Origin of the sequence: Bacteroides sp. AF20-13LB, assembly GCF_003603065.1 — a bacterium.
Classification (GTDB): Bacteria; Bacteroidota; Bacteroidia; order Bacteroidales; family Bacteroidaceae; genus Bacteroides; species Bacteroides uniformis.
Window position 1 is genome coordinate 10,940 of the sequence record NZ_QTMH01000017.1, and the last position, 57,671, is coordinate 68,610.

The following is a 57,671-nucleotide window of genomic DNA, read 5'->3' on the forward strand; positions in this document are numbered from 1 at the left end:
GTACACTTCCGTTTCAAAAGCGATGCAAAGGTACAGCTTATTTTGACATTACCAAAACTTTTGCATAATATTTTTCGATATTTTTTTAGTCATTTAGCGACACGCTCTGTTTCTCAAGCATTTAGTACGTTCACTTTTTTGCCTCATTTTTCCGGATGACCTTTGCCGGATTACCAACGGCTATGCTATCGGATGGAATATCTTTCGTCACCACACTACCCGCACCGATGATACAACGGTCGCCGATGGTGACGCCTGGACACAAAATGGCACCGCCGCCAATCCAGCAATCCTCTCCTATCGTCACCGGATAGGCATATTCCTTTTCCGTACGACGCTCGATATAATCCATCGGATGATGGGGAGTGTATATCTGTACGCATGGACCGACCAACGTATGGGCACCAATCGTGATATATCCCCCGTCCAGGAAAGTGCAATTGGCATTGACAAAGACATGTTCACCCAGCCGGATACCATCCCCATGGTCGCAATGGAACGGTGGACAGATGACGGACGTGGCGGGAATGCCCGGTACCAGCTCCTCCAGCAAGCTCCGGTAATCCTCATCGTAAGTACTCATCACACGCATTTTTGCCAGCAAGCGCTTGGCATACTTGAACTTCACCTGTATCTCCGGAACGGACATATCCGCCAACTGGGAGCTACGCATTTTTTCCACTTCATTCATATTATTTCTTCTTTTGATTCATACAGAGACTCAGCCCCGAACAAAAATACGGAAATAAACGCAGTATACCAAAAGAGCGGAAAACCTTTCGGCTTTCCGCTCCTGCAATCGTTTATAGAGCAAACAATTTATTTGTACTCCTGCCAGCTCTTAATCTGGATATCTTCCAGCTTCATTTCGCAGAATGCCTCGATAAAGGCACTTGCCAGGCGGGCATTGGTAATCAACGGAATGTTGTGGTCGATGGCACCGCGACGAATCTTGTAGCCATTGGTCAGCTCGCGTTTCGTATGGTTCTTCGGAATGTTGACAATCAGGTCGAAGGCATGGTCGGCAATCATCGTCATCACGTTGTTTTCCGCATCCGGGCGTTCATCCGGCCAGTAAACGGCTTCCGTCGTCACGCCATGGGCGTTGAGGAAAGCGGCTGTACCTGCCGTAGCATAAATCTTATAGCCTTTGGCAAAGAGCATGCGGCTGGCATCCAGCAAATCCACCTTGGACTTCATGGCTCCGGAGGAGAACATCACGCCCTTCTCGGGACGGGGGATTCTGAATCCGGTAGCAATCATGGCATTCAGCAATGCTTCGGAGAAGTCGTCGCCAATACAGCCTACCTCGCCCGTAGACGACATGTCCACACCCAATACCGGGTCTGCCTTGTGCAGACGGGAGAAGGAGAACTGGCTTGCCTTCACACCAATACGGTCGATGTCGAATGCCGACTTGTCCGGTTGTGTATAGGGAGCGTCCAGCATGATGCGGGTAGCAGTCTCGATGAAGTTACGCTTCAGCACCTTGGATACGAACGGGAAGCTGCGCGATGCACGGAGGTTACACTCGATAACCTTCACCTCGTTGTTGCGTGCCAGGAACTGAATATTGAAAGGACCGGAAATATTGAGTTCCTTCGCAATCTGGCGGCTGATTTTCTTGATGCGGCGTGCCGTTGCAAAGTAAATCTTCTGTGCCGGGAATACCAGCGTAGCGTCACCGGAGTGTACACCGGCAAACTCTACGTGCTCGGAGATGGCGTATTCCACCACTTCACCGTTTTGGGCAACAGCGTCGAACTCAATCTCCTTAGTGTTCTGCAAGAACTGGGATACCACCACCGGATATTCCTTAGATACTTCGGCAGCCATCTTCAAGAAGTTTTCCAGTTCTTCTTCATCGTAGCATACGTTCATCGCAGCACCGGAGAGCACGTAAGACGGACGCACCAGTACCGGATAGCCCACCTTCTCTACAAAGCCTTTCACATCTTCCAGGCTGGTGAGTTCCTGCCAAGCCGGTTGGTCGATGCCCAGCTGGTCGAGCATGGCAGAGAACTTGTTACGGTTTTCGGCACGGTCGATGGAGATGGGGGAAGTACCCAACACGGGAACTGACTGGCGGTGAAGCTTCATAGCCAGGTTGTTAGGAATCTGTCCACCCACGGACACGATGACACCGCGCGGCTGCTCCAGGTCGATAACGTCGAGCACACGTTCGAAGGAGAGCTCGTCGAAGTAGAGACGGTCGCACATGTCGTAGTCCGTAGAAACGGTTTCGGGGTTATAGTTAATCATGATGGACTTGTAGCCCAGCTTGCGGGCAGTCTGGATGGCATTCACCGAACACCAGTCGAACTCTACAGACGAACCGATGCGGTAAGCGCCCGAACCAAGCACAACCACTGATTTTTCATTCTTATAATAGTTCACATCATAACCCTGAACGGCATACGTCATGTAGAGGTAGTTCGTCAGTTCCGGATGTTCGGAAGCCACCGTATTGATGCGCTTCACGGCGGGCAGGATGCCCAGCTCCTTACGACGGGCGCGTACGGTAAGGTTTTCCTTCTCCATATTGCCTTGCGGATTCAGCACGAAGCGGGCAATCTGGAAGTCGGAGAAGCCAAGCACTTTGGCTTCGCGCAGCACGTCGGCGGGGATGTCTTCCACCTTATTATATTGGGAAAGTTTCTGCTTGTAGTCTACGATGTTCTTCAGCTTGCCCAAGAACCAGGGGTCAATCTTGGTCAGCTCAAAGATGCGGTCGATGGCATATCCCTTTTCCAGAGCCTCGGCAATGGCAAAGACGCGCAGGTCGGTGGGATGTGACAGTTCGTAATCCAAGTCATCGAACTCCACTCCCTCATTGCCCACGAATCCGTGCATTCCCTGACCAATCATACGCAAGCCCTTCTGGATAATTTCTTCAAAGGAACGTCCGATAGACATGATTTCGCCTACCGACTTCATGCTGGAGCCAATTTCGCGGCTGACACCTACGAACTTCGTCAAGTCCCAACGCGGAATCTTGCAAATCAGGTAATCAAGTTGCGGAGCAGCATATGCAGAATTGGGAGTTCCCATCTCGCCGATTTGGTCGAGCGTATAGCCCAACGCAATCTTGGCAGCCACGAATGCCAGCGGATAACCGGTAGCCTTGGAAGCCAATGCGGAAGAACGGGACAGACGGGCGTTCACCTCGATGACACGATAGTCGTTTGTCTCGGCGTTGAACGCATACTGGATGTTACATTCGCCCACGATGCCCAGGTGGCGGATACATTTGGTGGAGAGCTCCTGCAACATTTTCACCTGCTCGTCGGTCAATGAGCAAGTGGGAGCCACTACGATGGACTCACCCGTATGAATGCCCAGCGGGTCGAAGTTTTCCATGCTTGCCACCGTGAAGCAGTGGTCGTTGGCATCGCGGATTACCTCGAATTCAATTTCCTTCCAACCCTTCAGAGACTCTTCTACCAGAATCTGCTTGGAGAAAGTGAAAGAGCTTTCGGCCAATTTAATGAAAGCTTCCTCGTCCGGACAAATACCGCTTCCCAGTCCACCCAGAGCATAAGCCGAGCGCACCATCACGGGGTAGCCAATCTCGCGGGCTGCCTTCAGTGCGTCCTCCATGCTCTCCACAGCGTGGCTCTTCGGAGTCTTCATCGGAATCTCGTCCAGCTTCTTCACAAAGAGGTCACGGTCTTCGGTGTACATAATCGCCTCAACGGAAGTACCCAGCACGCGCACGCCATATTTCTGAAGAATTCCGTTCTGATAGAGTTCCGTACCGCAGTTCAGCGCCGTCTGTCCGCCGAATGCCAGCAAAATGCCGTCGGGACGTTCTTTCTTGATGATTTCTTCCACGAAATAAGGAGTTACCGGCAAGAAATAAACTTGATCGGCGATACCTTCCGATGTCTGGATAGTAGCAATGTTCGGGTTTACCAAAACAGAACCGATACCTTCTTCGCGCAACGCCTTCAGCGCCTGCGAACCGGAATAGTCAAACTCTCCGGCCTGACCAATCTTGAGCGCACCAGAACCCAAGACAAGCACTTTCTTTAAATTCTTTTCCATATTCTCTTGTTGTCTATTAAGTTACGAGTTACAAGCTACGAACTACGAGTTGTAGCTATTTCACAAAAAAAATGCGTCACCCAATAAAGGATTAACGCATTACCAAAGAACTAAAAATATCTTTCTCGAAAAAAGAGAAACTGACGGCTCCCAAATGAAATTCATTCGAACGGAGGTTATATTTGCTTCTCATTTCCTGCGATTGCATAGTCTCTTTAAAATTTGTGCAAAGTAACGACTTATTTACGAAAAGAGCAAATTGTGGCATATTTTTTTGCATAAAAGAAACGTCATCCTCCATAATAGAAGAGCGGCCGTCGCCCACAACCGAAATCTTTTTCCGAAAAATGCGATTCCATATAAAAAAGAAAGACTATATCTCAGTAAAGGCATTTGCGGATAAATATGAAGATTCTCCCCACCAAAACTTGCTTTTCTCGCCACGGAAACTTACCTTTGTGCCTATACAAAAATAGAACAAGGATTCTGTTTCTACAAACAAAGCCTTTATTCTTAAAAATAAAATTTCTATTCCTTGGAATAAAGGCTTTATTCTAAGATTTCTCCGCCACCAAAAGAACTTTGCTCCGCAGGGAAAAGGACTTTGCAACGAAGGAAAGAAAAGAAAGGAGAACGCAACAATGACCACACGCTACCAAATGAAAGAAATGCCCGACTTGCAAGGCACGGGCGAACCAATCACCTACCCCAAGATGGTGATGACCGGACAGACCGGCACGCGCGAACTGGCGGAATACATCGCCATGACCTCGGGATTCTCGAAAGGCGTAACCGAAGGAATTATCTGCGAGCTGGGCGAAGCCCTGGCCCACGAAATGGGAATGGGACGCTCGGTGAAGATAGAAGGATTGGGCGTATTCACCCCCGCACTGTCCATCTACCCCGACAAGGAACGCGAACAGCCCCAAGAAAGCACCACGAAGCGAAACGCGCGGAGCATCTACGTAAGTGGCGTGAACTTCCGCACAGACAAGGCCTTGATTAGAGAAACCAACCATTGGTGCGAACTGGAACGTGCCTCCTGGAAACCCGCACGCTCGTCGAAGAAATACACCCCCGAACAACGTCTGGCTCTGGCGCATCAGTATCTGGACAAGCATGCCTTCCTTACTGTCAGCATCTACCGGCAACTGACCGGACTCGTCCGCTCCACCGCCACCGTGGAACTGCGCAAATGGGCACATACTCCCGGCAGCGGAATCGATACAAGCGGCATCGGAAGCCATAAGGTATACGTGAAAAGGAAAGAAAGCGTCATCCCTTGAGGTTTCGATAATTATAGGTATCTTTGCCGGTCTTAATGGCTTTTATACAATGAAGAAACTAAAAAATACATAATATGGCAAAAGAAAAAATCATCCTTACGGGCGACCGCCCCACAGGACGCCTGCACATAGGACACTATGTAGGCTCATTGAGAAGAAGAGTGGAACTGCAAAACTCCGGCTTGTACGACAAGATTTTCATCTTCATCGCCGACGCACAAGCGCTGACGGACAATATGGAGAATCCGGAAAAGGTGCGCCAGAACGTCATCGAGGTGGCACTGGACTACCTGGCTTGCGGACTGGACCCGACGAAGAGTACCATCTTCATCCAATCCCAGATACCGGAACTCTGCGAACTGACCTTCTACTATATGGACCTGGTGACCGTGAGCCGCCTGCAACGCAACCCGACGGTAAAGACCGAAATCCAGATGCGTAATTTCGAGACAAGCATCCCCGTAGGTTTCTTCACCTACCCCATCAGCCAGGCAGCGGACATTACCGCCTTCCGCGCCACTACCGTGCCCGTGGGCGAAGACCAGGAGCCGATGATTGAACAAGCTCGTGAAATCGTACGCCGTTTCAACTATATATATGGTGAAACCCTCGTGGAACCGGAAATCCTGTTGCCCGACAATGCAGCCTGCCTGCGCCTGCCGGGAACGGACGGCAAAGCCAAGATGAGCAAGAGCCTCGGCAACTGTATCTATCTTTCGGACTCTGCCGACGAGGTGCAGAAGAAGGTGAAGAGCATGTATACCGACCCCGACCACCTGCGTGTGCAAGACCCCGGAAAATTGGAAGGCAACACCGTATTCACTTACCTGGATGCCTTTTGCCGTCCGGAACACTTCGGCCTTTATCTGCCCGAATATCCGAATCTGGACGAACTGAAAGCCCACTACCAACGTGGCGGTCTGGGCGACATGAAAGTGAAGAAGTTCCTCAACGAAATTATGCAGGAGACACTGGAGCCTATCCGCAACCGCCGCAAGGAGTTTGAAAAAGACATCCCCGCCATCTACGACATGCTGAAGAAAGGTTGCGAAACTGCCAGGGAAACCGCTGCCGCAACCTTGGACGATGTACGCAAGGCTATGAAGATAAACTACTTTGATGATGCGGAACTGATTGCAGAGCAAGTAAAGAAATTCGGCGGAGAATAAGGGATAGGAGATACGAGTTACAGAAGTTACGAGTTACAAGGAGCTACCTGTTACAAGTTACTGGTTACAAAAAATGAGGGGCATGCGTCATAATAACGCATGCCCCTTCTCATTTCTATAACTCGTAACTCCTTGTAGCTTGTAGCTCGTAGCTTTCTAATTGGCAGATTTCACCAATACCACACGGTTCAGAATCGGCTGTCCGAACTTATCGACACCACCACCGGCATCCACCTTCAGGCGGTCAGCAGGAATTCCGTATTGTTTTACCAATACATCGACCACGGCTTGTGCACGCTTCAAACTCAACTCTTTGTTGAATGCCGGCGTACCGGTTGCAGAGTCTGCATATCCGTTTACAGTGTAAGTGGCGTTCGGGAACTGTTTCATCTGGTCTGCCAGATAAGACAAGTTCATTGCTTCACGTGGAGAGACTTCGGCAGAACCGATATTGAAGAATACGGTACGCGGTGCTATATCCGGATCGGGAACAATCACTTCGGTTTCCGTAACTTCGGCCACCGGCTGGTTCTGTGCAGCCACCAATGCATTCTGCAGCTGCTGGTTGGCAGCTCCCATCTCTGCAAGCTGTGCCTGCATGGCAGCCAGCTCTACCTGAGAAATCAACTGAGGCATCGGGCGACGGAATCCACGGGCGGGGAAACGGTATGTCAACCCTACCGTTGCACTCAGCACGCCATCATATCCATGATCGCCGCCAACTTCGCCATCGAACTTATCTTCAACGCCCATTGCGCTCAGCTCCAGGTTAATATCTATCGCATTGGAAATACGGAAGCGATTGATGATACCCGCGTTTACAGACAGAGCTTCGCGGTGAGGCTTTGTGTAGTTGTGAGTGAAGCCAGCACCTACATAAGGAATGATTTCATACACACGGTGCTGGTTGTATCCTCCAAACAGCGCATTCAGATTGAACATCACATCTCCGTGCAGATTCATATAGTCGAAACGCTGTTTGTAGTAGCCGTCATCCATCTGAGTGCCTTTCACGTAGTCAGCACCTGCATCATACGTATATCCTCTTGCCTGAAGGCCGCTATATTGCAGACGTACTCCCAGTCCCGGGGTGAACCATTTGCCGATGGCAAAATTCAGCGTCGGACTGATACGCTTGCCAAAACTTCCTGCCTTATCATTATCTCCAAAAGTTGCTTCGGCACCACCGCCTATAGAGAAAAACCAATTACTCCAGAACGGATTAGTGATTACCTGATATTTATCCTGAACCTGGATAACACCAAATTCTTCCACAACTTCAGTCTTTTGCTGCGCCATGGCAACAGAAGACACACCAGCTAAAGCCAGTAACATTAGAATCTTTTTCATATACCTTAAAATAGTTAAGTGGTTAATTAAACTCTTTATCATTCAAACTGTCTAATTAACGCCAACAGAACTAAAAGGTTCTGAATATTTGTACTTTTTTTGCCTTGATGCAAAAGAAAGTACTCTTCCTTATTTGGAGAAAAGCTTTTCTATGTCGTCTTCTTTAATGGTCGCCAGCACCGTCTTTCCGTCCGGAGTATAATTCGGGGATGGGCATGCAAACAGATTGTCCACGAGATTGGACATTTCCTCGTTGCTCAGCACTTGTCCATAGACGATGGCCGCAGCACGTGCCAAGGTCGATGCAAGAATTGTCTGCACCTCTTCCTTAACGTCATTCCCTTTTTCCATAGCAGTATGTACCATATTCCGGACCAATTCTACCGGGTTCAACCCCTCTATGCCCGAAGGTATGCCGTTGATGGCATAGCTGCCGCCACCCAGCGGGCTCAAATCGAAGCCTACTGCCGACAAATCTTCCAATATACTTTCCAGTACGGCAGCTTCCGAAGCCGGCAACTGGATAATCTCCGGAAACAATACCCCCTGGGATACGCCTTGTTTCTGTCGAATCTGACTCATATAGCGGTCGAACAATACCCGGACATGCGCCCGGTGCTGGTCTATCAGCATCAGACCCGATTTAACGGAAGTCAGAATAAAACGCCCCTTGAACTGGAAGTGTTGCGCTCCTTTCTCTACCGTTGCCTCATTGCCATAGAAAGAGGCGCTTACCCCGGAAGGAACCGTTTCCTGGAAATAAGGAACCCTCTCCTCCTCTCTTGGAGCCGTACCGGTAACCGTATCCTCTACAAAAGGCTCTTCCTCCATCGGCTCGTTCATCCTGCTGGCTTTTTCCAAACCGGAATAAAGCCCCTCCCACTCCACTTTGGGGCGCGAATAATTGCCACCGCCTCCATAGGAAGAAGCGGAAGACGTCTTGAAGGGATTGAAATCCGTGTTATAGTGTACCTTCGGAGGCTCTATCGGACGAGCCTGCTCGAATGCAGGAATATCCGGCATATCCTCGGTGTCAAAATCAATAGTAGGTATAGCGCTAAACTTGCCCAAGGATTCCTTGACCGCAGCCGACAGAATCTGCCAGATAGCCTGCTCATTCTCGAACTTAATCTCCGTCTTCGTCGGATGGATGTTCACATCGATATTGGCAGGGTCTACCTCGAAATAAATAAAGTAGGAGATTTGCTCACCGGCAGGAATCAGCTGTTCATAAGCATCCATCACCGCTTTGTGGAAATAGGGGTGACGCATATAGCGCCCGTTCACAAAAAAGTATTGGTGCGCTCCTTTCTTGCGGGACGTTTCCGGCTTGGCTACAAAACCGGAAATCTTTATCATCGTCGTATTGACGTCTACGGACAGCAACTGCTGATTCAGCTTCTTTCCGAAGACTGCCATGATGCGTTGCCGCAAAGGCATTACCGGAAGATTGAACAATTCCGTATCATTACTATACAGATAGAAGGCTACCTCAGGATGCACCAACGCTATACGCTCGAATTCCGTAAGGATGTTGCTCAACTCCGTAGAGTTGGCTTTCAGGAATTTACGCCGGGCAGGAATATTGAAGAATAGGTTCTTGATGGAAAAATTGCTTCCCTTAGGGCAGGAAACGGCTTCCTGGCCCTCGACTTTAGAGCCGGCAATCAACAGTCGCGTCCCCAGTTCCTCGCTGGCTGGGCGTGTTTTCAACTCCACTTCAGCTACCGCAGCAATGGAAGCCAACGCTTCTCCACGGAAGCCCATGGTGCGTAGGGCAAACAAATCGGCAGCTTCGCGTATCTTTGAAGTTGCATGGCGTTCAAAAGAAAGACGCGCATCCGTTTCGGACATCCCCTTTCCGTCATCAATCACCTGGATGCAGGTCTTGCCCGCATCGGTAATCAGCACATGTATTTCCTCTGCTTCGGCATCAATTGCATTTTCCACCAATTCCTTCACAACAGATGCCGGACGCTGAATCACCTCTCCGGCAGCAATCTGATTGGCAACCGAATCGGGCAGCAAATGAATGATATCGCTCATGATAATGTTTAATGATTAGGGATTAATGATTAATCATTATTAAATGATTCCGTTACTGATGGCATACCACAGATAAATCAGCACAGCTATGACAACAAGGATTATGCCCAAATGCATCGGCTTACGTCCGCTCTCCTTGCGCCGCTTCAAGTGAGTTGTTCCTTCTATGAATTTGCCCCGTATATCCTCGGGCGAGAATTCCTTTTCCGGCAGCATACCCAGGTCACGCTTGGCGTTTTCTTCCATCTTCGCCAACTTCTCTTTCCGCTCATCCACATAGATATAGCTATGATTGAAGCCACGAGGCTTCCGCATTGCAAACATTCCCATGACGCTACTTATTATTTCGTTTAATATGCATATTCCTTGGCGAAGTTACAGGTTTCCGGTCACTTTTCTTCAATACTTCACCTGCTTTTTTAGCCCTCCACTCGAAGATATCCTCCTTGTTGAGCGGACGGATGTAGTCGAACCAAACAAAAGAAGGCAGCCTGCTCTTATCTGGTGGAATCTGGTCCAAAGGATAGGCTGTACCGGTAGTCTTTCCAACAAAGACTCCGCGCTCCATTCTTCTCTCCTTCAAGTACATTTTCAAAAGTCCACCTTCCGAATAGTTCATCATAATCAGCGAACTGTCCTTCTCCTCTACCGGATAATACACCACCAGTACATTGCCGTTTACCTCCACCAGACGCATGTCTCCATCTATGAAGAAAGCTTTCATCTCCTTACCGGAAACTTGGTTATAGTGAATACTGTCCTTTTTCTCTACCGTCAGGGCCTGATTGATGATATGTGCCCAGTCGATGGTACTATCGTTCATGTAAATTTTAATTTTCTCGCCCAACAACTGTTGTTCCCCGTGCCACAAGATAGGGTCGGTGTACATCGTCATGCAAGAGTCCTTGGAATTATACACCAACGAATCGCATACGGCCTGCACATCCGTGCGATAAGCACGCACCTTATGATAGGCACGCATCTCCCGGTACATGGAATCGGTATTCATATGGTAGGTAATCAGCCGCAAAGTATCACCATGCATAAACAGACTGTCGCCCTGCGAATAGTCGATAGCTACGGCACGTTTGGTGGCAACGGCGCTTCCGGTCAGTTCGTTGTAGAAACAATAGTCGCCAGTCAACATGTTCCGGTTGACCGTATCATTCATCTGTACATTGTCAAAAGCCTCACCGTATCCCAAGATGCGGTCGTAGAAAAGGCTGTCACCGGTCAATTTCTTGCCGTCGTTGGTCAGTACGGAACGGTCGAGCAGTTCTGCCTGCTCAGTAGTCGTATTGTACACGCCACGTTCGGAATAAATATGATTTTGATCACTCACAATGTCGGAGGGGCCTAAAATAGTAGCAATCTTGGTAGCTGTACTATACTTCAAGGTATCCGAAGTCAAGACAAACTTCGGATTGACCAGCTTCACGTCGTGATTGAAGACAGCCAACTTGGTGGCAGGGCTATATTCTCCCCACTCGGAAGTCAGCACATTATCCTCGTCGGTCAGCGTACCGCCTTCGAAGTAATAACCCAAATCGTACAGACGGTCATAGTTCAAACTGTCGGTTGTCAGCACCGTATTACGATTTATCATACGTACATTCTCACGCAGCATGGCCAGCTGCGACATGCCGTCATAATACAGATAGTCTCCATAGATAAACAAGGTGTCGCCCTGCTCCATACGCACATTGCCGAATGCCTCCACAGAATTTATCTTTTCGAATATCAGCGCACTATCACAGAACATGTACATACTGTCATGCTTCATCCTCACCGAACCGATGAGTACCTGCACATCAGGACGCAACTGTTTGTCCGCCTGCGCCTCATCTGCGTACAACAAATCGACGCGCGTCTTCTTCTTTTCCGACGTCTCCGTCTTTTTCTGTTCAATCGAGTCCACTTTCCTCTTCTCCGGTGCACCAGTACTCTTCTTTTTGTCCTGCGCACTCAGCAGACAGATGCCAAACAAGCATAGAATGCCTACCAGGAGGTATCTATGCTTGTTCAGGAAATGATTTTTTGTATTCTTCTTTTGCATACAAATCCATGTAAATCCTTCCGGATTATTCTTTGATCCAGCCCGGATACTTGAACGTACAGTTATTCTTCCAATTATCCTTGATACGGACATACGTGTGCTTCTGCTTCTCACGAATCCACTTGTCCAGCACTTCGTCGCGGCGTTTCTCCAACACAATCTCTTTCAAGTTCTGATAGTCATCGGCAATGGTAGCCTTGTGTCCCGTCGTACGGCTCTTCAGTTTCACAATCACACACTCTTCTTTTCCGGTCTTTTGCGGAATCATGGTGAAGGCTTCGGAGATTTCGCCCACTTTCATCTTATCCACCACCTTGGCTATTTCAGGGGGAAGTTCCTGCATCTCAAAACGGGAAGTGTTCGTATTGGGATTCGGCAACAAACCATGATTGTTACGCGTATCCTTATCCTGCGAAAGCACTGAGGCAGCCTCTTCAAAAGAGAACTTGTTATTGCGGATATCATCGGCAATAGAATCCAAACGGGCACAACCGGCAGCCAGAGCTTCTTCCGGAATATGCGGTTTCAACAGAATGTGGCGTGTTTTAATACGGTCACCGCGCTTCTCTATCAACTGAATGATATGGAAACCATATTCAGACTCTACAATCTTGGAAACCTTGCTGGGGTCTTGCAAGTTGAAAGCTACATTGGCATAAGCGGGGTCCAGCATACCGCGTCCCGAAAACTCTATTTCACCGCCACGCATGGCCGAGCCACGGTCCTCGGAGTACAGACGAGCCAACATGGAAAAGCTTTCGCCCTTATTGACACGGTCGGTATACTCACGCAGACGCCTCTTTACATCTTCTATTTCCTCCAAAGGAACCTTGGGCTGCTGAGTGATAATCTGCACCTCCACCTGGGTAGGGATATAAGGAATGCTGTCCTGCGGCAAATCCTTGAAGTAACGGCGCACCTCAGCCGGAGTTATCTTAATCTCACCCACCAGTTTCTGCTGCATCTTCTGAACTTTCAATCCTTCACGGGCATTCTCGCGCAGCGTTTCACGAATCTGGCTGGAAGTCTTATTGAAGTATTCCTCCATTTTCTCACGCGAACCGATGTTGGCGATATACATGTTCGTCATATAGTCCACACGCTGGATAACCTCACTCTCGGATACTTCGATACTGTCGAGGGCAGCCTGGTGAAGATACAGCTTCTGCACGGCTATCTCCTCCGGTATCACGCAATAAGGGTCACGGTCAAATTTGCGTCCTTCATACAATGCACTCATGCGTGCTTCTTCCACTTCGGACTTCAGTATAGCCTCGTCACCTACTACCCACACTACCTCGTCAATTACGTTGTCTTGTCCATAAACGGTAGAACCGACTAATAGCGTCAAGGCAAATAAAATTACAAACTTAAAGTTCATACACTGTTTCATTCTTGGTGTCTTATTCTAAATAATATTTAATCTTGTCTCTTTTCACCGCCCGTTGGTACAAATCATCCTTCACTTGCTTCATGAATTCCACCTGCTTCACGTTCAGCAGCATATCCTTCACTTGCCTACGGGCAAACTCATAGGGTTCCTGCTCTCCCACCGGGCGATAATCGCTCACATTCAGGAAATAATGGAAAGCCGTATCCTTCAGCTCTACATGGCGATTCTTGTCCAGATACTCGTCCACATTAGGAACCTTCAAGGGCAGCATATCCAGCACTTCCGATACCGGCACCCATTTATCATAAAAATACTCATACTTCACAGCATTCTGCAGACTGTACTTTTCCAGATGTTCCACCGCCTCACGGGTTTCCGTCTTGTACCAGCGACGAACATTGCCCAGCTGCGGGGCTGTCAAAGGAACTTTGATGAACAAGCCTTTCATCAACGGACGTTCCACCTTGAAGAGCGCCTGGTTCTTCTCGTAATACTCCGTCAAGTCTTGTTCTGAAATCTCCTCTGATAGCCGCTGATGTATTAAAGCCTGCTGATAGGTATGCATTATCAATGCTTTGCGATAATTCTCCACAAGTTTATCAATCTCACCGTTATTGGGAATATTGCTCTGCGCTTTATCGTACAGCAAAATATCTTCCACCCAATTACGGATATAATGTTCTGCAAACAACAGACTGTCGTCTTTGGACAAACCGGCAGGAAGTACCGATTGCAAATCTTCCCGGTAAAGGAAATTGCCGTCCAACTCCACTAACGGTGTCCACCCTTTATGGTCGTGCTGCTCGCTGCACGCCGCACAGAGAAGGAAAATTAAAAGCCCAAAGCAGGTTGTTCGCATCACCAACTGATATTTACTTCGTTTTGAGGTACGAAGATAGTGTTTTAATCGGTTGCATCAGTGATTATTAACGGTTTTTAAAACCTCTTGGTCAATTTCAACCTTACCGGCAGCACGCAACTTTGCCACCCAATGCGTTTCCAAATAGTTCCGATAAGCGGTTACGAGCGGCTCTCGCACCTCTTGCCAACTATCTGGTCCCTTCTGCTTACGACCTTGTACAGCAGTAAAGGGAAATGACAAAACCGGGGTTGCATTCTTCCCTTTGAACACCAATTCATCCACATATGCATTATCACCGGGAGCAAATAATCCTTGCTCTGCCCGCACCTTGGGAGTATCGCCGGCATTGAAAGTGAGACGGATGGCATCCATCCACTCCTCTTCCGGAATCTGTTTCAGAAATTTCCGTACTTGCTTCGCCACCCGCTTGGTAGTACAATGCAGCACAATACCCTTATAACGCGGTTCGTCCCAATGGAAGTCCGAACGGTGCGCCTCAAAATATGCTTTCAATCCCGCTTCATCCACCACACTCCTCTTTCCCACTTCACGGTCAGTGATTTCGGCAAGCAACATGCTGTCACGATACCCCTGCACCAACGCACAGAATTCGGGATGCTTCAATTCCAGACGGGAGTTTTCATAGTCCAGAATCGTTTTTACTGTAAAAGCCTCCAACTGTCTGCGCGTCCCTGCCGGATAAACAGCGGCAAATCCGGCAAACTCTTTTCCACCGTATGCCTTGCCATCCAGTGTAAACAATACACGGGAAGTGCTTCCTTTGGCCAGCAGTTCGTCGATACCGGCTTTATCCGGCATATAGTGATATTCTTTCTTCAGTTTATCCACAAAAGCCCGCGTTCCTTTATCCATTCCATGACGACGGGTTTGACAACGGATTATCTTGTCCTTCATCCTCTCAAAAGGAAGGATTTCCTGCTGTTCGAGTACTTTCACGATATGAATGCCTTGAGGAGTGAGGAACGGACGGGAAATCTCTCCGGCATTCAACCCGAATACAATATCCTCAAACTCCACCGGCATCTGCAGCCAACCCACCCAAAACGCTTTCTTCTCATCGGAAAATTGCTCGACGCAAGCATCGAAAGACGGCACAGCTCCCCCTTCCTTTGCAAGAGCCCTGTAGATAGAATCCATCCTGGACTCCATCTCACGCAAGGTATGACCGGAAATATTCTGGGGGAGATATTTAAAAATATGCTTCACATATACCCGGCCCGCACGCCGGCCGGATTTCATCTTGTCATAATACTGCCGTGCCTCCTGCTCTGCCGTCTCCTCATCTGTCAAGTATGATTTAATCAGACAGCGGCGATACTCATCCTGCTCCTTCTGGAAGACACGGGAAGTATCCAATCCCACAACTTCGGCAGCCTCTATTTTCAGCCTGAAGTCTATAAACTTATTCACATATGCATCCAATGCCTTCCGGCCTGCACCGACAGAGGTACCGCCCTTATTATAGCTACGTTCGAATTCAGAACGGAGGACCTCCTTTCCATTGATACGCATCAGTACCGGATCGTCCTGGGCCGAAACAGCCAATCCGAACCCGAGGAAGAAAAACACCCAAAACAATCTAACCATAAGCACCATCCGTTCTTTTTATACGGCTGCAAATATAAACAAAATGCCCGGAAAGCGGCAATCTCTCTCCGGGCATTCACTATTATTTTGTTATTATCTTACTCAGGACGGCTATAGTTCGGTGCCTCACTGGTTATAGACACATCGTGCGGATGACTTTCCAGTACACCTGCATTAGTAATGCGGGTAAACTTGGCATCGTGCAGTTTCTCTATATTGGCTGCACCGCAATAGCCCATACCGGCACGCAGACCGCCAACCAACTGATAAATCACTTCATACAAAGTACCTTTATAAGGAACGCGGGCAGCAATGCCCTCCGGAACCAATTTCTTCACGTCATTGGTACCGCTTTGGAAGTAGCGGTCCTTGGAACCATTTTCCATAGCTTCCAGCGACCCCATACCCCGATAGGACTTGAACTTACGACCGTTGAAAATAATCGTATCGCCCGGAGACTCTTCCGTTCCGGCAACCAGCGAACCGATCATCACGCTGTAACCACCGGCAGCCAACGCCTTCACTACGTCGCCCGAGTAACGCAAACCGCCATCGGCAATCAAAGGAATACCCGTGCCCTTCAGTGCCTTTGCCACATCATAAACCGCAGACAACTGAGGAACACCCACACCGGCAACTACACGGGTAGTGCAGATGGAACCCGGACCGATGCCCACCTTTACTCCATCAGCACCAGCCTCGACCAATGCCTTCGCAGCTTCACCAGTAGCAATATTACCAACAACAATATCAATATGAGGGAAGTTAGCCTTGGCTTCTTTCAATTTTTCAATAACCCCCTTGGAATGTCCGTGAGCCGTATCAATGACAATGGCATCCGCCCCTGCATCCACCAAAGCCCGCATGCGCTCCAAAGTGTCATTCGTCACTCCCACTCCGGCAGCAACGCGCAGACGACCTTTGCTATCCTTGCACGCCATAGGTTTATCCTTTGCCTTGGTAATATCCTTATAGGTAATCAGACCTACCAATTTGTTGTCTTTATCTACTACCGGCAACTTCTCGATTCTATGTTCTTGCAGAATTTGAGAAACAGCCTCCATATCCGTCGTAGGATTGGTAGTAATGATGTTCTCCTTAGTCATTACCTCATCGATACGCTTATTCATATCTTTCTCAAAACGAAGGTCACGATTGGTAACAATGCCTACCAAATATCTTTCATCATCTACCACCGGAATACCACCAATCTTGTATTCAGCCATCAAAGCCAGCGCATCAGCTACCGTAGAACCTCTCTTGATAGTCACCGGGTCATAAATCATACCGTTTTCGGCACGCTTCACAATAGCTACCTGACGTGCCTGCTCCTCAATGGACATATTCTTATGAATAACTCCGATACCACCTTCGCGGGCAATGGCAATAGCCATCTTCGCTTCGGTAACCGTATCCATGGCAGCAGTTACAAACGGGATTTTTAACTCAATGTTTCGTGAAAACTTAGTCGAGAGTTCGACTGTTTTGGGCAAGACTTCAGAATAAGCGGGGATTAACAGTACGTCGTCATAAGTTAATCCATCCATTACAATCTTATCAGCAATAAATGACATAGGGCTATGCGTTTAAAATTTATTGCGTGCAAATATACGGTTTTTATTCCATTCCGTATACTTGCACGCAACATTTTTTTCTTTTTTATCAACTAAAACCAATCAGTTTGCCATCTCTGAAATAAACTTGATGCGTACCAAACGTACCTCTTCTTCCGTAAAGTCATCACCCAACTCATCCAGAGCATCGTCAATCTTATCAGTGGTAGATTCCTTGAAATAATCATAGATATCCAGCAAGTGGTCTTCATCCATAATATCCTCCAAGAAATAGTCGATATTCAATTTCGTTCCGGAGTAGACGATAGCTTCTATCTCATCCAGCAGCTCTTCAAACTCAATGCCCTTTGACATGGCAATGTCATCCAATGCCACCTTACGGTCAATGGCCTGAATGATGGCCACCTTCATTTTTGACTTATTGGCCACAGTACGCACACGCAAGTCCTCGGGACGTTCAATCTCATTCTCCTCACAGTGCCGCTTAATGAGTTTACAGAATTCCTCGCCGTAGCGTTTTGCCTTTCCGGCTCCTACACCCGGTATGTTCTGCAACTCGTCCAAAGTCACCGGATATATGGTCGCCATCGCTTCCAAAGACGGGTCTTGGAAAATGACATAAGGAGGCACTTCCAACTTCTTGGACAACTTCTTTCGTAAGTCCTTCAACATGGAGTACAATGCCGGGTCTACCGCACACGCACCGCCTCCACGTGCAGGTGCTTCCTCTTCCACATCCTCAAAGTCATTGTCTTCCACTATTTTGAATGATTTGGGATGTTTAAGGAACTTCTTACCGTCATCTGTCACTTTCAGCAAGCCATAGTTTTCGACATCCTTACTCAGGTAACCGGCAATAAGTGCCTGACGGATCACAGCATTCCACGTTTTGTCTTCTTCGCCCATACCAGAGCCGAACACTTCGAGATCTTCATGCAGATGCGCCTGCACTTCTGAAGTTTCCTTACCTTGTATTATGTCTATAATATAGTCCGCTTTAAAATTTTCTTTCACCGCGAGAATAGCTTCAATCACGGTACACAATAATTCTTGAGCTTCCACTTGTTTTTTCGGATTTAAACAATTGTCACAATTACCACAATTTTCTTCTATATATTCTTCGCCGAAGTAATGAAGCAATGCTTTTCGGCGGCATACGGAAGATTCGGCATACGCAGCAGTCTCCAGCAGAAGCTGCTTGCCAATTTCCTGCTCTGCTACAGGTTTGCCTTGCATAAACTTCTCGAGCTTCTGCAAGTCTTTATTGGTATAGAAAGTAATACACTGCCCTTCTCCTCCATCTCTTCCGGCACGTCCGGTCTCCTGGTAATATCCTTCCAGACTTTTGGGTATATCGTAATGGATGACATAGCGCACATCCGGTTTGTCAATCCCCATACCAAAAGCAATGGTAGCTACAATCACATCAATCTTTTCCATCAGGAAATCATCCTGGTTCTGTGTTCGTGTAGCCGAATCCATTCCGGCATGATAGGCACGGGCATTGATTCCGTTTGCCTGCAGGATTTCAGCAAGTTCCTCCACTTTCTTCCGGCTCAGGCAATAGATAATGCCTGACTTTTCGGGATTGTTCTTAATGAACTTGATGATGTCCCGGTCTACATTTGCAGTCTTGGGGCGTACCTCATAATAGAGATTCGGGCGGTTGAACGATGACTTGAACACCTGCGCATCCACCATACCCAGATTCTTCTGGATGTCATGCTGCACTTTCGGTGTAGCCGTCGCAGTCAACGCTATCAGAGGGGCTTTTCCTATTTCATTGATAATGGGACGGATGCGGCGATACTCAGGACGGAAGTCATGACCCCATTCAGAAATACAATGGGCTTCGTCCACGGCATAGAACGAAATCTTCACCGTTTTCAGAAACTCCACATTCTCTTCCTTCGTCAGTGATTCCGGAGCTACATACAACAGCTTTGTCTTACCACTGAGTATGTCGGACCGGACCTGGTCTATCGCGCTCTTGTTTAGGGAAGAATTGATGAAGTGGGCTATCCCATCCTCTTCGCTGAAGTTACGCATCGCATCGACCTGATTCTTCATCAAGGCAATCAGAGGAGAAATCACGATACCCGTGCCTTCCATCAATAAAGAAGGCAACTGATAGCATAAAGACTTTCCTCCACCGGTAGGCATCAACACGAATGTATCATTACCTGTCAACAGATTCTCTATGATTGCTTCCTGATTTCCTTTAAATGTGTCGAACCCGAAGTATTTCTTCAGCTGGTCTGTCAAATTAATCTTCTTCCCTGCCATGATTCATTAGGTTGTTGTTTATTGAGTTAACTTTTAATAGTGGTACTCCGCCTTGTTTTCACAAAGAACCCTAACAAAGTTATAAACAACTTCTTAAATTTCAAGCATAATCCATCGAATATTTTTCAATAAAAAGTAAAATAGTCGGTTTTACCCCGTATTACCATCTGATTCTTAAGCACTTTGCAGTCGTGCTATATTTGCCTTTTCAAGCTGGCGCTTGGCGTAGTCCAACGTCACAACAAAATTGTCCTTCTGTTCTGACGGAATTTCGAACATGGCATCCATCATAATTGTCTCCACAATGGAACGCAAGCCGCGGGCTCCCAACTTATATTCTACCGCTTTATCCACGATATATTCAAATACAGCATCTTCAAACGTCAGCTTCACATTGTCCATCTCAAACAGTTTGATGTATTGCTTGATGATGGAATTCTTCGGTTCCGTAAGAATGGAGCGCAATGCCGCACGGTCCAACGGATTCAGATAAGTCAGCACCGGAAGGCGGCCGATAATCTCGGGAATCAGTCCGAACGACTTCAAATCCTGCGGAGCAATGTACTGCATCATGTTGCTCTTATCAATGGTTGCCGTATTGCGTACAGCGCTATACCCGACAACGTGCGTATTCAGCCGCTGGGCAATTTTCTTTTCAATGCCATCGAAAGCCCCACCGCAAATGAACAGAATATTCTTGGTATTGACCGGAATCATTTTCTGGTCGGGATGCTTGCGCCCACCCTGGGGAGGCACATTCACCACAGAACCTTCCAGCAGTTTCAGCAATCCCTGCTGCACGCCTTCACCACTCACATCACGGGTTATGGAAGGATTATCACCCTTGCGCGCTATTTTGTCTATCTCATCAATAAACACGATACCTTGCTCTGCCTCGGGCACGTTATAATCCGCCACCTGGAGCAGACGTGTCAAAATGCTTTCAATGTCCTCACCCACATAACCTGCCTCTGTCAGAACTGTTGCATCTACAATAGTAAAAGGAACATGCAGCAACTTTGCGATAGTACGCGCCAATAACGTCTTTCCCGTACCGGTACTGCCTACCATGATGATGTTCGATTTTTCAATCTCCACATCATCACCGCCGTCCTTCTGGAGCAGACGTTTGTAATGGTTGTACACCGACACAGACAAGAAACGCTTGGCATCGTCCTGACCAATGACATATTGATCGAGGAACTTCTTTATTTCTACGGGTTTAGGAAGTTCTTTCAGATTCAGCTTCGTGGCACTTGCCTTCTTGCCAGCCCCCAAAGCCTCCTGAGTAATCTCATAAGCCTGGGTGGCGCAACTGTCGCAGATATAGCCATTCATCCCCGTTATGAGAAATCCGACTTCATCTTCGGTGCGACCGCAAAAACTGCATCTATTTTTATTCTTTCTTGAATCTGCCATATTTATTTTTTAATCAAAACCTCATCTACCATACCATATTCTTTGGCTTCCTGGGCTGTCATCCAGTAGTCACGGTCAGAATCTGCCCATACCTTGTCAAAGGGAGTGTGGGAGTGGTCGGCGATAATGGTATAAAGTTCTTTCTTCAACTTCTGGATTTCACGTGCCGTGATTTCAATATCCGAGGCCTGCCCCTGGGCACCTCCCATCGGCTGGTGTATCATCACGCGGGAGTGGGTCAATGCGGAGCGTTTGCCTTCGGCACCGGCAACCAGCAATACGGCTGCCATGCTTGCCGCCATTCCAGTACAGATGGTAGCCACATCACTACTGATGAACTGCATGGTATCATAAATACCCAGACCGGCATATACCGAACCGCCCGGCGAATTGATATAGATGGAAATATCCTTGCCCGGATCCACCGAATCCAGATAAAGCAACTGAGCCTGCAAAGTATTGGCTGTATAGTCATCAACCTGCGTACCGAGGAAAATGATGCGGTCCATCATCAGACGGGAAAACACGTCCAACTGCGTTACATTGAGCTGGCGTTCCTCGAGGATATAGGGATTCAAATAGCCGGCTTGTGATTTAATCACATCGTCCAGCACCAAACTGTTCATACCAAGATGCTTGGTAGCGTATTTTCTAAAATCATCCATTTCTTTCTATTTTTTAATTTATAAGGATACAAAGAAACAAAAAAGAACACAGAGACACAAAAAAACACAGAGTTATAGTTTGTCAAACTCTGTGTTTCTTTATAAATTTTAGCCGTAGGCTCACATTACTCTTATGCAAACATCTTATTGAACTCTTCAGCAGAAACGTTCTTATGCTCCAGTTCCACCTGAGACTTCAATGCTGTAGCCAATTTAGATTCAACCACACGATTAACCAAGCCTTCTATGCTCTCTTTCTTCTTAAGCATTTCCTTTGAGTAGTTTTCCAGGATTTCTTCAGGCACACTCATCATACCATATTGTGCAAACTGTGCGCGGGTAGCTTCCTTAGCCATGTTTGTGATGTCTTCCTGCTCAACCTTGATATCATTGGCTTTCACCAGCTGTTCTTTAATCAGGTGCCAAGTCAGCTCTTCGATGCTCTTGTCATAGTTGTCCTCTACAAAGCTTTCTTCCTTGTCAGGATTGTTCAGACGCATAATGCGCTTCAGTAATGCATCCGGGAATTCCAGCTTGCCTACTTTCTCTGTCAGCATCTTACGTGCGTCAATCAAGAACTTATAGTCACTGTCTGCCACGAACTGGTTGGCAATAACTTCCTTCACTTTGGCACGGAATTCCTCTTCCGTTTTCACATTACCTTCGCCAAATACCTGGTCGAAAATTTCCTGAGTCAAGTCACCCGGAACGAAACGTGTGATTTCTTCTACCTGGAAGCTGAAATTGGATTTTACTTCGGGAGCAGCTTCCTTGTCAATCTTCAATAAAGAAGACAATTCGGCAGCATTTCCGTCCCAAGCAGTATTCGGATTGAATACAAGCACATCGTTCACTTTTGCACCGGCAAAGATAGCTTTCTGTTCATCATTTTTCATGTACGAAGGCATCATTACAGCACCTTCCACCTGAATACCACCCTCTTTGGTATTACCTTCTTCATCCAGTTCAGCAAGCAAACCTTTCAGCATGTCATTGTCCTCGTAAACGTCTACCTTGTCATACTTGCCGTTACGTTGAGTGTAAGCCTTGACCTGGTTATCCACCATTTCGTCTGTAACTTCAATAGTATAGTAATCTACCTTATCTTTTGCACTGACTTCAGCTTTAAATTCCGGAGCCAAAGCAATATCAAACAAGAATTCGAACTCTTCCATAGTATCGAAATCAATTTCCTGCTGCTTGTCTTCGTTGGGCAAAGGCTCGCCCAATATATTTACCTTATTGTCCTGGATATACTTATATACTGTTTCTGAAAGCAGCTTGTTCACCTCTTCAGCCAATGCAGACTTACCATACATTTTCTTAACTAAGCTCATAGGAACCATTCCCTTACGGAAACCGGGAATCTGTGCCTTCTGACGGAAGTTCTTCAATGATTTGTCTACTTTTTCCTGATAATCTGCTTTCTCAAGCTTTACAGTAAGCAGTGCGCTTACTTTGTCAATGTTTTGTAATGAAACGTTCATTCTGACAATTATTTATTTGATTTATACTTTGTTCCATATCTCAAATGGGCGTGCAAAATTAGCGTTATTCTTTCAATTATCAAAAGAACATTGCCGATTTATTTCAGTTTAATTCTTGGATAGAGCGGTAGAAGAGCCCAACCATCGGACTGACAACGGAGGACGTTTATGGGAAAGATACTCAGGGAAAAGACGATGATAAACCGAACCGTCCAGTTTCTATGAAGAGAAATGGGAGTTGCCCGAAGGCACGACAATCTACAAAAATAATTAAGGAAAAACATTGTTTATCCGAATTTTATGCGTTTCTTTGTCGCGGAATGATGGCGCATTAGTTTTTCGATTTCCATTACATGGTTTTTACTTCCGTTTTCAAGAACGCTTTTGTAAACTCTCTGTCGTTGTAATCCATTTATTATTCAGCCTTCCTTCCAAGAGAGTTTTATTCATTATATTTATTTTATCAATTTCATTATGAACATTTATGTTGGAAACCTTAACTACCGCGTTAAGGAGAGTGACCTGCAGAAGGCAATGGAAGATTACGGCACAGTATCTTCTGTAAAATTTATCAATGACCGCACCACCGGACGTTTCAGAGGCATCGCTTTTGTAGAAATGGAAGATGACGCTGCTGCAGCTAAAGCTATTGCCGAACTAGACGGTGCTGAATTCTTCGGCCGCCAAATGGTAGTGAAAGAAGCAAGACCTCCAAAATATTAATCATAGAGATTTAAGGAGAAATAAAAAAAGGCCACTGAATGAGTGGTCTTTTTTTATTTCTATCAATCGACAGTATCCGGGATTACTTCATAAAATCCTTGCGACGAAGTACGAAGCTATTACTCAGATACTTTTCACGTACAATCTTATTCTCGGCCAACTCTTCCGGCGTACCCTGGAACAAAATTTTTCCTTCAAATAGCAGATAAGCACGATCGGTAATGCTCAGCGTCTCCTGCACATTGTGGTCAGTAATCAAAATGCCGATATTCCTATCTTTCAACTTCCACACAATCTGCTGAATATCCTCCACTGCAATCGGGTCTACACCGGCAAAAGGCTCGTCCAACATAATAAATTTGGGGTCAATGGCCAGACAACGGGCAATTTCTGTACGGCGCCGCTCGCCACCTGACAACTGGTTACCCTTGTTCTTCCTTACCTTCTGCAAGCGGAACTCTGCAATCAGGCTCTCCAGCTTGTCTTTCTGATACTCCAAAGGCTTGTCGGTCATTTCCAGTACAGATGCAATATTGTCTTCCACACTCATTTGACGGAACACGGAAGCCTCCTGCGCCAAATAACCGATACCCGTCTGCGCACGCTTGTATACCGGATATTTCGTTATATCCAAATCATTCAAGAAGATACGTCCCTCATTGGGAGTAATCAGCCCTACGGTCATATAAAACGAAGTTGTCTTACCGGCGCCATTCGGCCCCAGCAAACCGACAATCTCCCCTTGCTTCACATCAATGGACACATGGCTCACTACCGTACGCTTTCCGTACTTTTTCACCAAATCCTCCGTACGCAGCACCATGCTACCTTCCTCCCGTGGCTCTGCCCCGGCAGTCAAGCTTGGTCCGGCCTGCAGATTTTCCTTAACTTCCTCTACATTGTCCTTTATGCCTTTTTCTTCTTCCATACTCTAAAGGTTTTAGCAGCAAAGTTACTACAAAAAAGTGAAATGCGGAAGAATATGGTAATGGATTTGATTTACAGGGGTTTCATTAACGCTGCCAATTATTCTGAGAGCCATTACAATCCACGCCGAAGCCAAATCAAGACGGAGCTACGTTACTTGTTCGTAACCACGCTCAATAGGTGACGAAATGGACACGAATAACGAAACAAGGCCTTAAGGATTAGTGAGTTACTGACAACTCACGCAAAAAATCCGGTAACAAAAAAAGATTGCGCCGTTCTTCCGCGATTTGCGTATCAGAGGAGGGCTCTTCACCAACTAATTTTGAACAAAAAAAAATAAGGACGATGAAGAGTACATTTTCAGTTATTTACTACCTCAAACGTCAGGTAGTGAAAAAAGACGGGACGGTTCCCGTCATGGGACGCATCACGGTGGACGGCAGCCAGACGCAATTCAGTTGCAAACTGACCATCGATCCCAAGTTGTGGGACACCAAAGGGGGACGTGTCACGGGCAGAAGCACGGCGGCACTCGAAACGAACCGCATGCTTGACAAGATGCGGGTGCGCATCAACAAGCACTATCAGGAAATCATGGAGCGTGACAACTTCGTCACGGCAGAGAAGGTGAAGAACGCCTTTCTCGGACTGGAACACCGCTATCACACGCTGATGCAGGTGTTCCAGCAACACAACGAGGACTATGCCAAGCAGGTGGAAGCAGGCATGAAAGCCAAAGGCACACTCTTGAAGTACAAGACCGTTTACAAGCACCTGCAAGAGTTTCTCAACATCCGTTACCACGTGAAGGACATCGCGTTGAAAGAGCTTACCCCCGCTTTCATTTCCGACTTCGAGATGTTTCTGCGCACGGACAAACACTGCTGCACCAATACCGTGTGGCTGTATGTATGCCCACTTCGGACGATGGTGTTCATCGCCATCAACAATGAATGGCTCACACGCGACCCGTTCAGGGAGTATGAAATCAAGAAGGAGGAAACGACACGCAGTTTCCTGACCAAAGACGAAATCCGCCTGCTGATGGAAGGTAAACTGAAGAACGCCAAACAGGAACTATACCGCGACCTCTACCTGTTCTGCGCCTTCACGGGCTTGTCATTCGCCGATATGCGCAATTTGACGGAAGAGAACATCCGCACCTACTTCGATGAACACGAGTGGATAAACATCAACCGCCAGAAGACGGGCGTGGTGTCTAACATCCGCCTGCTTGACATTGCGAAACAAATCATCGACAAATACCGCGGGCTGTGCGAAAACGGCAGGATTTTCCCTGTTCCCCACTACAACACGTGCCTCGCCGGGATCCGTGCCGTCGCCAAGCGTTGCGGCATCACCAAGCATATCACGTGGCATCAGAGCCGCCATACGGCAGCCACGACGGTGTTCCTCTCCAACGGTGTACCCATCGAAACAGTCAGTTCCATGCTGGGACACAAGAGTATAAAGACAACGCAGATATACGCGAAGATAACCAAAGAGAAGCTCAACCAAGACATGGAGAACCTTGCCGCAAGATTGAACCAAATCGAGGAATTTGCAGGATGTACCATCTAAAACAGAGACGCCATGAAACGTGACATAATCATTATAGAGGACAAGACGGTCAGCGTAACCGGTAACGAGGTATGGATGACCGCCGGGGAAATCGCCGAAGAGTTCCATGCCACCGTCCCGGCAGTGAACGCCGCCATCAAAGCCGTCCGCAAGTCGGACGTGCTGAACGACTACGAGGTATGCCGCTACATACAGCTTGAAAACGGCCTGTACGCGGATGTTTACTCGCTTGAAATCATCATTCCAGTAGCCTTCCGGCTGAACACCTACTATACACACGTGTTCCGCATGTGGCTGGTGGAGAAGGCACTCTCAAAGGAAAAGAGGCAGGCATACGTGATGTTCATACAGAACGGGAAAACCGGATATTGCTGAACACGCATACAGACAACGAAAAAAGAAACGGACAACACCATCGGGTGCTGTCCGTTTCCTTTTTTTTCATGCAACCGCCTTATTCCAGCGGCTTGAGGTAATTCGCCTCCAACAGTTCACGCAGTCCCGATTCGGGATAAAGCACCTTACCTGCCAGAAGGATAAAGGGCAGCATCCTGTTATTGCGATACTCCTGCAAGGTGCGGCGGCTTACCCGGAGCATTTCCGCCACCTCCCTGTCCGTCAGGTAATGTTCCCCGTCCAGTGGCGGACGGTAACTTTCCAAAAATGCGGAGAGCCATTTGGAGCCTTTGAGCATATTCTGTATCGCGGTGGCAACCGGCTCGTCCTCCATTGAGAAAACCTCGTTGTTCTCGTTCATCATAACATCGGATTAAGTGGTTAATAAAAACAGAGTCATTTTCCATCGGGATAGATCGTGCCGATAAGCGGAATAAGCCGCCTGACCTCCTCCGGCCTGTAATAGAACCTGCGGTTCATCTGCGAGTAGCCGATAAGCCGCCTGTCACGCAATGACTGCAACGTGCGCGGGCTGATTCTCAACTGCCCGCAGACCTCCTCGCCCGTGAGCCACCTTTCCAGCCGCCCGCCGTCGCTTTTGCGCCTGAGGGCGGCGACTTTCTCCGAGAGGGCGTTGAATGACGCCAGCATCATCTCGAAGGTCTTTTTCTCGATAGATACGATTTCCATATACCAAAACATTTAATGATTTACCGCAAAGGTAACGCAGTCGCCTTGAATGCGTGCCGTTTTCCGCTATACGGCAGCTTGTTGCGCCGGTTGTCCGGGTTACGGAGTCACTTTCAAAGAAAATCTTACGTGAGTCACGTAGTGAGTTGTTAAAGCCCCTTTTGTTTATTGCCGAATTTTGCCGCAGAGAAACAAAAGAAAGGACAAAATATGAAAGTGATAACGATTGAAAGTTCCGCCTTCACCGCCCTGACGGAACAGATAGCCGAGATAGCGGTCTATGTGCGTGCCGTTTCCGGTGAAAGGAAGGGAGAGTCTTCCGACATGCTGCTCACCACCCGCGAGGCGGCGCACCTGCTGAACGTGAGTACCCGTACCCTCCAACGTATGCGCAGCGAACAGCGCATCGGCTATATCGTGCTGCGCGGCAAATGCCGCTACCGCCGGTCGGAAATAGACCGCCTGCTCGCAGACTGCACCGTGGCAGAAGATGCAGCGACACTGACGGAACTGAAACGCAACCACACGCTGCGCACGGGCGGCGGCAAACCCAAAGGAAGGAGGACATAAGATATGGAACTGCTTACACGAAACAATTTTGAGGACTGGATGCAGAAGCTGATGGAACGGCTCGACCGTCAGGACGAGCTGCTGCTCTCCCTGCGACCGTCCGGCAAAGCCCCGAACCCGATGGAAAGTATCAGGATGTTCGACAACCAAGACCTCTGCATGCTGCTCCAGATAAGCAAGCGTACCCTGCAGCGCTACCGCAGCATCGGTGCATTGCCGTACAAGACGCTCGGCAAAAAGACCTATTACAGCGAGGAGGACGTACTGACATTCCTCTCCGAACACGTAAAGGATTTCCGCAAGGAAGATATAGCCTTCTACAAGGCGCGTATCCATAATTTCTTTAATAAATAACCCATTAAAACATTTTTCAAATGGCAAAGAAAACAACAGAAAAAGACGTGCTGATAGTCCGCGACGAGAAGACGGGCGAGATCAGTGTGGTAGCCGGGCTTAACGCCGACGGCTCACCCAAGCGTACCCCCGCAAAGGCGGAGAACGCACAGAGTTTCCTGCAATTCGACCGCCACGGCGACGTGCTGGACAACTTCTTCAAAAACTTCTTCCGGCAGTGCAAGGAACCCAGCCGCTTCGGTTTCTACCGTTTCGCGGCAGACCAAGCCGACAAACTGATGGAGGTGATGAAAGACCTGCTGAAAGACCCCGAAGCCAACAAAGAACTGCTTGCGCCCCACAAGGTGGACACTTCCGGCTACGAAAAGCAGGTAAAGGAAGAACAGACCGCCGGGATGCCGGAACAAAAACAGGAAGGACAACCCAAAGAAACCCAAAAACAGGAAGAAATGGAAAAGAAGCAGGAACAGAATCAGGAAAGCCCGCAACAACAGGCGCAGGGAAGACGTGGCTACCAACCCATTGACGAGAGCAAAATCAACTGGCAGGAGCTGGAAGAGAAATGGGGTGTGAAACGTGACGACCTTGAAAAGTCCGGTGATCTGAACAAGATGCTCAACTACGGCAAGTCCGATTTGGTGAAAGTGTCGCCCAAGTTCGGCGGCGAGGCTTTTGAACTGGATGCCCGCCTTTCCTTCAAGAAGGACGGTGAAGGCAATGTCAGCCTCGTGCCGCACTTCATCCGCAAGGAGCAGAAACTCGACGAGTACAAGGAACACAAGTTCTCCGACGAAGACCGTAAGAACCTGCGCGAAACGGGTAACCTCGGCAGGGTCGTGGACATCGTGGACAAAGAAACGGGTGAAATCATCCCCTCGTTCATCAGCATAGACCGCAAGACGAATGAAATCACGGACATTCCTGCAAACAAGGTACGCATACCGGAGCGCATCGGAAAGACGGAAATCACCAAGCAGGAACAGGATATGCTGCGTGCCGGGCTGCCCGTGCGCGACAAGCTCATCGAACGCAACGACGGCAGGAAGTTCGTCACCACTCTTCAAGTGAATGTAGAGCAGCGAGGCGTGGAGTTCGTACCGGGAACCGGCAGGTCGCCCCGTACCGCCCAGACGCAGGAAGCCAAGAACAATCCCACGCAGGGACAGGCTCAGGGCATGGAAAATTCCGCAGCCCCACAGAAAGAGCAACGCCGCAACACGTGGACGAACGCTGATGGCAGTATCCGCCCCATCAGCAAATGGAGCGGTGTGAACTTCACCGACCAGCAGAAAGCCGACTACGCTGCGGGTAAGGCGATAAAGCTGGAGAACGTGACCGACAAGCAAGGCTTCCACGCCACGATGTACATCAAGTTCAACCCGGAGAAGGGACGTCCGTACCGCTATGACACCAACCCCGACAATGCGCAGAAGGTCGCCCCATCCAACGAGAGCCGTACACAGGTGGCGGTGAACAGCGAAGGCAAGACCAACGAGGCGACCAAGAACCTGAAAGAGCCGTTGCTGAAAGGACAGACCGCCCCGAAAGACGACAAACAGCAAAAGCTGCAGGAGAAATCTCAGAAGAAAAACAACAAGGGCATGAAGATGTAACATCCCGTGTCCGCCACTAAATCCAAAGTAACAATTCATAAAAAAAAGTAATCAGCATGAAGACAATCATTGCAGAAAAGCCATCCGTGGCACGTGAAATCGCCCGCATCGTGGGCGCGACAAAGAGAGAGGAAGGATATTTCGAGGGAGGCGGCTACGCCGTGACATGGGCATTCGGGCACCTCGTCCAGCTTGCCATGCCCGACGGTTACGGCATACGCGGCTTTGTCCGTGACAACTTGCCCGTCATCCCCGACTCCTTCACGCTCATACCCCGTCAGGTAAAGGTTGAGAAGGGCTACAAACCCGACAGCGGCGTGGTGTCACAAATAAAAACCATAACCCGCCTGTTCAATGACAGTGAGCAGATCATCGTGGCGACCGATGCCGGTCGCGAGGGCGAACTTATCTTCCGATACCTCTACCATTACATAGGATGCGCCACCCCTTTCGTGCGCCTCTGGATAAGCTCGCTTACCGACAAGGCCATCCGCGATGGACTGCGCAACCTCGAAGCGGGGAGCAAGTATGACAACCTCTACCTCGCCGCCAAAGCGCGGAGCGAATCCGACTGGCTCGTGGGCATCAACGGCACGCAGGCTCTCTCCATCGCCGCCGGACACGGCACGTATTCCGTCGGACGGGTACAGACACCCACGCTGGCGATGGTGTGCGCACGCTACTGGGAAAACCGCCGCTTCACGGTGGAACCTTTCTGGCAACTCCATATTGCCGCTGACGGAGGCGATGGTGATACCGTGAAATTCTCTTCCACCGGGAAATGGAAGGAGATGGAGCCTGCCACAGTCTTATATAATAAGGTAAAGGAAACAGGCACAGCCACCGTCACGAAAGCGGAACGCAAGGAGAAGATAGAGGAAACTCCGCTCCTGTACGACCTGACCACGCTCCAGAAGGAAGCCAACGCCAAGCATGGCTTCACGGCGGAACAGACGCTTGAAATCGCCCAGAAGCTCTACGAGAAGAAGCTCATCACCTATCCGAGAACCGGAAGCCGCTATATTCCCGAAGACGTGTTCGCGGAAATCCCCAAGCTGCTTGCCTTCATCGGCAGCCTGCCCGAATGGAAGGACAAGTTGCAGCCGAAAGCCGTGCCGACACGCCGCAGCTTGGACGGCGGCAAGGTGACAGACCACCATGCCCTGCTCGTCACGGGCGAGAAGCCGCTGTTCCTCTCCAAAGAGGACAGCACCGTCTATCACATGATAGTCGGGCGCATGCTTGAGGCTTTCTCCGAAAAATGCGTCAAGGACACTGCCACCGTCACGGCAGAGTGTGCCGGAGTGGAGTTCGTGGCAAAAGGCAGCATCATCAGGCAGGCCGGATGGCGTGCCGTCTATGGCAAGGAGAATGGAGAAGAGAACAACAGCCAAGAGGAAACCGCCGCCATTCCCTGTTGGCAGGAAGGCGACACGCTGGCACTGAAAGCCGCCTCCATCACGGAGGGAAAGACCAAACCCAAGCCGCTGCATACCGAAGCCACTCTGCTGTCCGCGATGGAAACGGCTGGCAAGGAGATAGAGGACGACGCATTGCGGCAGGCTATGAAGGATTGCGGCATCGGCACGCCCGCCACCCGTGCGTCCATCATCGAAACGCTTTTCAAGCGCGGCTATATGGAACGCTGCAAGAAGTCGCTTGTCCCCACCGAAAAAGGGCTTGCCCTCTACTCGGTCGTGAAGGCGATGCGTATTGCCGATGTCGCCATGACGGGCGAATGGGAAAAGGAATTGGCACGCATCGAGCGTGGGGAACTGCCCGCCGATGACTTCCGCAGGAAGATTGAGGCATATACACGGGAAATTACCTCCGAACTGCTGTCGTGCGACAAGCTGTTCACCCGCAGGGATTCCGGCTGCAAGTGTCCCAAGTGCGGAGCGGGGACGATGCAGTTTTACGGCAAGGTCGTCCGCTGCGACAACGCGGAGTGCGGTCTGCCCGTGTTCCGCCTGAAAGCAAACCGCACCCTCTCTGATGATGAAATCAAAAACCTGCTCACCGACGGACACACGAAACTGCTCAAAGGATTCAAGAGCAAGCAGGGCAAGAGTTTTGATGCCGTAGTCGCCTTTGACGGGGACTATAACACGGTTTTCGTGTTCCCAGAAAGGAAAAGTAAAGCGACCTCTGCGAAAAGAAGAAAATAAATGTTTAACTTTGCCACTGGTTCAGAGTAATGAATTGTTCTTCGATACCGGATTACACTCATACTTTGGATTTAGTGGTGGCACTCGGAGGGATACCGGGTGCCTTTTTCTTCTCGTTTTCCAACGATTATCCCTATCATCATTATCAATCCACTAAATTCCAAAGAAATGAACAACAAGAAGAAAAACGAGGGTCGGACCGACTTTTCCTATTACGGTCTGTACCTGCTGGACTACCTCACCACGAACAAGTTCGAACAGGCAGCCGATGAAGCCTTCATCCGAGAAAGAACCGACCGTGCCGCCGAAGCGTATGAACGGGCAAGGCTCGAAGGCTATCCTGCCGACGGGGCGCAGGAACTGGCGATGAAGGTGCTGACGGAGGGCCTTCGCTACTCCAGGCACGCCATCCTGCGCGAAGTCGTGGAGAACGAATTTGCGGGTGAAGTACCGGGAGAAAAATGTGAAGCCTTTACCCAGAAGCTGCTACCGCTTGTCGGAAACGTATTCTCCATCTATGACCTCTCGGACGACAATTTCGCCCTGTCGCCCGAATATGACCTGCTCTACACGGAGCTGACGGGAGCCGTCATCCTCTATATCGAAGAGTATGGCGTTTAACCGCAAACAGAGGCTGCGGGACAACATCGAGGCGATACGGACGGCATTCCTCCTTGACAGGGAACAGCGCACACCCACCGCACGCGAACGGCTCTTGTTAGAGCGTTATTGCGGTTTCGGGGGACTGAAGAGCATACTCAACCCTGCAAGGGAACTGACGGATGCCGTCCACTGGGCGAAGTCCGACCTCGAACTGTTTGCCCCTACCGTGGAACTGCACAGGTTGCTGCGGGAGAACACAAAAGACGAGACGGAGTACAAACGGTATATGGATGCCATGAAGCAGTCCGTGCTGACCGCCTTCTATACCCCGCCGGAGATAACCGGGACCATCGCGGACGTGCTGCATGAACACGGCATCCGTCCCGACCGGGTGCTGGAGCCGTCGGCAGGTGTCGGTGCATTCGTGGACGCCGTGCTGGAGAACAGACCGGACGCGGACATCATGGCTTTTGAGAAAGACCTGATGACGGGCAAGATACTGAAGCACCTGCATCCCGGACAGAAAGTAAGGGTACAGGGCTTCGAGAAGATAGAAAAGCCGTTCATGAACCATTTTGATTTGGCTGTCTCCAATATACCGTTTGGCGATGTGGCGGTGTTCGACCCGGAATTTTCGGGCAGCAAGGATCCTACAAGGCACTCGGCGGCACGGACGATACACAATTACTTTTTCCTGAAAAGCCTTGACGCGGTGCGTGAAGGCGGAATCGTGGCGTTCATCACCTCGCAGGGGGTACTGGATGCCCCGACCAACGCGCCCATACGCGAGTATATGATGAACCATACCAATCTGGTGGGCGTAGCCCGCCTGCCGAACAACCTCTTTACGGATAACGCGGGAACGGAGGTGGGCAGCGACCTGATTATCCTGCAAAAGAACAGCGGAAAGAATGGTGAACTGTATTACAACGAAAAACTCTTCGTGCAGACCGAACAGACCCCTATCGGCACTTCCGTAAATGGGTATGTATGGAGCATCGGCTCGCTTTCACACACGGATTTGATCAGAAGTACCGACCCGTACGGGAAACCAGCCTATAAACTCCTGCACCGTGGGGACATCGCACAACTGGCGGAAGACTTGCGGGAGCATCTGAAAATAGAACTGCAACAACTTGACAGGAAACTGTATGAGAAACACAGCCTGCATCCGACAAAGGAGGAAAGCACGGCTGCGGAAGTGCAACCTGCTCCGAAAACAGAAAAGGTATCACCTTCTGTAATAGCCCCCGTTTCTGTAATTGAGCCTGTCAAGGGAGTGGAGAAGCCGCAGGCACAGCCCATAGAGGAAAAGCCGGAGATTGAGCCGCGCCAACCCAACCATTCGTCAGCCGTGCAGCTTACCCTGCTCGACCTTTGGGGTATGCCCATAGAGGAACCGGCAAAAAAGAAAAAGGCAGCGAAAAAGGAAAGCAAGCCGAAGCCTATGCCGTCCACGCCTAAACCGCAGGTCAAAGTTACTCCACCCGTTGAAGCCGCCAAGCCGGTAAACGGTAATAAGGAAGAAAAGCCGGAAAATGCCGAAAAGCCAAACGACCCGGACGACATTTACGCCACTCTGGATTGGGAAACCAATCCTCCCATCAACGGCTTCTATGAGACAATGATGAGCCTGACAGCGGAACGGCGCAAGGCCCTACGGCTTGAGGCAGAACGGCACAGGCAGGAACAACTGAAAAAGATGGGTATCAAAGACACGTTGAACCCTGCTTTTGCGCCTTCTTCGGACAATATGGATAAAAAGCCGGAACAAACGGAAGAAATAAAGCAACCTGAAACACCGGCAGAAGTTGTGCCTACTTCCGAAACGGTTGCCACTTCCCTGTTCCCGGAATTTGAAACGGAAAAGCCGAAAAAAGAAGCCCTCGACCTTACGCCGCGTCCCTATCACCGCACGCCGGAAATGCACCTGCGTGAAGGGTCGCTGGTGGCAAACAGGGCACGCGACATCGGTTATCTGAAGGACATTACTCCCTACGGTGCAACCTTCCAGCCGCTTGGACTAACCGGTTATCAGAAAGAGAAAGCGTTGCTGTATGTATCGCTCCGTGACGCATACGAGCGGTTGTACCGCTATGAATCGAACAGACGTGAGGAAAATGTACCTTGGCGTGAACACCTGAACACCTGTTACGACGAGTTTGTCATGCGTTATGGCAACCTCAACGCCAAACAGAACGTGAAACTGGTGATGATGGACGCCGGAGGGCGCGACATCCTTTCGCTGGAACGTGCGGAGGACGGCAAGTTCGTCAAAGCGGACATCTTCGACCGTCCCGTTTCCTTCTCGGTGGAGAACCATGCCAACGTCGGTTCTCCGGAAGAAGCCTTGTCTGCATCGCTCAACAAGTATGGTACGGTCAATCTCAACTATATGCGGGGGATAACAGACAGTACGGAAGAGGAGCTTCTCAATGCCCTCAAGGGGCGTATCTTCTACAATCCGCTCGTAACCGGTTACGAAATCAAAGACCGCTTCATCGCGGGAAACGTGATAGAGAAGGCGGAGCGTATAGAGGCATGGATGGAAAATAATCTGGAAAGCGAAAGATTGCCGGAAGTGAAACAGGCTTTGGAGGCTTTGAAGGAAGCCGAGCCGCAGCGTATCGCCTTTGAAGACCTCGACTTCAACTTCGGTGAACGCTGGATTCCCACGGGCGTGTATGCCGCCTACATGAGCCATCTTTTCGACACGGACGTGAAAATCGCCTATTCCGCCAGCATGGACGAGTTTTCCGTGGCGTGCGGCTACCGCACCATGAAGATCACGGACGAGTTTCTGGTAAAGGGCTATTACCGGAACTATGACGGTATGCACCTGTTGAAACACGCTTTGCACAACACCTGTCCCGACATGATGAAAAGTATTGGCAAAGATGAGAACGGCAACGACATCAAGGTGCGTGACAGCGAGGGCATACAGCTCGCCAACGCCAAGATTGACGAAATCCGCAACGGGTTCTCGGAATGGTTGGAAGAGCAGTCGCCGCAGTTCAAGGAACGGCTCGTGACAATGTATAACCGCAAGTTCAACTGTTTCGTGCGCCCGAAGTATGACGGTTCGCACCAGACGTTTCCCGACCTCAATCTGAAAGGATTGGCAAGCCGGGGTATTCAAAGCGTTTATCCGTCGCAGAAGGATTGCGTCTGGATGATAAAACAGAATGGCGGCGGAATATGCGACCATGAAGTCGGAACAGGTAAAACACTGATAATGTGTATTGCAGCGCATGAAATGAAGCGTCTGAACTTGGCGCACAAGCCGATGATTATTGGTCTGAAAGCCAATGTCGCGGAGATTGCCGCCACTTATCAAGCTGCCTATCCGAATGCCCGCATCCTCTACGCTTCGGAAAAGGATTTCTCGACCGCCAACCGTGTGCGTTTCTTCAACAACATCAAGAACAACGACTATGATTGCGTCATCATGTCGCACGACCAGTTCGGGAAGATACCGCAGTCGCCGGAGTTGCAGCAGCGCATCCTGCAGGCGGAGCTTGACACGGTGGAGGAAAATCTCGAAGTCTTGCGACAGCAGGGCAAGAACGTGTCGCGGGCGATGCTGAAAGGGCTGGAGAAGCGCAAGCACAACCTTGTGGCGAAGCTGGAGAAGGTGGAACACGCCATCAAGTCCCGCACGGATGATGTGGTGGACTTCAAGCAGATGGGCATCGACCACATCTTCATTGACGAGAGTCACCAGTTCAAGAACTTGACTTTCAACACCCGTCATGACCGTGTGGCGGGATTGGGAAACTCGGAAGGAAGCCAGAAGGCCCTGAATATGCTCTTTGCCATCCGTACCATACAGGAACGCACGGGCAAGGACTTGGGGGCTACGTTCCTTTCGGGCACGACCATTTCCAACAGTCTGACGGAACTGTACCTGCTCTTCAAATACCTGCGCCCCAACGAACTGGAACGGCAGGACATCCGCTGTTTCGATGCTTGGGCTGCCATCTTCGCCAAAAAGACGACCGATTTTGAGTTCAACGTAACGAACAATATCGTTCAGAAGGAGCGTTTTCGCTATTTCATCAAGGTGCCGGAGCTTGCCGCCTTCTACAACGAGATTACCGACTACCGCACGGCGGAGGATGTAGGTGTGGACAGACCAAACAAGAATGAGATACTGCACCACATACCGCCCACACCGGAGCAGGAGGACTTCATACAGAAGCTGATGCAGTTTGCCAAAACCGGCGATGCCACTCTGCTTGGCAGGTTACCCCTGTCGGAAACGGAGGAAAAGGCGAAGATGCTCATCGCCACCGACTACGCGAGAAAGATGGCTCTTGATATGCGCATGATAGACCCGAACTACGAGGACCATCCCGACAACAAGGCAAGCCATTGTGCCAAGATGATTGCAGAGTATTACCACAAGTACGAGACGCACAAGGGTACGCAGTTCGTGTTCTCCGACTTGGGGACATACCAGCCGGGGGAAGGATGGAACGTGTACAGCGAGATAAAACGCAAGTTGGTGGAGGATTACGGCATACCGGCAAGTGAGGTGCGCTTCATTCAGGAGTGTAAGACGGATAAGGCTCGTAAGGCGGTGATAGATGCCATGAACGCAGGGACAGTGCGAGTGCTGTTCGGCTCCACAAGTATGCTCGGAACGGGCGTGAATGCGCAGAAAAGATGCGTCGCCATCCATCACCTTGATACACCGTGGCGACCGTCCGACCTGCAACAGCGTGACGGACGGGGTGTTAGAGCCGGGAACGAGATTGCCAAGCATTTTGCCGAGAACAACGTGGATATCATCATCTACGCGGTGGAAAAGTCGCTGGACAGCTACAAGTTCAATCTGCTGCACTGCAAGCAGACGTTCATATCGCAGCTCAAAAGTGGAGCGATGGGCGCACGTACCATCGACGAGGGAGCAATGGACGAAAAATCGGGTATGAACTTCTCGGAGTATATGGCGTTGCTCTCCGGCAATACCGACCTTTTGGATAAGGCGAAATTAGAGAAGCGTATCGCCTCGCTCGAAGGGGAACGCAAGTCGTTCAACAAGGGCAAGCGCGATTCGGAGTTCAAGCTGGAATCCAAGACGGGAGAACTGCGCAACAACACGGCTTTCATCGAAGCCATGACGGAAGACTGGAACCGTTTTCTTTCCGTTGTGCAGACTGATAAGGAAGGCAGCCGCCTTAATCTTGTCAAGGTGGACGGCGTGGATTCAACGGATGAGAAGGTCATCGGTAAGCGTTTGCAGGAAATCGCCAAGAACGCCATGACTGGTGGACTGTACAAGGCTGTCGGGGAACTTTACGGCTTTCCGATAAAGGTGGTCAGCGAGAGGACACTCAAAGAAGGTCTGGAGTTCACTGACAACCGCTTCGTGGTGGAGGGTAACTACAAGTACACCTACAACAACGGGCATCTGGCGATGGCAGACCCGATTGCTGCCGCACGAAACTTTCTGAACGCATTGGAGAGGATTCCGACCATCATCGACCAGTACAAGTCTAAGAACGAAGTGCTGGAAAAGGAGATTCCGCAGTTGCAGGAGATAGCGGGCAAGGTGTGGAAGAAGGAGGACGAGCTGAAACAGCTGAAGTCCGAACTCGCCGCACTGGACCGCAAGATACAGCTTGAGCTGGCTCCGGCTCAGGAAAACACAGAAGAGAACCGGCAAGGCAACGAGAAAAAACAGACGGAACAACAGCCGGAAAGCCCGCACGTGGACTTTGTACGCAGTCATTTAATTATAGGGAGACCCGGTTTATCGGAATCCAAAGGTGTAAAACTTTAATATCGAAGTCTTGACAGAAAAAGCCAGTGGTTGAATTTTTCACCACTGGCTTTAATTCTAATAATTTTTCAATCTAATATGACCGAATCTATAACGTTAAATCATAGATTATGTGTCTATTTGTGAAGAAAAAGACGTAACTTTGTATCAAAATCAAATAAGCATAACAATGGAGCCATCTATATACAGTTTTTCACTTTATACCGCACTGCCGTTGATGTTATTCTTCGGCTTTTATTTTTTGTTTGCAAAGACTCCTGAAAAGAAAATTTTCAAGAATTATCTCCGCTCCCGACAGATTATGGGTATAGCTATGCTGCTGCTTTCGGCAAATTATTCGGTACATTTCTTCTTTGGTATCCGATTCAAAAATGCGGATTCTGCCATATTGATGAACATGTCCACATACTTCCTGTGCTATTCTCTGTTCAGTTCGGCATTGATAATGTTGCTTGATCGTTTTTACATTACCAAACGGCGTGTGTGGACACATATCATTTTATGGATTATATTTTCAACTCTTTCCGGAGTTGTGTTGTTCCTGTTGCCAAGCGGAATCATGCAAAAATTCTCTTTATTTGCTTTAGCTGTATGGTTAGTCGTTTTTGGAGTCGTTTTAGCTCGCAGAGTCATAATTGCATACCGTAGAGCCATTCGGATTTTCAATGAAACTCAGGCGGATGATATAGGTACATATATCGAATGGCTTTCCATATTCACTTATTGGGCTGTTATCTTCGGTGTCGGATGCGGATTGCTGACATTTCTGCCAGACAAATATGTTTTTATCTGGATTTTGTCGTCAATACCGTTCTACAGCTATCTTTTCTACAGCTATCAGAACTACCTGCTGTTCTATGAACAGGTGGAAAATGCTTTTGAGCAAGATATACAGTCTGAAGAAGAACTTCTGACAGATACAGAAACAGAACCTAAAATAGTTTCTGAGAAAGAAGTTCCAGTGTCCTATACAGAAATTATAGAGAAAGTGGCCAACTGGATAAAGACAGACGGCTATGTCCAGCAGGGACTTACCATAAAAGAACTGTCCGAAATACTTCATACGAACCGTACCTATCTTTCCGCTTATATCAAGACTACGTATAAAATGACATTCCGCGAATGGATAACCAGTCTCCGGTTGGAGTATGCGAAAAACATACTGAAGGAGCATCCGGAGATCAATATACAGAAGCTGGCTGAGTCTTCCGGTTTTCTTTCCCGCAGTAACTTTATCAAATTATTTACCGAGAAGGAAGGATGTACGCCTGCCAAGTGGAAAAAAGCAAATCTGAAGTGATTTGCGTGGTAAAAATCCGATGAAAAAGCTCTCAGAAACCCATTTTCCAAAAGTGCTCATACTACAAAAAGTGCTAATTCGACAGCCACAAAAGTGCTAATTCGACAACTCAAAAAGTGCCGATTTGACAAAATAAGTGCTCAGACGACAATGTGAAAAGTGCTCAAACGACAATTTTTATAAAACGCTGTGTTTTAGCAAAAAAAGTTTTTGTAATATTTTGGGCGCTGAATGGCATTTATTACCTTTGGAGATGACAAAGATAATGAATTCAAGTTTATATGAGCAGAAAAATCACTTTTCTTACCCTGTTTCTGTGGCTGATGACGCTAACTTTTCCTGTCATTGCGCAGCAGAAAGCAGACACGACCTACACCTTCCGGTTCGTTACGCAGAAGGACATGTTCTACGTGCCTTGGAATGGCAATGACACGGAACTTGCCCGCCTGTTGGAATGTATCGAAAACAACAAAGCAACAATTCTTGACGGCAAACTGCCGCTATTGGTTGACGGATATTGCAATTCGCAGAGCAGTGAAGTCAAGAACCTTGCAACAGCGAAGATTCGTGCCAACCGTGTGAAATCAGAACTGATTACACGAGCGAAAATCAAGGAAGAAAACTTCATTACCCGCAATCATGTGACAGAGGGTGATTTTGTCACCGTGCGCCTGACGGTACCGGTAAAGGAAACAGCCGTGACGGATGCGGAAGCAGAAGCACGACGCAAGGCGGAAGCCGAACGCTTAGAAACCGAGAAGCGTGCCGAGCAGGAACGGCTTGCCGAAGAGCAGCGCAAGGCGGAAGAAGCCCGACTTGCCGCTGAAAAGGCAGAAGCCGAGAAAACCGCTCAACAAAATACACTTGCCGACACGCTGTCGGAAACCAAAATCACAACTGATTATCATCTCTCCCTGCATGCCAACCTGCTGCGCTGGGCTACCTTGACACCAAATTTAGGACTTGAATGGCGCATCTGTCCATCGTGGGGCATTGCCGTAAACGGCTCGTGGACTTCTTGGAGCTGGAGTGACAAAGACCGCCGCTATGCACTCTGGGAAGTGGCTCCGGAAGTACGTTACTATATGGGTGAGAAGAAAGCCTGGCATCTGGGCGCGATGTTCAAGGCTGGACAGTTCAACTACAAGCTTTCCGAAACAGGCAAGCAGGGCGACCTGATGGGTGGCGGCATCACCGCCGGCTATCAGCTGCGACTAAACAAGGCATTAGATCTTGATTTCAACCTCGGTTTGGGCTACCTGAATGCCGATTTCGAAAAATATGAAGTCATCGATGGTGTGCGCGTGCGCTGTGGCAACGAGACAAAAAATTGGTGTGGCCCCATCAACGCCGGTGTGACATTGGTATGGAAGTTATTCTAATACGGAGGAATAGAGTATGAAAGCAAGACAATATATAAATATGGTAGGAATGGCAGCCGCCGTGCTGCTCTCTTCCTGCGTGAAGGACACGCTTTATGACACGCCGCATCCCGACTATGGGAAGATTGCGGTGACAGCCGACTGGTCGGCACGCGGTGAGGGTATCGACATACCTACCACATGGACGGTTACCATGGGTGACTATACGGGTACGGAGACTTCCGCCACCCATGCCCCCAACCATCTGTTTGCTCCGGGCAGCTACACCCTTGCGGTGTGGAACCCTGCTGAAGGAATCATGGTAAATGGTACCACCGCCACCATTGCCGCAGCCACGGGAAACCGGGCAGGAACGGATGCCTTTGTGAACAATGCCCCGGGATGGTTCTTCACCTATACGAAACAGGTGAGCATCGAGAAAGACAAGGACTATCCGCTGACCGCCGCAATGAAGCAGCAGGTACGCGAACTGACGCTTGTCGTCAAACCGACGGGGGATGCCGCCGGACGCATCACGGAGATTGTTGCCCATCTGACGGGTGCAGCCAGAACTCTCGATTTCGCTACCGATACCTACGGAGCCGCTTCAAACGTCGTGCTGCCCTTCACCAAGATAACCGAAGGTGACGATGCCGGCAAGTGGAAAGCCACGGTGCGGTTGCTGGGTGTGACCGGCACGGAACAACTGCTGACGGGTGAAATCCGCTATGCGGACGGCAACCCGACCCCCACGACGCTGAAAAGCGACATCACGGAAGCCCTCAAGGGGTTCAACACCGGAAAGGGCGAATCGCTGACCCTCGGCGGAACGCTGGTTGAGACTCCCGAAGGCATGGAAGTGGACGGAGTCGAAATCAACGGCTGGGAAGAAGTGAAAGGTGATGATGTAAATGCCGATTTGTAAATAATTAGCAAACCGAACGCAGAAGTAAAGCTTGCTTTGATTTTGCTGAGGTGCAGCAATTATTGAAATGGAATTTAACTAATATAATAACAGAATATAATGAAGACAAGATTTTTTGCACTTGCGATGCTCGCCCTCGCACTGGTAGCCTGCAACAACGACAACGAGAACCTGAACGGTGACCCCGTGGCCGCCCGGTTTACCGCCGACATCGCCCCTGCCACCCGCGCCAGCGGAACCACCTGGACTGCCGGCGACCGTATCGGCATCACCGACATCGGCAACGATTCCCAGTACGGCAACGTGCCTTTCATCCTGAAAAACGGGAAATTTGAGGCAGCAGGAAAGGTCATCTATATCGAAGATACAAAGACCCATACTTTCCGCGCCTACTATCCGTACAACGCGGCGGGAGGCATCCTCGCAGCTACGACCGATGCCACGGCGCAGCAGAACCAGCCTGCCATCGACTTCCTCTTTGCTTCAGGAGCCACGGGAGACAAAAACAACCCGGTAGTAAGCTTCACCGACAAAACCGCCAAAGGCGGTGAAGACAACTCCTTCCACCACCGCATGAGCCAGATAACCCTTACCTTCGAGGCGGGCGACGGCGTGGATTTCAGCGTGGTCAAGCCTGAACGTTACACGCTGAACGGATTGTTACTCACCGGTACGTTCAACACGGCCGACGGTATTGCCACCGCAGACAACGGGGCACAGACCGGAGAACTGGCCATGAATTTGGCAGACGGCAATCTCACGTCATCAATCATCCTCTTCCCGCAGACAGTTGCATCCCTGCCGTTGGTTGTGAATTACAAAAGTCAGGAATATCATGCCACACTCACCGTGCCCGAAGGCGCACTGCAGGCGGGCAACAACTATACCTATACCGTCAAGGTACGCAACAAAGTCCTTGAAGTCAGCGAAGCCACCATTGCAAAGTGGAACGATATAGACGGTGGAGATGTGGGTGCTGACCTGTAGGATTTTAATAATTAATCGATTAGAATGAAGAATTATGAGACATAGATTATTTATCCCCGCAGCCACCGCACTGCTGTTCGCCCTCGCCGCCTGCACGCAGGACGAACTTGCTGGCGATAACCGTCTGCCCGAAGGTGAATACCCCGTCGTCATCCGTGCCACCGGATTGTCCGTAGAGGCAACGCCGCTGGCAGCCCCTTCCACCCGTGCCTCTGTGGACGGCGACTGGCAGGGCGTCACTTCCGTGGCACTCAAGATGGGCGATGCGGTAAAGGAATACACCGTAACGGCTTCTACCGATTTCAAGAGTGCCACGCTTTCACGTGAGAACGACCCGCACTACTGGACCAGCCGCGACCCGATTACCGTATTGGCATGGTGGCCCTTCGACAATGCCGACATCACACAGATGCCTGCCGTGAAGGTGGCCGAAGACCAAAGCAAACTGGCTGACTTTCAGAACAGCGACTTCATCGCCGCTGAGAACAGGAAGGTGGAATTTAACAACCCGACTCTTGAATTTACCCACCGCACGGCACGCGTGGCAATCGAACTGAAGCCCGGTACGGGATTCACAAGCGTGGACGGTGCCACGGTGAGCCTCGTGAGCCTGTCCGCCGATAACGGCAACCCGACCGCCATCAAGACTTACAACGCAAGCGGCAACACCTACGAGGCACTGACCGCCCCGCAGACCGTTGCGGCAGGCAAGCAGTTCATCCGGGTGGAACTCGGCGGCGGCACCTTCTACTTCTGCCCGCAGAACAACGTCGTATTAGAAGCGGGTAGCCGCTATATCTACACCGTCAAGGTGAACGCCACCGGCTTGACGTTAGAGGGTTGCACTATCGGTGAATGGGCTGACGGCGGCGGCGAGAGCGGCACAGCCGAGGATTTGGGCTACATCTACGACAGCAACACCAATACCTACACGGTCTATAACGCCGACGGCCTGCTGGCATGGAACGAAGCCTCACAAAAAGATGAATCGATAAATTGCACCCTCGCCGCTGACATCGACCTGACGGGTAAGGAATGGACACGGTCAGGCATATTTACATTCTACTCCGGCGTCTTTAATGGGCAGGGACACCGCATTACAGGATTTAACTCTTCAGCAATGAATAATACTGGATTTTTGGGTTCACTCTTAAGTGAACGTGGAGTGATAAAGAACCTACAACTCATAGATGTGAATCTGTATGGCAGTAGTGGAAATACTGCTGGAATAGTGGGCCGAAATCATGGCCAAATCATTGCCTGCTCTGTGACGGGAAAAATTTCTGCATCATATGGTGGAACTTGTGGTATAGCCGAATCAAATTATGGCGATATCATCGCTTGCTGGTTCGACGGTACATTGAAAGAGTCTAACAATGGAGCTATAGTGCGTTATAACTACGCTGATATAACTTCCTGTTATTGGGGAGGCAATGCCGGGCAAGGAGTATTCCGTATTGAAGGAGGAACGGTAGATGCCACGAAGGTGGACGGCGCGACCGTGAAATGGCAGACAGCCGTCGACGGCATGAACACCGCCCTCACCGCTGGCGACTACCAGTGGATACTCGGCACCGACGGTCTGCCCGTATTACAAAAGAGACAATAACGAACCCTAAACGACACGCATCATGAAACGAGCAACCATCCATACATCCGCAGCCATCGCCCTGCTGCTCGGCCTTGCCGCCTGTACGCAGGACGAACTTGCCGACGATAACCGTCTGCCCGAAGGAGAATACCCCGTAGTCATCCGTGCCACCGGACTGTCCGTAGAGGCAACGCCGCAGGCAGCCCCATCAACCCGTGCCACCGTGGACGGCGACTGGCAGGGCGTCACTTCCGTGGCACTCAAGACGGACGATGCGGTAAAGGAATACACCGTAACGGCTTCTACCGATTTCAAGAGTGCCACACTCTCACGCGAGAACGACCCGCACTACTGGACCAGCCGCAACCCGATTACCGTATCGGCATGGTGGCCCTTCGATAATGCCGACATCACCCAGATGCCTGCCGTGAAGGTGGCTGAAGACCAGAGCCAATTGGCTGACTTCCAGAACAGCGACTTCATCTCTGCCGAAAACCAGACGGTGAAATTTGACGACCCGACACTTGAATTTACCCACCGCACGGCACGCGTGGCAATCGATCTGAAGCCCGGCACGGGATTCACGAGCGTCGCCGGTGCCACGGTGAGCCTCGTAAGCCTGTCTGCCGATAACGGCAACCCGACCGCCATCAAGACCTACAACGCAAGCGGCAACACCTACGAGGCACTGACCGCCCCGCAGACCGTTGTGGCAGGCAAGCCGTTCATCAGGGTGGAACTCGGCAGCGGCACTTTCTACTTCCGTCCGCAGAACAACGTCGTGTTGGCAGCAGGCAGTCGCTATAAATATACCGTTAAGGTGAACGCCACTGGCCTGACATTAGATGGCTGCACTATCGGTGACTGGGCTGACGGTGGCAGCGAGAGCGGTGAGGCTGAGGATTTGGGTTATTCTATACAGAACGACGGCAGTTACACGGTCTATAACGCCGACGGCTTGCTGGCATGGAACAAAGCCGTACAAAAAGATGAATCAATAAATTGCACCCTCACCGCCGACATCGACCTGACGGGTAGGGAATGGACACGGATAGGCACATGGCCAGGTTACTCCGGCATCTTTAATGGGCAGGGACACCGCATTACGGGATTAAACTTTTCAGCAGCGACTACTGAACTTTTTGGGTTATTAAATGAACGTGGAGTGATAAAGAACTTACAACTCATAGATGTGAATCTGTATGGCAATAGTGGATCAGCTGCTGGAATAGTGGAGCAAAATAATGGCCAAATCATTGCCTGCTCTGTGACGGGAAAAATTTCTGCATATGGTAGAACTTGTGGTATAGCCGATTTAAATTATGGCAGAATCACCGCTTGCTGGTTCGACGGCACATTGAAAGAGTATGAATCCGGAGCTATAGTGCGTTATAACTACAAAATTATAACTTCCTGTTATTGGGGAGGCAATGTCGGGCAAGGAGTATTCCGTGATCATGGAGAAAAGGTAGATGCCACGAAGGTGGACGGCGCGACAGTGAAATGGCAGACAGCCGTCGACGGCATGAACACCGCCCTCACCGCTGGCGACTACCAGTGGGTACTCGGCACCGACGGTCTGCCCGTATTGCAAAAGAAACAATAACGAACCCTAAACAACACGCATCATGAAACGAACAATCATCCATACATCTGCAGCCATAGCCCTGCTGCTCGGCATTGCCGCCTGCACGCAGGACGAAGCGGGCTTCCTGCCGGAAGGGGCAGAAGGCACATCCATCGTCTTCACCGCCACGGGGCTGACCACCGCAGCGACGGCCACCACCGGCACCCGTGCCCCGGTGGACGGCAATTGGGAGGGTGTGCAGATCGTGGCAGTCCTGATGGACGGCACGGTGAAGGCATACGACGTGACGCCCACCACCGCCGACCCCACCAGCGCCACGCTAACCTCCACCGACCCACACTACTGGACCAACCACAACGACATCACCGTCACAGCGTGGTGGCCCTACACCGCTGGCGAGACAACCCCTTCTGCTGTGAAGGTAAAAGCCAACCAAAGTACCCAGAAGGACTTTGAGGGCAGCGACCTCATCGTAGCCGACGGACAGACGGTGACCTACGGTAGCCCCACGCTCCGCTTCACCCACCGCACGGCGCGAGTGACCATCGTTCTGACGGACTACACCGAGGGGCTGGCATCCGTGCAGCTGACGGGGCTCTCCACCGAAGGCGACAACCCAGCCGAAATCACCCCGTATGACAAGGGCAGCAACACCTACACCGCTCTTGTAGCCCCGCAAAGTGTGGCAGCTGGCACGACCTTCATTACCAGCACCTTCACTAACGGCAAGACCTTCGTTTATAAGATGAAGAATGCTACCGACTGGCAGGCGGGCGGTGAATATACCTACACCGTCTCCCTCGCTGCGGCAAAAGACCTGGGCTATACCATAGAGAGCAACGGCAGCTACACCGTGACCTCCGCCGATGGCCTGATGAATGTAGCCGAATTAGTGAACGGAGGTAAGACCGACATTAACATTACCCTCGACAAAAACATTGACCTTACGGGCAAAGGCTGGACGCCGATAGGCACAAGCTTCAAAAACTCATACACGGGCACCTTTGACGGCGGCGGCCATACCATCACGGGGCTGACCGTTACGACAAATGACAAATATGCGGGTCTGTTCGGCTATATCGGTAATGCCGGTACGGTGAAGAACGTGGTGATGGAGGGCATACAGATAACAAGCAATAACGGGTCGAGCCAGGCTGGCGGCGTGGCAGGATTTAGCCGGGGCACTATTGAAAACTGCTCGGTGTCGGGCAGCGTCAGCGGCACGGTGTACGTCGGCGGTGTGGTGGGTGCTCAATGGGGCGGTTCCATCACCGGATGCAGTTCATCTGCCACAGTGAAGGGAATGGTCGATGTCGGCGGCGTGGCAGGTCAGACGAATTCGAATGCCACCATGACCGCTTGCTATGCCACGGGCAACGTGACCTTAGAAATAGCCTCCCAAAATAATATCGATGTCGGCGGTGCGGTGGGATTCAACGGAGGAAGCCGCATCCTTGCCTGCTATGCCACGGGCAACGTAACCAGTACAGGTAGTAGCACCGTCAATGTGTATATCGGCGGCTTTTGTGGATATAACTCCACCACCGTGACCGCCTGCTATTGGAAGAACAATCAGGAACAAGGCATCGGCTACAAAAAGGTAGGCACCGCCCCCGAAGCTACGAAGGTGGACGGCACCAGCGTTACCTGGCAGAAAGCCGTCGATGCCATGAACACCGCCTTGCAGAACGCAGGTTCAGAGTGGCGTTACGAACTCACCGGAGCATTGCCTACCTTGAGGAAGCAGTAAGCCGTCGGGCGGAAAAAGTTCCGTCCGCAACGGAAAGAACCGAAGTATAACCCCAATAAAGAAAGGAGGACGTGATGGAACACACGGAGAATCCACCATATTGGTTTTGGCATCAAGGCATTGTCAATAATAATATAGTCTCCAGTGTAAATATGGAAGCTGTAAGCCGGACATTGTCAAGATTGGTGCTCATTAAAGACAACAAATCAAGTATTTAAATTAAAAACATGGGACTTTTTCACAGAGGCAAGAAAAATAATGACGATGAGCCGGACAGTGTTCAAACCAATTCATTCTCTGATATTATGAATGGTTTGCAGTACGCCGTAAACTGTGCACAAGATACATTACAGAATCATCAGATACAAAATCTGACCAGACTTTTTGAAGGAACAAATGCAAATAACGCAAATACGTTCCAATCAAAAAAAATCATGGTTGGAGACAAGACTATTGATATTCCACTTATAGCCTTGATATCCCATCATTATCTTGCAATGGATAATGTGCAGATAAAGTTCAAGGCGAAGGTCGGAAGCGTGGAATCACAGATTCCGGAAAACAACTTGCTGTTATCCAGTCCGCACAGAGCCAATCTCCAGATGCAGATGAGCAACATAAAACCAGATACAGATGATGTCATGGAGGTTTGCGTCAATTTTAAAGTTCAGGAGACTCCGGAGAGTATTTCCCGAATCATTGACGATTTTGTAAAAAACATCTAACAATTTCAAAATTCAAATGTTATGGCAGAAGAAATAAAGAACCAAGGGCAACAAGAATATGCAGAAAATATAAGCGGGCAAGCGAAAGAGATTATTTCCGCTGCATTGGAAGAGACTAAAAATAACGGTACATCCCCTGTACTTGGAGATTCGAATGTGACTGACAATTTTAAGGGGCTTCCCATGCGGGAACTGATTGCAGCACCGCTTATTGCAGCAGCCGAAGCTCAACAGGAATTGGCAGCGACAGCATGGAATTTCTACCAGAAAATTGCTTTTGATGAAGACGGTAAAACAGCTCGTGTATTGGAATTCGATATTAAAAGACCGATACAGCAGGATGGAAAAATGACAACAATGTCACAAAGTGTCAAGGCTCCGTTTATAGGATTGGTGCCTATTCCTTCCCTGCTCATAGATCGCGTGGATGTCGATTTCCAGATGGAGGTTACCGATACATCAAACGTAAAAAGCACTACCAACGCAGAAGTAGAGACAAAAGCTTCTGCAAAACATTGGTTTATAAATGCGGAAATCAGCGGCAAAGTCACAACCGCCCGCGAGAACACCCGCATGACCAACCAAACGGCAAAATACCAGATACATGTTTCTGCCAGCCAGCAGCCGCAGACCGAAGGTCTGTCTAAACTGATGGATATAATGGCATCATGTATCGAGCCTATAACAAACGAAAGTAACAGTAAGTAAATATATGAATTTGATTCAAGCATTAAGATTGCCAAACAGTCAAGCAGTAATGACAAATATTGCACGGTTTCATTATCAAAATATTTATAATGTAGGTTTGACCCCTCCGATTGTCACGCAAAGTGATTTGACATTTCAAATAAAAGGATATACCCGTAACTATCGTTTTCTTAGATTAGACTATGCCTGTGTCATATATATTGCGGATAGAATAGCAGTCGTTGCTTCAAATGGCATAGATACTTTAAGTTCAGGTTTTTCGGGGTGTTATATGGCCAGTTTTAGGCACAATGGCATTAGGTATGTTGCTCATATTCCAACGCCTAACAATAGTATTAAAACATCATGGAATCGGGCGGTTAAAAATCAAATAATAGATAATGTTGTTCTTTTTAAACCTACTGAAGGATTGGCGAGAATCCCAGGAACCATTGGTATTTGGGGAATTATAACATTTAACGATAGATGTTATCGGCTTGATGTAAATGAAAACGCTCCTCCAAGTCAAGCCATACGTGGCCAAAGAATTTTTAACTCAATCCCGAGAAATCCCATACTAACAGAAATTCCACCTATCGCCGGTGGTCAGATGCCTTAATAATTATAACAATTGTAAATAAGGGAAGAATGGTTGTTTCATTGAGGAGTAGAATTCTATTCGGATATATAATTCTGGTGGCGGTCATAGGCAGCATGGCCGCCATTCTCATCCATGAACCTGCGAAGTTCCACGACCTATATGCGTATTTTAAATAACGGTATTTACACAAACAGCAAATGAGCGAACAATTCGTTACCACTACCAAGCATTTCCGCAAGCTGCTTGCCGCAGGCTATCTGTTGATAGTCCTGCTGGTGGGCGGCATCATCTGCACGTGGCTCGGAGAATGGCGCGACTTGGAGTTGCTGGAACGGGAGAACCGTGAAATCAACCGCTTCCGCAAGGAAACACACGATGCGTATGTGGGTGTGGTGGAGTTGTCTCTTTTGGGCGAGTCGGTGCTGGAATGGGACGATAAGGATGTGGCGGCATACCGGCGGCAACGGATGACGGTGGATAGTATGCTTTGCCGCTTCAAGAGCCATTACGAATCGGTGCGCATAGACAGCGTGCGCCACTTGCTGGAGGACAAGGAAAAGCGGCTGTGCGCCATCATGGAGGCTCTGGAACAACAGGCGGACATCAACCGCCGGATAGCCAAGCAGGTGCCGGTGATAGTGCAAACGAGCAGGCAGGAAGAGCCGAAGAAACAGAGGAGGAAAGGTTTTCTCGGGTTGTTCGGCAAGAAACAGGAAGCACCTCCGACGACGACCACCACGATGCTCTACACACTGAACCGTGATATGATAGCGCAACAACGTGCCCAAAGCCATCGTCTGTCGGAATATGCCGACAGCCTTGCCAGCCGCAATGCGGAACTGAACCGCCAACTGCAAACCCTTATCCAGCAGATGGACCACAAGGTGCAGGCTGACTTGCAGGAACGTGAGGCGGAAATATCCGCTATGCGTGAAAAGTCGTTCTTGCAGGTAGGTATCATAACGGGTGTCATGCTGCTGTTGCTCATTATTTCATACATCATCATTCACCGCTATGCCACCCGCATCAAGCAGTACAAACGTAAGACAACAGATTTAATCGGGCAACTGCAAAAGTCCGTAAAACAAAACGAATCGTTGATAGCCTCACGCAAGAAAGCGATGCACACCATCACCCACGAGCTACGCACACCACTGACTGCCATACATGGATATGCGGAACTGATGCAGGACAACGAAGAAGAAAAGATAAGCGGTTATGCGGACAATATCCTGCAAGCCTCCAAGAGAATGACCGACATGCTCAACTCCCTGCTTGACTTCTTCCGCTTGGACAGCGGCAAGGAACAGGCGAATGTCCGTCCGTTTCGTTTGGAAAACATCGCGGAGCTGTTGCAAACGGAGTTTACGCAACAAGCAGAAGCAAAAGATCTTAAACTTACCATCGAGTGCCCGGAGGGTATTATCCTGAATGGCGACAAGGAGCGCATCATACAGATATGCGACAACCTGCTGGGCAATGCCGTCAAGTTCACGAATGCCGGAAGCGTTTCACTTGTCATAAGCTATGACGGCAATAGGCTGACCCTTGTAGTAGAGGACACCGGAACCGGCATGAGTGCGGAAGAACAACAGCGAGTGTTCGGAGCGTTCGAGCGGCTTTCCAACGCCGCCACGCAAGACGGTTTCGGATTGGGGTTAAGCATTGTGAAACAGATAGTCGGGATGCTTGGCGGCACTATACGCTTGGAAAGCGAAAAAGGAGAAGGCAGTCGTTTTACTGTGGAGTTGCCAATGAACACTGCCGATATTGGTATTGAAGAACAGACAGCCGCAGAAAGTCTGGCTCATATAGAAAGACCTTATTCTGTCATCGTATTGGACGACAATCCGATGGTATTATCCATGACAAAGGAAATGTATGCTGGTATAGGTGTGCATTGCGACACGTTCACCACTATTGGCGATGCAATGGAAGCCATGCGGCAGCACACATACGACCTCATGATAACCGATATGAAAATGCCGGAGATTAACGGCTATGAGGTGTTGGAGTTGTTACGCTCGTCAAGTGTCAGCAACTCGAAAGAGATTCCCATTGTCGTGGCGACCGCCTCCGGCAGTTGCAGCGAAGAGGAGCTGTTGGAAAATGGATTTACCGCCTGCCTGTTCAAGCCATTTTCCATTTCCGAACTGGTTGCTGTATCAGACAAATGCCTTTTGACAAGTACGGACAAGGATGAACTTCCCGACTTGTCCTCTCTGCTTGCATATGGTGACAAACGGGCGATGCTCGACCGTTTGATAACCGAAACAGAAAAGGATATGCAGGCTGTCCGGGAAATCATGGAGAGGAATGACCGCAAGGCATTGGACGAATGGATGCACCGTCAGCGAAGTTCATGGGCTGTTATCCGTGCTGACAAACCCTTGTGGAACCTGTATGAACTGCTGCATCAAGAATCTGAATGTTCCGAAATGGAATTGCGGAAATGCGTGGATGCCATGCTTCGTATGGGAACAGTTATCATAGAACTTGCGCAAAAGGAAAGGAGGTTGTCGGATGAAAGTATTTGTGATTGAGGACAACCCCGTCTATAACGATTATGTCTGCAACCTGCTGAAGAAAGACAGCTTCGATACTATGTCGGCATATAATCTTGCCACTGCCAAGAAACTATTGGCAAAGTCAGAGGTGGATGATATTGTCGTTGCCGACCTACGCCTCCCCGACGGTGAAAGCATAGAGTTGTTACGGTGGATGCGTGCCAACGACAAACAGCAGGTGTTTATCGTTATGACCAATTACGGGGAGGTGCATACGGCAGTGGAAAGTATGAAGCTCGGCTCAAAGGATTACATACAGAAACAGTTGTTGGAGGATAAACTGATACCGCTTATCCGCACCCTGCAAAAAGAACATGAAAAGCGACTACAATGGAACATTCCGATATTCGTCCGGCAGGGCGAAGCCTATCAGAAAATCAAGAAACGTGTGCGCCTTGTAGCCACCACCCGGATGAGCGTGCTGATACTGGGCGAGAACGGTACGGGCAAGGAACATATCGCACAACATATACACCAACAAAGCAAACTTGCCGATAAACCTTTTGTGGCAGTGGACTGCGGAGCCTTGTCCCCGTCATTGATACAATCCGCCTTCTTCGGACACGTCAAGGGTGCGTTTACTGGTGCCGAAGCAAACAAGACGGGGTATTTTCTGGAAGCGGATGGCGGCACGCTGTTCCTTGACGAAGTGGGCAACCTAACAATGGAGATGCAACAGATGCTGCTCCGCGCCATACAGGAACGCCGTTACCGTCCCGTCGGTGCAAAGGAGGACAAAACAGCCAACGTGAGGATAGTGGCTGCAACCAACGAGGATTTGCAGAAAGCCGTAACGGAAAAGCGGTTCCGGCAGGATTTGCTCTATCGCTTGCAGGAGTATGTGATAACCATGCCGCCCTTGCGCGACTGCCCGGAAGACATCATGCCATTGGCCGAGTTCTTCCGTGAAATGGCAAACCGTGAGTTGGAACGTGAAGTAAAAGGGTTTGCCGCATCTGCCCGTAATGCCCTGCTCGCCCATGCGTGGCCGGGCAACGTGCGCGAGTTGAAACAGAAGATACAGACGGCAGTCCTGCAATCAGAAGGCGATATGATAACCGAAGCCGATTTGGAACTTGACAATGAACCGTCCGCTACTTCCGCTTGTTTTACATTGAAGAGCGGGGATGAAGAAAGAGGACGTATCCTGCGTGCTTTGAAACAAGCAGCCGGTAACAAGAAAATGGCTGCAAAGATACTGGGTATCGGCAGGACAACGCTGTATAATAAATTGGTAGAGTATGGATTGAATGAAGAAAACTGACCGGAGTATGGCTGTAAATGGCAATAATTGATTAACTTTGCAATTGTATTTCAGAAAATAGCAGGCGATCGGGTAACTTTTCGCCGATGATATAGACATAAGACCGCAAGGCGTTTCGAGCGAAAATCTGGTAAATTGAAACTACGGAGACGATTGCGTGATGCTTATGCTATGCTTACGCATAGCGTGCATTCACGTACTCTCCGTAAAGGCTTTACCAGAGCCATCGCTTGAAAGTAGTGTGAATTGCACGCTACTTTTTTGCCTCGCCAAAAAGGAAAGAAAATACGTTATGGCGAAAATACAATTACTTGCCGTTATCTCAATAGATGGCTGTCCGATGAAACTGCATCCCCGGAAGCGGTTGCTTCAAACCGAAGATTACGGTATGGATGAAATACGTGCCAATGCCCTGTATAAGCTGACATCCGACTATTCGGTATCCGTGCTTCAAGAATGGAGGGAGGAAGGTGGAAGCATTTGCCATTTGTTGGAAGTAACTGCCGGGAATACCGAATATGCCAACGGACTGTTACGGATGAACGTGATAGATGAAATCATACTATACGTTGTTCCAACCATCGACGGAAACGGAGCGCATTTTTTCAAGTCAGCACTACCTATGAATGACTGGCGGCTTATGGAGAACAAAACTTATAGGGACGGAGTAATCCGGCTTACCTATCATAAAGAGCCACGGGCATAAAATGTTCAGATTATGAACATCTTGGCGGGATTTCCGTGCTCAGAAAGTGAACACATGTTCAGAATCTGAACACATTTCACAAGGGATGCAATCAAGGATAAAATTATTTTTGAATTTTATCTTTCTGAAAAACAATGTAGTACAATTTTCTCACAATCTTTTCTCGTGTTTAGGGCTATGATTTGCACCATATATCAGTGTGCGCACACTGATAAACAAGTGTAAACCCTCAAAACAGAAAAGATAATGAACCATCTCATACTGGCGGAAACACAGTTTTTCGCCATGATAAACGGAAAAGACAACGGTAGCACGGAAACGGCATACGGCGGATTCGTGCAGGAAGTAATAAACCTGTGCTACGGCGGCAATGATGCCAAGCATATTATTGTGGCGTTGGCTTTTGCCGAAATCGAATTACAGCACCATCCACAGAACTTGTCGGTATCGGAGGAGAATGTCGTCACTGTGTATATCCGCAAGGCGTTATCCTTCATCCGAAAGATGCAGAAGATAGTATCCGCTTCTGCAATTACCTCCGTGCCACCACTAACATCCACATCCGAAACCAAAGCCACAGTCCCAGCCCTGCAATGGACCGGTAATGCCGTCGAGTTGGTAGAGCTAATCTATGCCCTCTACGCCACCGGCTGCATCAATGGCGGCAAGGCTTCGCTGAAAGAGCTTGCCCCTGTCCTCTATTCCTTTTTCGGTGTGGAGTCCAAAGACTGCTACCGCTTCTATACGGACATCAAACGCAGGAAAAGCGACAGTCGCACCTACTTCCTTGAAAAGATGCAGGACAAACTGAACGCGAAGATGCGACATGACGATGAATTGGAGCGGATGAGGAGATAAACGAATGCCAAACAAAGGATAAGCGGCCGGATTATACGGTTTCTTATCCTTCTTCATTTACAATCACTCTATTATCTGCCGGAAAGCCGATTAAAATCATTAACTTTGCAAGTATTAATCAATGACGGATGAAAATAGATAACCTCGAAATATTGAACGGACTGATTGCCGGAGCCGAAGGCGGGACAGTTGAGTTCAAAGAAACTACCGGGCAGTTGGAGCGTGGAATGGAAACTCTTTGTGCCTTCCTGAACGGTACGGGCGGCACGGTGCTGTTCGGTGTAACCGACAAGGGAAAGATTATCGGTCAGGAAGTGAGCGACAAGACGAAGCGCGATATTGCGGAAACCATCAGACGAATCGAGCCGTTTGCGACCATTGATATATCCTATACAGACATTCCGGGAACGAACAAAAGTGTTATAGCTTTATCAGCGGAAGAACAACGATATATGCGCCCGTTCACCTATAAGGGGAGGGCTTATCAACGGATAGAGAGCGTTACATCTGCCATGCCGCAGGGTATATACAACCTGTTGGTTATGCAGCGAGGCGGAACCTATGCTTGGGATTCCATGCAAAATCCCAGCTTGAAAATATCCGACCTTGACGAAACGGCAATCTTGGGCGCAGTACGTGGAGGAATCAGAGGCGGACGTTTGCCGGAAGGTTCTATGCAGGAGGATGTCCGAACCATCCTTGAAAAATTTGACTTGTTGAATGATGGAAAGCTGAACAATGCTTCCGTTGTCCTATTCGGACGAAACTTCTACCATTATCCCCAATGTCTGCTCCGTTTAGCCCGGTTCAAAGGAACGACAAAAGATGAATTTTTAGATAATCAGCGTGTGACAGGCAATATATTCAACTTGCTGGATGCTGCAATGGCATTTTTCTTCAAGCATTTGTCCCTTTCCGGTAAAATTGAAGGTTTGTACAGAGAAGAGGAACTGAATGTGCCATATAAGGCATTGAGAGAATGTTGCATAAATGCTTTTGCACATCGTGTTTACCATCGCCCCGGCAGTTCAGTCGGGATTGCTATCTATGATGACCGCGTGGAGATTGAAAACAGCGGAACATTTCCGCCTGATATTACCATTGAGAAACTGTTGGGTGGCCACAATTCCGAACCACAAAATCTGATAGTAGCCAATGTGCTGTACAAAAGTGCAGTATTGGAGAGTTGGGGACGTGGCATAGCCCTTATGGTAAACGAATGTCGCCGTGTCGGTATTCCGGATCCGGAGTTTCATACCGACGGCAATGCTGTATGGATTGTGTTTCATTATACAAGAACTACAGTAGGACAAGACCCCACAGCAACCCCACAGCAACCCTATAGTAACCCCACAGTAACCCCACAGTTAGGAAAACTGTTGTCTGCTATTGGGAACAACACTCTCTCTGCTAAAGAAATCATGGAGAAAACGGGAATGAAAGATAAAAGGAATTTCTTAAAGAACTATATCCATCCGGCAATAAATTCCGGTTTGGTCCTTTCACTTTATCCCATAGGCTCCAAGAGTCCGCAACAGAAATACTATCTTACTGATAAAGGTAAAGGTTTCCTGCAACAATAACGGGTATGGCTAAAAAGAAGAAACATAAGAATGATGTAAAAACTGATTTACCGATAATCATGGATTATGGTATCGGCAGTATATCCGTTTATGACCCGGCAGACATGATGCCATACAACGAGCCGCCAATTAGCGAACAAATCCGCTTCAAGAAACTCGGCAAAGAGATGAAATCCGAGTTCAAGTGGCTGGTATCTTCCGTAGTGATTGAGTATTGGCAAGAAAACCGACAGATACCTTTCGGTGAAGAAATGTCGAAACTCAGAACCAGACTGTTGAGAATGTTTGCCGAAGAATACAGCATACTGCTTAAAGACGATACAGAACTGAAAAATTATTTGCTGATGCTTGCCATTACCACCATCAACAAGCATCTCAAATCTGAGAATAAAAAGAGGGTGTCAAAACTCTCTTTTTAACAAAATTACCCTTGCTACAGATATCTGTGACAGGGGTAATTTTCATATTTTGGGTGTTTTGACATATCCCCTTTTTCATATATAAAGGAATCTGT

The 57,671-nt window shown here is 49.2% G+C and carries 45 protein-coding genes (1 of these 45 cut by a window edge); 27 read left to right on the top strand and 18 right to left on the bottom strand.

Features of this window, described 5'->3' with window-relative positions; all coding sequences use genetic code 11:
* Positions 1-130: 130 nt before the first annotated feature.
* Both DWX62_RS18245 and carB read right to left on the bottom strand, forming a co-directional pair.
* Positions 131-691: a sugar O-acetyltransferase gene (locus DWX62_RS18245; RefSeq protein ID WP_120173062.1), complete on the bottom strand. Its 561-nt coding sequence runs from the start codon at positions 689-691 to the stop codon at positions 131-133.
* A 128-nt stretch (positions 692-819) separates the two neighbouring features.
* Complete coding sequence (carB, locus tag DWX62_RS18250) at positions 820-4,047, bottom strand: carbamoyl-phosphate synthase (glutamine-hydrolyzing) large subunit (RefSeq protein ID WP_005829587.1); 3,228 nt, start codon at positions 4,045-4,047, stop codon at positions 820-822.
* A gap of 641 nt (positions 4,048-4,688) precedes the next feature.
* Here carB and DWX62_RS18265 point away from each other — a divergent pair.
* Both DWX62_RS18265 and trpS read left to right on the top strand, forming a co-directional pair.
* Entirely contained in the window at positions 4,689-5,333 is a 645-nt protein-coding gene (locus DWX62_RS18265; protein ID WP_005833449.1) for an HU family DNA-binding protein, read from the top strand.
* A gap of 74 nt (positions 5,334-5,407) precedes the next feature.
* Positions 5,408-6,502 carry a tryptophan--tRNA ligase gene (gene trpS, locus DWX62_RS18270; protein ID WP_005829577.1) on the top strand — a complete coding sequence of 365 codons (1,095 nt, stop codon included), beginning with the start codon at positions 5,408-5,410 and terminating at the stop codon, positions 6,500-6,502.
* A gap of 156 nt (positions 6,503-6,658) precedes the next feature.
* Here trpS and DWX62_RS18275 read toward each other — a convergent pair whose 3' ends face one another.
* The 12 genes from DWX62_RS18275 to tig all read right to left on the bottom strand — a co-directional run bounded on the left by DWX62_RS18275 (position 6,659) and on the right by tig (position 23,248).
* Positions 6,659-7,852, bottom strand: a complete 1,194-nt coding sequence (locus DWX62_RS18275) for an OmpA family protein (RefSeq protein WP_009037822.1) — start codon at positions 7,850-7,852, stop codon at positions 6,659-6,661.
* Positions 7,853-7,981: 129 nt separating this feature from the next.
* Positions 7,982-9,898: a DNA mismatch repair endonuclease MutL gene (gene mutL / locus DWX62_RS18280; protein ID WP_009037821.1), complete on the bottom strand. Its 1,917-nt coding sequence runs from the start codon at positions 9,896-9,898 to the stop codon at positions 7,982-7,984.
* Positions 9,899-9,937: 39 nt separating this feature from the next.
* Positions 9,938-10,228 (bottom strand): hypothetical protein, encoded by a 291-nt coding sequence (locus tag DWX62_RS18285; RefSeq protein WP_005829571.1) that lies wholly within the window; start codon positions 10,226-10,228, stop codon positions 9,938-9,940.
* A gap of 4 nt (positions 10,229-10,232) precedes the next feature.
* The gene (locus DWX62_RS18290) at positions 10,233-11,954 is read right to left on the bottom strand and encodes an OstA-like protein (protein WP_120173064.1); all 1,722 of its coding nucleotides are present in this window, start codon (positions 11,952-11,954) and stop codon (positions 10,233-10,235) included.
* Between the two features lie 25 nt (positions 11,955-11,979).
* Entirely contained in the window at positions 11,980-13,347 is a 1,368-nt protein-coding gene (locus DWX62_RS18295; protein ID WP_005829568.1) for a peptidylprolyl isomerase, read from the bottom strand.
* Positions 13,348-13,357: 10 nt separating this feature from the next.
* Positions 13,358-14,206: a peptidylprolyl isomerase gene (locus DWX62_RS18300; RefSeq protein WP_005829565.1), complete on the bottom strand. Its 849-nt coding sequence runs from the start codon at positions 14,204-14,206 to the stop codon at positions 13,358-13,360.
* A 57-nt stretch (positions 14,207-14,263) separates the two neighbouring features.
* Positions 14,264-15,826: a peptidyl-prolyl cis-trans isomerase gene (locus DWX62_RS18305; RefSeq protein ID WP_022401783.1), complete on the bottom strand. Its 1,563-nt coding sequence runs from the start codon at positions 15,824-15,826 to the stop codon at positions 14,264-14,266.
* 89 nt (positions 15,827-15,915) lie between these two features.
* Entirely contained in the window at positions 15,916-17,391 is a 1,476-nt protein-coding gene (guaB, locus tag DWX62_RS18310) for an IMP dehydrogenase (RefSeq protein WP_022401782.1), read from the bottom strand.
* A 102-nt stretch (positions 17,392-17,493) separates the two neighbouring features.
* Positions 17,494-19,677 (bottom strand): DNA helicase RecQ, encoded by a 2,184-nt coding sequence (gene recQ, locus DWX62_RS18315; protein WP_022401812.1) that lies wholly within the window; start codon positions 19,675-19,677, stop codon positions 17,494-17,496.
* 174 nt (positions 19,678-19,851) lie between these two features.
* Positions 19,852-21,096 (bottom strand): ATP-dependent Clp protease ATP-binding subunit ClpX, encoded by a 1,245-nt coding sequence (clpX, locus tag DWX62_RS18320; protein ID WP_005829557.1) that lies wholly within the window; start codon positions 21,094-21,096, stop codon positions 19,852-19,854.
* A gap of 2 nt (positions 21,097-21,098) precedes the next feature.
* Positions 21,099-21,761 carry an ATP-dependent Clp endopeptidase proteolytic subunit ClpP gene (gene clpP / locus DWX62_RS18325; RefSeq protein ID WP_005829555.1) on the bottom strand — a complete coding sequence of 221 codons (663 nt, stop codon included), beginning with the start codon at positions 21,759-21,761 and terminating at the stop codon, positions 21,099-21,101.
* Positions 21,762-21,892: 131 nt separating this feature from the next.
* Complete coding sequence (tig, locus tag DWX62_RS18330) at positions 21,893-23,248, bottom strand: trigger factor (RefSeq protein WP_120173065.1); 1,356 nt, start codon at positions 23,246-23,248, stop codon at positions 21,893-21,895.
* Between the two features lie 474 nt (positions 23,249-23,722).
* Here tig and DWX62_RS18335 point away from each other — a divergent pair, with 474 nt between their 5' ends.
* A complete protein-coding gene (locus DWX62_RS18335) occupies positions 23,723-23,971 on the top strand; it encodes an RNA-binding protein (RefSeq protein ID WP_005829545.1) in 249 nt (82 codons plus the stop codon).
* A gap of 82 nt (positions 23,972-24,053) precedes the next feature.
* Here the strand turns inward: DWX62_RS18335 and lptB are convergent, their stop codons facing one another.
* Positions 24,054-24,794: an LPS export ABC transporter ATP-binding protein gene (gene lptB / locus DWX62_RS18340; RefSeq protein ID WP_034523256.1), complete on the bottom strand. Its 741-nt coding sequence runs from the start codon at positions 24,792-24,794 to the stop codon at positions 24,054-24,056.
* 452 nt (positions 24,795-25,246) lie between these two features.
* Here lptB and DWX62_RS18345 point away from each other — a divergent pair, with 452 nt between their 5' ends.
* Together DWX62_RS18345 and DWX62_RS18350 are read left to right on the top strand one after the other, a co-directional pair.
* Complete coding sequence (locus DWX62_RS18345; RefSeq protein WP_004308432.1) at positions 25,247-26,482, top strand: site-specific integrase; 1,236 nt, start codon at positions 25,247-25,249, stop codon at positions 26,480-26,482.
* Between the two features lie 12 nt (positions 26,483-26,494).
* Complete coding sequence (locus DWX62_RS18350; RefSeq protein ID WP_004308431.1) at positions 26,495-26,857, top strand: hypothetical protein; 363 nt, start codon at positions 26,495-26,497, stop codon at positions 26,855-26,857.
* Between the two features lie 79 nt (positions 26,858-26,936).
* Here the strand turns inward: DWX62_RS18350 and DWX62_RS18355 are convergent, their stop codons facing one another.
* Entirely contained in the window at positions 26,937-27,242 is a 306-nt protein-coding gene (locus DWX62_RS18355; protein ID WP_004308430.1) for a helix-turn-helix domain-containing protein, read from the bottom strand.
* A 32-nt stretch (positions 27,243-27,274) separates the two neighbouring features.
* Positions 27,275-27,568: a helix-turn-helix domain-containing protein gene (locus tag DWX62_RS18360; protein ID WP_008645715.1), complete on the bottom strand. Its 294-nt coding sequence runs from the start codon at positions 27,566-27,568 to the stop codon at positions 27,275-27,277.
* Between the two features lie 210 nt (positions 27,569-27,778).
* Between DWX62_RS18360 and DWX62_RS18370 the strand changes: the two genes are divergently transcribed.
* The 22 genes from DWX62_RS18370 (at position 27,779) to DWX62_RS18475 (ending at position 57,576) form a co-directional block, all read left to right on the top strand.
* On the top strand, positions 27,779-28,138 hold the full coding sequence (locus DWX62_RS18370) for a helix-turn-helix domain-containing protein (RefSeq protein ID WP_005830221.1): 360 nt from the start codon (positions 27,779-27,781) through the stop codon (positions 28,136-28,138).
* Between the two features lie 3 nt (positions 28,139-28,141).
* On the top strand, positions 28,142-28,492 hold the full coding sequence (locus DWX62_RS18375) for a helix-turn-helix domain-containing protein (RefSeq protein WP_004308425.1): 351 nt from the start codon (positions 28,142-28,144) through the stop codon (positions 28,490-28,492).
* Between the two features lie 20 nt (positions 28,493-28,512).
* Positions 28,513-30,105 (top strand): DUF3945 domain-containing protein, encoded by a 1,593-nt coding sequence (locus DWX62_RS18380; RefSeq protein WP_120173067.1) that lies wholly within the window; start codon positions 28,513-28,515, stop codon positions 30,103-30,105.
* Between the two features lie 56 nt (positions 30,106-30,161).
* A complete protein-coding gene (locus tag DWX62_RS18385; RefSeq protein WP_120173068.1) occupies positions 30,162-32,273 on the top strand; it encodes a type IA DNA topoisomerase in 2,112 nt (703 codons plus the stop codon).
* A gap of 99 nt (positions 32,274-32,372) precedes the next feature.
* Entirely contained in the window at positions 32,373-32,894 is a 522-nt protein-coding gene (locus DWX62_RS18390) for a DUF1896 domain-containing protein (RefSeq protein WP_004308417.1), read from the top strand.
* On the top strand, positions 32,884-38,664 hold the full coding sequence (locus DWX62_RS18395) for an N-6 DNA methylase (RefSeq protein WP_120173069.1): 5,781 nt from the start codon (positions 32,884-32,886) through the stop codon (positions 38,662-38,664). Before DWX62_RS18390 ends, DWX62_RS18395 begins: the two co-directional genes overlap by 11 nt.
* Before the next feature lie 217 nt (positions 38,665-38,881).
* A complete protein-coding gene (locus DWX62_RS18400; RefSeq protein ID WP_032567534.1) occupies positions 38,882-39,964 on the top strand; it encodes a helix-turn-helix domain-containing protein in 1,083 nt (360 codons plus the stop codon).
* A 281-nt stretch (positions 39,965-40,245) separates the two neighbouring features.
* Positions 40,246-41,346, top strand: a complete 1,101-nt coding sequence (locus DWX62_RS18405; protein ID WP_120173070.1) for a DUF3575 domain-containing protein — start codon at positions 40,246-40,248, stop codon at positions 41,344-41,346.
* Positions 41,347-41,362: 16 nt separating this feature from the next.
* A complete protein-coding gene (locus DWX62_RS18410; protein WP_120173071.1) occupies positions 41,363-42,250 on the top strand; it encodes a FimB/Mfa2 family fimbrial subunit in 888 nt (295 codons plus the stop codon).
* A gap of 99 nt (positions 42,251-42,349) precedes the next feature.
* A complete protein-coding gene (locus DWX62_RS18415; RefSeq protein WP_120173072.1) occupies positions 42,350-43,237 on the top strand; it encodes a fimbrillin family protein in 888 nt (295 codons plus the stop codon).
* A gap of 34 nt (positions 43,238-43,271) precedes the next feature.
* Positions 43,272-44,846: a fimbrillin family protein gene (locus DWX62_RS18420; RefSeq protein WP_120173073.1), complete on the top strand. Its 1,575-nt coding sequence runs from the start codon at positions 43,272-43,274 to the stop codon at positions 44,844-44,846.
* Positions 44,847-44,868: 22 nt separating this feature from the next.
* Positions 44,869-46,434, top strand: a complete 1,566-nt coding sequence (locus tag DWX62_RS18425; protein ID WP_120173074.1) for a fimbrillin family protein — start codon at positions 44,869-44,871, stop codon at positions 46,432-46,434.
* Positions 46,435-46,456: 22 nt separating this feature from the next.
* Positions 46,457-48,166: a fimbrillin family protein gene (locus DWX62_RS18430; protein WP_120173075.1), complete on the top strand. Its 1,710-nt coding sequence runs from the start codon at positions 46,457-46,459 to the stop codon at positions 48,164-48,166.
* Positions 48,167-48,393: 227 nt separating this feature from the next.
* Positions 48,394-48,891 (top strand): DUF2589 domain-containing protein, encoded by a 498-nt coding sequence (locus tag DWX62_RS18435; protein WP_077153022.1) that lies wholly within the window; start codon positions 48,394-48,396, stop codon positions 48,889-48,891.
* A gap of 21 nt (positions 48,892-48,912) precedes the next feature.
* Positions 48,913-49,599: a DUF2589 domain-containing protein gene (locus tag DWX62_RS18440; protein ID WP_120173076.1), complete on the top strand. Its 687-nt coding sequence runs from the start codon at positions 48,913-48,915 to the stop codon at positions 49,597-49,599.
* 4 nt (positions 49,600-49,603) lie between these two features.
* Positions 49,604-50,197 (top strand): hypothetical protein, encoded by a 594-nt coding sequence (locus tag DWX62_RS18445; RefSeq protein ID WP_120173077.1) that lies wholly within the window; start codon positions 49,604-49,606, stop codon positions 50,195-50,197.
* 179 nt (positions 50,198-50,376) lie between these two features.
* Positions 50,377-52,722, top strand: coding sequence for an ATP-binding protein (locus DWX62_RS18450; RefSeq protein ID WP_008616536.1), 2,346 nt, complete (start codon positions 50,377-50,379; stop codon positions 52,720-52,722).
* The gene (locus tag DWX62_RS18455) at positions 52,703-54,010 is read left to right on the top strand and encodes a sigma-54 dependent transcriptional regulator (RefSeq protein WP_008019868.1); all 1,308 of its coding nucleotides are present in this window, start codon (positions 52,703-52,705) and stop codon (positions 54,008-54,010) included. The genes DWX62_RS18450 and DWX62_RS18455 overlap by 20 nt, the downstream gene beginning before the upstream one ends.
* A gap of 292 nt (positions 54,011-54,302) precedes the next feature.
* The gene (locus DWX62_RS18460) at positions 54,303-54,716 is read left to right on the top strand and encodes a hypothetical protein (protein WP_004315319.1); all 414 of its coding nucleotides are present in this window, start codon (positions 54,303-54,305) and stop codon (positions 54,714-54,716) included.
* 246 nt (positions 54,717-54,962) lie between these two features.
* Positions 54,963-55,574, top strand: coding sequence for an RteC domain-containing protein (locus tag DWX62_RS18465; protein WP_004315320.1), 612 nt, complete (start codon positions 54,963-54,965; stop codon positions 55,572-55,574).
* Between the two features lie 128 nt (positions 55,575-55,702).
* The gene (locus DWX62_RS18470; protein ID WP_004315321.1) at positions 55,703-57,157 is read left to right on the top strand and encodes an ATP-binding protein; all 1,455 of its coding nucleotides are present in this window, start codon (positions 55,703-55,705) and stop codon (positions 57,155-57,157) included.
* Positions 57,158-57,162: 5 nt separating this feature from the next.
* On the top strand, positions 57,163-57,576 hold the full coding sequence (locus DWX62_RS18475) for a hypothetical protein (RefSeq protein ID WP_120173078.1): 414 nt from the start codon (positions 57,163-57,165) through the stop codon (positions 57,574-57,576).
* A gap of 94 nt (positions 57,577-57,670) precedes the next feature.
* Here DWX62_RS18475 and mobC read toward each other — a convergent pair whose 3' ends face one another.
* Position 57,671, bottom strand: a 1-nt sliver of a protein-coding gene (gene mobC, locus DWX62_RS18480) for a conjugal transfer protein MobC (protein ID WP_120173079.1). Its footprint extends 2,009 nt past the window's final position; just 1 of its 2,010 coding nucleotides falls inside the window; its start codon lies off the right edge, out of view — the gene reads right to left on this strand; its stop codon straddles the right edge of the window (only 1 of its three bases is visible, at position 57,671).

Coding starts and splice junctions, on each gene's coding strand:
- DWX62_RS18245 (WP_120173062.1), bottom strand. CDS start 691: ATGAATGAAGTGGAAAAAATGCGTAGCTCCCAGTTGGCGGATATGTCC.
- carB (WP_005829587.1), bottom strand. CDS start 4,047: ATGGAAAAGAATTTAAAGAAAGTGCTTGTCTTGGGTTCTGGTGCGCTC.
- DWX62_RS18265 (WP_005833449.1), top strand. CDS start 4,689: ATGACCACACGCTACCAAATGAAAGAAATGCCCGACTTGCAAGGCACG.
- trpS (WP_005829577.1), top strand. CDS start 5,408: ATGGCAAAAGAAAAAATCATCCTTACGGGCGACCGCCCCACAGGACGC.
- DWX62_RS18275 (WP_009037822.1), bottom strand. CDS start 7,852: ATGAAAAAGATTCTAATGTTACTGGCTTTAGCTGGTGTGTCTTCTGTT.
- mutL (WP_009037821.1), bottom strand. CDS start 9,898: ATGAGCGATATCATTCATTTGCTGCCCGATTCGGTTGCCAATCAGATT.
- DWX62_RS18285 (WP_005829571.1), bottom strand. CDS start 10,228: ATGGGAATGTTTGCAATGCGGAAGCCTCGTGGCTTCAATCATAGCTAT.
- DWX62_RS18290 (WP_120173064.1), bottom strand. CDS start 11,954: ATGCAAAAGAAGAATACAAAAAATCATTTCCTGAACAAGCATAGATAC.
- DWX62_RS18295 (WP_005829568.1), bottom strand. CDS start 13,347: ATGAAACAGTGTATGAACTTTAAGTTTGTAATTTTATTTGCCTTGACG.
- DWX62_RS18300 (WP_005829565.1), bottom strand. CDS start 14,206: ATGCGAACAACCTGCTTTGGGCTTTTAATTTTCCTTCTCTGTGCGGCG.
- DWX62_RS18305 (WP_022401783.1), bottom strand. CDS start 15,826: ATGGTGCTTATGGTTAGATTGTTTTGGGTGTTTTTCTTCCTCGGGTTC.
- guaB (WP_022401782.1), bottom strand. CDS start 17,391: ATGTCATTTATTGCTGATAAGATTGTAATGGATGGATTAACTTATGAC.
- recQ (WP_022401812.1), bottom strand. CDS start 19,677: ATGGCAGGGAAGAAGATTAATTTGACAGACCAGCTGAAGAAATACTTC.
- clpX (WP_005829557.1), bottom strand. CDS start 21,096: ATGGCAGATTCAAGAAAGAATAAAAATAGATGCAGTTTTTGCGGTCGC.
- clpP (WP_005829555.1), bottom strand. CDS start 21,761: ATGGATGATTTTAGAAAATACGCTACCAAGCATCTTGGTATGAACAGT.
- tig (WP_120173065.1), bottom strand. CDS start 23,248: ATGAACGTTTCATTACAAAACATTGACAAAGTAAGCGCACTGCTTACT.
- DWX62_RS18335 (WP_005829545.1), top strand. CDS start 23,723: ATGAACATTTATGTTGGAAACCTTAACTACCGCGTTAAGGAGAGTGAC.
- lptB (WP_034523256.1), bottom strand. CDS start 24,794: ATGGTGCTGCGTACGGAGGATTTGGTGAAAAAGTACGGAAAGCGTACG.
- DWX62_RS18345 (WP_004308432.1), top strand. CDS start 25,247: ATGAAGAGTACATTTTCAGTTATTTACTACCTCAAACGTCAGGTAGTG.
- DWX62_RS18350 (WP_004308431.1), top strand. CDS start 26,495: ATGAAACGTGACATAATCATTATAGAGGACAAGACGGTCAGCGTAACC.
- DWX62_RS18355 (WP_004308430.1), bottom strand. CDS start 27,242: ATGATGAACGAGAACAACGAGGTTTTCTCAATGGAGGACGAGCCGGTT.
- DWX62_RS18360 (WP_008645715.1), bottom strand. CDS start 27,568: ATGGAAATCGTATCTATCGAGAAAAAGACCTTCGAGATGATGCTGGCG.
- DWX62_RS18370 (WP_005830221.1), top strand. CDS start 27,779: ATGAAAGTGATAACGATTGAAAGTTCCGCCTTCACCGCCCTGACGGAA.
- DWX62_RS18375 (WP_004308425.1), top strand. CDS start 28,142: ATGGAACTGCTTACACGAAACAATTTTGAGGACTGGATGCAGAAGCTG.
- DWX62_RS18380 (WP_120173067.1), top strand. CDS start 28,513: ATGGCAAAGAAAACAACAGAAAAAGACGTGCTGATAGTCCGCGACGAG.
- DWX62_RS18385 (WP_120173068.1), top strand. CDS start 30,162: ATGAAGACAATCATTGCAGAAAAGCCATCCGTGGCACGTGAAATCGCC.
- DWX62_RS18395 (WP_120173069.1), top strand. CDS start 32,884: ATGGCGTTTAACCGCAAACAGAGGCTGCGGGACAACATCGAGGCGATA.
- DWX62_RS18400 (WP_032567534.1), top strand. CDS start 38,882: ATGTTATTCTTCGGCTTTTATTTTTTGTTTGCAAAGACTCCTGAAAAG.
- DWX62_RS18405 (WP_120173070.1), top strand. CDS start 40,246: ATGAGCAGAAAAATCACTTTTCTTACCCTGTTTCTGTGGCTGATGACG.
- DWX62_RS18410 (WP_120173071.1), top strand. CDS start 41,363: ATGAAAGCAAGACAATATATAAATATGGTAGGAATGGCAGCCGCCGTG.
- DWX62_RS18415 (WP_120173072.1), top strand. CDS start 42,350: ATGAAGACAAGATTTTTTGCACTTGCGATGCTCGCCCTCGCACTGGTA.
- DWX62_RS18420 (WP_120173073.1), top strand. CDS start 43,272: ATGAGACATAGATTATTTATCCCCGCAGCCACCGCACTGCTGTTCGCC.
- DWX62_RS18425 (WP_120173074.1), top strand. CDS start 44,869: ATGAAACGAGCAACCATCCATACATCCGCAGCCATCGCCCTGCTGCTC.
- DWX62_RS18430 (WP_120173075.1), top strand. CDS start 46,457: ATGAAACGAACAATCATCCATACATCTGCAGCCATAGCCCTGCTGCTC.
- DWX62_RS18435 (WP_077153022.1), top strand. CDS start 48,394: ATGGGACTTTTTCACAGAGGCAAGAAAAATAATGACGATGAGCCGGAC.
- DWX62_RS18440 (WP_120173076.1), top strand. CDS start 48,913: ATGGCAGAAGAAATAAAGAACCAAGGGCAACAAGAATATGCAGAAAAT.
- DWX62_RS18445 (WP_120173077.1), top strand. CDS start 49,604: ATGAATTTGATTCAAGCATTAAGATTGCCAAACAGTCAAGCAGTAATG.
- DWX62_RS18450 (WP_008616536.1), top strand. CDS start 50,377: ATGAGCGAACAATTCGTTACCACTACCAAGCATTTCCGCAAGCTGCTT.
- DWX62_RS18455 (WP_008019868.1), top strand. CDS start 52,703: ATGAAAGTATTTGTGATTGAGGACAACCCCGTCTATAACGATTATGTC.
- DWX62_RS18460 (WP_004315319.1), top strand. CDS start 54,303: ATGGCGAAAATACAATTACTTGCCGTTATCTCAATAGATGGCTGTCCG.
- DWX62_RS18465 (WP_004315320.1), top strand. CDS start 54,963: ATGAACCATCTCATACTGGCGGAAACACAGTTTTTCGCCATGATAAAC.
- DWX62_RS18470 (WP_004315321.1), top strand. CDS start 55,703: ATGAAAATAGATAACCTCGAAATATTGAACGGACTGATTGCCGGAGCC.
- DWX62_RS18475 (WP_120173078.1), top strand. CDS start 57,163: ATGGCTAAAAAGAAGAAACATAAGAATGATGTAAAAACTGATTTACCG.